This is a genomic window from Micromonospora sp. NPDC005806 (genome assembly GCF_042871425.1).
GTDB lineage: Bacteria > Actinomycetota > Actinomycetes > Mycobacteriales > Micromonosporaceae > Micromonospora.
This window is the reverse complement of the sequence record NZ_JBIAIL010000043.1, coordinates 1-51,189: the sequence shown is the minus strand read 5'-3', so window position 1 is coordinate 51,189 and position 51,189 is coordinate 1. Positions and strand designations below refer to the sequence as shown.

Annotated in this window: 42 protein-coding genes and 2 tRNA genes; 8 read left to right on the top strand and 36 right to left on the bottom strand. The window is 72.6% G+C overall.

Features of this window, described 5'->3' with window-relative positions; all coding sequences use genetic code 11:
* The 7 genes from ACFYOS_RS30655 to ACFYOS_RS30625 all read right to left on the bottom strand — a co-directional run.
* Positions 1-235, bottom strand: a 235-nt coding sequence (locus tag ACFYOS_RS30655; protein ID WP_387148984.1) for a Scr1 family TA system antitoxin-like transcriptional regulator, incomplete at its 3' end; no start/stop codon positions are given.
* A 134-nt stretch (positions 236-369) separates the two neighbouring features.
* Positions 370-446, bottom strand: a tRNA-Ile gene (locus ACFYOS_RS30650).
* 53 nt (positions 447-499) lie between these two features.
* Positions 500-2,200 carry a M16 family metallopeptidase gene (locus tag ACFYOS_RS30645; RefSeq protein ID WP_387148982.1) on the bottom strand — a complete coding sequence of 567 codons (1,701 nt, stop codon included), beginning with the start codon at positions 2,198-2,200 and terminating at the stop codon, positions 500-502.
* Positions 2,197-2,565 carry a hypothetical protein gene (locus ACFYOS_RS30640; protein ID WP_387148979.1) on the bottom strand — a complete coding sequence of 123 codons (369 nt, stop codon included), beginning with the start codon at positions 2,563-2,565 and terminating at the stop codon, positions 2,197-2,199. The genes ACFYOS_RS30645 and ACFYOS_RS30640 overlap by 4 nt, the downstream gene beginning before the upstream one ends.
* A gap of 93 nt (positions 2,566-2,658) precedes the next feature.
* Positions 2,659-3,897 (bottom strand): NAD(P)/FAD-dependent oxidoreductase, encoded by a 1,239-nt coding sequence (locus ACFYOS_RS30635; protein ID WP_387148976.1) that lies wholly within the window; start codon positions 3,895-3,897, stop codon positions 2,659-2,661.
* Positions 3,887-6,025, bottom strand: coding sequence for an MMPL family transporter (locus ACFYOS_RS30630; protein WP_387148974.1), 2,139 nt, complete (start codon positions 6,023-6,025; stop codon positions 3,887-3,889). The genes ACFYOS_RS30635 and ACFYOS_RS30630 overlap by 11 nt, the downstream gene beginning before the upstream one ends.
* A 211-nt stretch (positions 6,026-6,236) precedes the next feature.
* A tRNA-Asn gene (locus tag ACFYOS_RS30625) sits at positions 6,237-6,309 on the bottom strand.
* Positions 6,310-6,598: 289 nt separating this feature from the next.
* On the opposite strand from ACFYOS_RS30625, the gene ACFYOS_RS30620 reads away from it, so the two are divergent.
* From ACFYOS_RS30620 to ACFYOS_RS30605, 4 genes are all read left to right on the top strand, one after another.
* Positions 6,599-6,997 (top strand): hypothetical protein, encoded by a 399-nt coding sequence (locus tag ACFYOS_RS30620; RefSeq protein WP_387148971.1) that lies wholly within the window; start codon positions 6,599-6,601, stop codon positions 6,995-6,997.
* Positions 6,998-7,262: 265 nt separating this feature from the next.
* A complete protein-coding gene (locus tag ACFYOS_RS30615) occupies positions 7,263-10,598 on the top strand; it encodes a ThuA domain-containing protein (protein WP_387148968.1) in 3,336 nt (1,111 codons plus the stop codon).
* Between the two features lie 88 nt (positions 10,599-10,686).
* Positions 10,687-11,760 (top strand): sugar phosphate isomerase/epimerase family protein, encoded by a 1,074-nt coding sequence (locus ACFYOS_RS30610; protein WP_387148965.1) that lies wholly within the window; start codon positions 10,687-10,689, stop codon positions 11,758-11,760.
* A gap of 108 nt (positions 11,761-11,868) precedes the next feature.
* Complete coding sequence (locus ACFYOS_RS30605) at positions 11,869-13,053, top strand: ROK family protein (RefSeq protein WP_387148963.1); 1,185 nt, start codon at positions 11,869-11,871, stop codon at positions 13,051-13,053.
* A 47-nt stretch (positions 13,054-13,100) separates the two neighbouring features.
* On the opposite strand, the gene ACFYOS_RS30600 is transcribed toward ACFYOS_RS30605, so the two are convergent.
* The 18 genes from ACFYOS_RS30600 to ACFYOS_RS30515 form a co-directional block, all read right to left on the bottom strand.
* Positions 13,101-14,111 carry a sugar phosphate isomerase/epimerase family protein gene (locus tag ACFYOS_RS30600; RefSeq protein WP_387148960.1) on the bottom strand — a complete coding sequence of 337 codons (1,011 nt, stop codon included), beginning with the start codon at positions 14,109-14,111 and terminating at the stop codon, positions 13,101-13,103.
* 192 nt (positions 14,112-14,303) lie between these two features.
* Positions 14,304-15,368, bottom strand: a complete 1,065-nt coding sequence (locus tag ACFYOS_RS30595; RefSeq protein ID WP_387148957.1) for a polyprenyl synthetase family protein — start codon at positions 15,366-15,368, stop codon at positions 14,304-14,306.
* Complete coding sequence (locus ACFYOS_RS30590) at positions 15,365-16,759, bottom strand: alkaline phosphatase family protein (RefSeq protein ID WP_387148955.1); 1,395 nt, start codon at positions 16,757-16,759, stop codon at positions 15,365-15,367. The genes ACFYOS_RS30595 and ACFYOS_RS30590 overlap by 4 nt, the downstream gene beginning before the upstream one ends.
* The gene (gene eboE, locus ACFYOS_RS30585) at positions 16,756-17,943 is read right to left on the bottom strand and encodes a metabolite traffic protein EboE (RefSeq protein ID WP_387148952.1); all 1,188 of its coding nucleotides are present in this window, start codon (positions 17,941-17,943) and stop codon (positions 16,756-16,758) included. Before eboE ends, ACFYOS_RS30590 begins: the two co-directional genes overlap by 4 nt.
* Positions 17,943-18,794 carry a TatD family hydrolase gene (locus ACFYOS_RS30580; RefSeq protein ID WP_387148950.1) on the bottom strand — a complete coding sequence of 284 codons (852 nt, stop codon included), beginning with the start codon at positions 18,792-18,794 and terminating at the stop codon, positions 17,943-17,945. Before ACFYOS_RS30580 ends, eboE begins: the two co-directional genes overlap by 1 nt.
* Positions 18,794-19,414: an EboA domain-containing protein gene (locus ACFYOS_RS30575; protein WP_387148947.1), complete on the bottom strand. Its 621-nt coding sequence runs from the start codon at positions 19,412-19,414 to the stop codon at positions 18,794-18,796. The genes ACFYOS_RS30580 and ACFYOS_RS30575 overlap by 1 nt, the downstream gene beginning before the upstream one ends.
* Positions 19,415-19,446: 32 nt before the next feature.
* Positions 19,447-20,481 (bottom strand): sugar phosphate isomerase/epimerase family protein, encoded by a 1,035-nt coding sequence (locus ACFYOS_RS30570; RefSeq protein WP_387148945.1) that lies wholly within the window; start codon positions 20,479-20,481, stop codon positions 19,447-19,449.
* Positions 20,478-21,407: an SCO3242 family prenyltransferase gene (locus tag ACFYOS_RS30565; RefSeq protein WP_387148942.1), complete on the bottom strand. Its 930-nt coding sequence runs from the start codon at positions 21,405-21,407 to the stop codon at positions 20,478-20,480. Before ACFYOS_RS30565 ends, ACFYOS_RS30570 begins: the two co-directional genes overlap by 4 nt.
* On the bottom strand, positions 21,404-22,552 hold the full coding sequence (locus ACFYOS_RS30560) for an inositol-3-phosphate synthase (protein ID WP_387148939.1): 1,149 nt from the start codon (positions 22,550-22,552) through the stop codon (positions 21,404-21,406). The genes ACFYOS_RS30565 and ACFYOS_RS30560 overlap by 4 nt, the downstream gene beginning before the upstream one ends.
* A gap of 215 nt (positions 22,553-22,767) precedes the next feature.
* Entirely contained in the window at positions 22,768-23,973 is a 1,206-nt protein-coding gene (locus tag ACFYOS_RS30555) for a Gfo/Idh/MocA family protein (RefSeq protein ID WP_387148937.1), read from the bottom strand.
* 20 nt (positions 23,974-23,993) lie between these two features.
* Positions 23,994-25,046, bottom strand: coding sequence for a substrate-binding domain-containing protein (locus ACFYOS_RS30550; RefSeq protein WP_387148935.1), 1,053 nt, complete (start codon positions 25,044-25,046; stop codon positions 23,994-23,996).
* A 92-nt stretch (positions 25,047-25,138) separates the two neighbouring features.
* The gene (locus ACFYOS_RS30545) at positions 25,139-26,248 is read right to left on the bottom strand and encodes an ABC transporter permease (RefSeq protein ID WP_387148932.1); all 1,110 of its coding nucleotides are present in this window, start codon (positions 26,246-26,248) and stop codon (positions 25,139-25,141) included.
* Between the two features lie 40 nt (positions 26,249-26,288).
* Positions 26,289-27,800: a sugar ABC transporter ATP-binding protein gene (locus tag ACFYOS_RS30540; protein ID WP_387148990.1), complete on the bottom strand. Its 1,512-nt coding sequence runs from the start codon at positions 27,798-27,800 to the stop codon at positions 26,289-26,291.
* Positions 27,801-27,928: 128 nt separating this feature from the next.
* On the bottom strand, positions 27,929-29,107 hold the full coding sequence (locus tag ACFYOS_RS30535) for an ROK family protein (RefSeq protein ID WP_387148930.1): 1,179 nt from the start codon (positions 29,105-29,107) through the stop codon (positions 27,929-27,931).
* 207 nt (positions 29,108-29,314) lie between these two features.
* Entirely contained in the window at positions 29,315-30,394 is a 1,080-nt protein-coding gene (locus tag ACFYOS_RS30530) for a YihY/virulence factor BrkB family protein (protein ID WP_387148928.1), read from the bottom strand.
* 64 nt (positions 30,395-30,458) lie between these two features.
* Positions 30,459-31,265: an ABC transporter permease gene (locus ACFYOS_RS30525; RefSeq protein WP_387148925.1), complete on the bottom strand. Its 807-nt coding sequence runs from the start codon at positions 31,263-31,265 to the stop codon at positions 30,459-30,461.
* Positions 31,266-31,276: 11 nt separating this feature from the next.
* Positions 31,277-32,071, bottom strand: coding sequence for an ABC transporter permease (locus ACFYOS_RS30520; protein WP_387148923.1), 795 nt, complete (start codon positions 32,069-32,071; stop codon positions 31,277-31,279).
* A gap of 154 nt (positions 32,072-32,225) precedes the next feature.
* Positions 32,226-33,182 (bottom strand): helix-turn-helix transcriptional regulator, encoded by a 957-nt coding sequence (locus tag ACFYOS_RS30515; protein ID WP_387148921.1) that lies wholly within the window; start codon positions 33,180-33,182, stop codon positions 32,226-32,228.
* A 74-nt stretch (positions 33,183-33,256) separates the two neighbouring features.
* On the opposite strand from ACFYOS_RS30515, the gene ACFYOS_RS30510 reads away from it, so the two are divergent.
* Together ACFYOS_RS30510 and ACFYOS_RS30505 are read left to right on the top strand one after the other, a co-directional pair.
* Positions 33,257-34,390 carry an epoxide hydrolase family protein gene (locus ACFYOS_RS30510; protein WP_387148987.1) on the top strand — a complete coding sequence of 378 codons (1,134 nt, stop codon included), beginning with the start codon at positions 33,257-33,259 and terminating at the stop codon, positions 34,388-34,390.
* Between the two features lie 121 nt (positions 34,391-34,511).
* Entirely contained in the window at positions 34,512-35,681 is a 1,170-nt protein-coding gene (locus ACFYOS_RS30505; RefSeq protein ID WP_387148919.1) for a winged helix DNA-binding domain-containing protein, read from the top strand.
* 354 nt (positions 35,682-36,035) lie between these two features.
* Here ACFYOS_RS30505 and ACFYOS_RS30500 read toward each other — a convergent pair whose 3' ends face one another.
* Both ACFYOS_RS30500 and ACFYOS_RS30495 read right to left on the bottom strand, forming a co-directional pair.
* Entirely contained in the window at positions 36,036-36,968 is a 933-nt protein-coding gene (locus tag ACFYOS_RS30500; protein ID WP_387148916.1) for an ABC transporter ATP-binding protein, read from the bottom strand.
* A 91-nt stretch (positions 36,969-37,059) separates the two neighbouring features.
* Positions 37,060-37,494, bottom strand: a complete 435-nt coding sequence (locus tag ACFYOS_RS30495) for a MarR family winged helix-turn-helix transcriptional regulator (protein WP_387148914.1) — start codon at positions 37,492-37,494, stop codon at positions 37,060-37,062.
* Positions 37,495-37,557: 63 nt separating this feature from the next.
* Between ACFYOS_RS30495 and ACFYOS_RS30490 the strand changes: the two genes are divergently transcribed.
* Positions 37,558-38,691 (top strand): hypothetical protein, encoded by a 1,134-nt coding sequence (locus tag ACFYOS_RS30490; protein ID WP_387148911.1) that lies wholly within the window; start codon positions 37,558-37,560, stop codon positions 38,689-38,691.
* 5 nt (positions 38,692-38,696) lie between these two features.
* Here ACFYOS_RS30490 and ACFYOS_RS30485 read toward each other — a convergent pair whose 3' ends face one another.
* The 9 genes from ACFYOS_RS30485 to ppdK all read right to left on the bottom strand — a co-directional run bounded on the left by ACFYOS_RS30485 (position 38,697) and on the right by ppdK (position 48,697).
* Positions 38,697-39,230 (bottom strand): hypothetical protein, encoded by a 534-nt coding sequence (locus ACFYOS_RS30485; RefSeq protein ID WP_387148909.1) that lies wholly within the window; start codon positions 39,228-39,230, stop codon positions 38,697-38,699.
* Positions 39,230-41,122 (bottom strand): DNA primase, encoded by a 1,893-nt coding sequence (gene dnaG / locus ACFYOS_RS30480; protein WP_387148906.1) that lies wholly within the window; start codon positions 41,120-41,122, stop codon positions 39,230-39,232. The genes ACFYOS_RS30485 and dnaG overlap by 1 nt, the downstream gene beginning before the upstream one ends.
* Positions 41,123-41,200: 78 nt before the next feature.
* The gene (locus ACFYOS_RS30475) at positions 41,201-41,449 is read right to left on the bottom strand and encodes a helix-turn-helix transcriptional regulator (protein ID WP_387148903.1); all 249 of its coding nucleotides are present in this window, start codon (positions 41,447-41,449) and stop codon (positions 41,201-41,203) included.
* A gap of 9 nt (positions 41,450-41,458) precedes the next feature.
* Positions 41,459-42,310, bottom strand: a complete 852-nt coding sequence (locus tag ACFYOS_RS30470) for an ABC transporter permease (protein WP_387148901.1) — start codon at positions 42,308-42,310, stop codon at positions 41,459-41,461.
* Positions 42,307-43,281, bottom strand: a complete 975-nt coding sequence (locus tag ACFYOS_RS30465) for an ABC transporter ATP-binding protein (RefSeq protein ID WP_387148899.1) — start codon at positions 43,279-43,281, stop codon at positions 42,307-42,309. Before ACFYOS_RS30465 ends, ACFYOS_RS30470 begins: the two co-directional genes overlap by 4 nt.
* Before the next feature lie 89 nt (positions 43,282-43,370).
* Complete coding sequence (locus ACFYOS_RS30460) at positions 43,371-44,207, bottom strand: siderophore-interacting protein (RefSeq protein ID WP_387148896.1); 837 nt, start codon at positions 44,205-44,207, stop codon at positions 43,371-43,373.
* Positions 44,208-44,249: 42 nt separating this feature from the next.
* Positions 44,250-45,488, bottom strand: a complete 1,239-nt coding sequence (locus tag ACFYOS_RS30455) for a deoxyguanosinetriphosphate triphosphohydrolase (protein ID WP_387148894.1) — start codon at positions 45,486-45,488, stop codon at positions 44,250-44,252.
* Between the two features lie 10 nt (positions 45,489-45,498).
* On the bottom strand, positions 45,499-45,849 hold the full coding sequence (locus tag ACFYOS_RS30450) for a VOC family protein (protein ID WP_387148892.1): 351 nt from the start codon (positions 45,847-45,849) through the stop codon (positions 45,499-45,501).
* 139 nt (positions 45,850-45,988) lie between these two features.
* Positions 45,989-48,697, bottom strand: a complete 2,709-nt coding sequence (ppdK, locus tag ACFYOS_RS30445; RefSeq protein WP_387148890.1) for a pyruvate, phosphate dikinase — start codon at positions 48,695-48,697, stop codon at positions 45,989-45,991.
* 308 nt (positions 48,698-49,005) lie between these two features.
* On the opposite strand from ppdK, the gene ACFYOS_RS30440 reads away from it, so the two are divergent.
* Positions 49,006-50,724: a beta-N-acetylhexosaminidase gene (locus ACFYOS_RS30440; RefSeq protein ID WP_387148888.1), complete on the top strand. Its 1,719-nt coding sequence runs from the start codon at positions 49,006-49,008 to the stop codon at positions 50,722-50,724.
* Positions 50,725-51,189: the final 465 nt, after the last annotated feature.

Genomic DNA, 51,189 nt, shown 5'->3' with positions numbered 1-51,189 from the left:
ACATCTGGAAGGAGTTCTGCGGGGTGGTGGCGAGCGGGACGCCGAGCGGCAGGATGCCGAACCGGATGTTCGGAACGCCGACGACGGTTTGCAGCGGGTCGAGCTGGCCGCGCATGACCTCGGGCGAGGTGAGCAGCCACTGCAGCACGCGCTCGGCGAGCAGGAACTCGAGCCGCTTGCTGGTGTCGTAGAGGAGCTGCTGACGTTGCATCCGGGTGGCGACTGCGGTGTCCACGACCAGCTGGCGGACCGCCTCGACCGGGCGGCGGCTCGTGCTGCTACGGACTCAGTGCGGACTGGCGGCATCGGTCCCGATCTTGACGCCGTTCGTCCGCGCCGTCGGCAGCATGGCTGAGCCCGGTGTTTCCGTGGTGGGGCGGGCGGGACTCGAACCCGCGACCGAGGGATTATGAGTCCCCTGCTCTAACCCGCTGAGCTACCGCCCCGTCACCGCGCCGGGATCCTAACCCGCCCGATGGATCACCGGCCACCACGAAACTCAGCGTCGCCGCCGCCGTAACAGCACGATGGGCAACGCGAGGATAACAGTGAGCAGCCAGCCCGCCACGACCACGCCCCACAGCCAGCCGTCGTCCGTCCCCCCGGTGTCGTCGGGGAGCAGCATGCCGATGGTGAGCAGCAGGGTGAGCCCGCCGACGCCCAGGGTGGCGAGACTGCTGAGCACGATCAGCGGGATCTCCCACCAGGCGCGCCTGGCGGCCGGTCGCGCCGACCCTGGCCGGCCGGCGCCGGCGTACGGCTGGGGGATCCGCTCCGGCGGGCGGGCCGGCATCGGCACCCGGCGGTCGGCCGGCACCTGCTGGTCGATCACGGCGACGGCGCCGGGGTGCAGGTCGATCAGGGTCGGTTCGATGTGCCCCGTGATGCCGTCATAGCCAATCATGCGGCGAGCGCCGTCCGGCCAGGCGAGCAGGGCGGCGCACTCGGCGTACCGGACGGTGGCGGCGCCTTCGGGCGCGGCGAAGCTGACCCCTTCGACGCCCACCCGCAGCTCGCCGTCGCCCTCGCGTTCCCGGTAGGCAGTGCCGGCGACGGTGTGCTCGGACTGGGTGGGGGCCGCGGTGAAGCCGGCCCAGTCCGCCCGGGTGCCCTCGGGCACCATGAGCAGCGCGCTGGACGTCACCTCCTGGGCGACCTCGTGCAGGTCGGCGAGGGTGACCGCCTTGAGTTCGGCGCGCAGCTCGTCGACGGTGTGGAGCGGCTGGCCGGTGAGCAGGTCCCACGCCTGGCCGGGCAGCCGGGCGGCGTCCACCTCGGCGATGCCGAGGACATCGTCCCGCTTGGCCATGGTGGCGTCCAGGTCGGCCTGCTCGATCCGGCCGACGCGCAGCTTGGCCAGCGCGTCGACGAAACCGCCGACCAGGGCGTCCTGCTTCTCGGGCAGCGCGTCGGCGAGGGCGCGCAGCGTGGCACGCCCGTCGCCGCGCGGGTCGTACCCGGTGTTGACGGCGTAGGAGAGGCCGTCCTCCTGGCGCAGCGAGCGGTACAGCTCGCGCTCCAGCACGTCGGCGAAGACGGCCGCGGCGGTCCGGCGCCGCACGACCGAGTCCAGCACCACCATCCGCGAGCCGTGCACGAAGTACGCGGGGGTGCGCGGCAGCGCCGACGACACGCGCGGCACAGGCTGCCGTACGCCGGGCGGCAGCGTCAGCCGCAGCCCCTCCGGTACCCGGTCCCCGGCGATCCAGAGCACCGCGTTCTCCCGGGTGAACCAGCGGGCCGCCCATGGCCGCAGGTCGGGTTCGGTGAGCGCGTGCAGGCCGAACTCGGGGTAGCTGGTCAGGCCGTGGTCCCGGGCACCGTGCCGCCACAGCGGCACCTGGTCCATGCTCCCGGTGCCGCGGCTGCTCCACTCGGTCCGCAGGATCTCCTTCTCCACCTCCAGCCGGGCCATCGGCAGATCGTGCAGGTTGCGGCAGACGGCGGTGAGGTAGCCGGCGATGTCCTGCTCCGAGCCCTGCATGTAGAAGGAGGTGAAGGTCGGGGCGGTGGCCCCGTTGAAGTGGTAGTCGGTGAGGCCGAGCGGGGCGAGGGCCAGGTGCTCCAGCAGGTGGGTGACGCCGCTGCGGGCCAGGGTCTCGTCGGCGACGCCGACCCGGAAGGTGAGGCCGGCGCGCATCGGTCCGGCGGTGGGGGCCAGCAGCGTCGGCACCCCGTCGACCTCGAGCTGGCGGATCATCGCTGGCCACCCTTCGCGTACGCCTCGCTGCGGAACTTCTCCAGGCCCTCGACCCCGCCGAGGTACGACCAGGGGTACTCGCTGGCCAGGTGGCCGAGCGCGGTGAACTGGGCGATCGCGGCGTCCCAGAACTCGGCGACGCAGAGCATCAGGGCGAACATCGACCGCACCGCCACCCAGCCGTGCCGGTGCTCGAAACGCGGGTGCAGCACGGACCGCTGGGCCGCCTCCCAGATGTCCCGCCTGAACTGCGGGTCCTTGCGGTAGCGGGCGCGTTCGGCGCTGCTGTCGCCGTCGGTCCACCGTTCCAGGTGTGCCTTGGCGAGGACGACCGCGTTGTGGGCCCCCTCCGGCGCGGCGGCCATGCACTCCCGGGCGAAGGAGGGGTGCGGGCATGGCGGCGATGATAGGTGATCACGAACCGCCTTCGGGTCCTCCGTCCAGCTCGGACGGATTCCCTAGCTGAGCCGCAGCGCGGCGAGCACGGCCCCCGCCGCCCGCCAGCCGCTCGCCAGCGCCCCCTGGATGGACGGGCTGTCCCGGTGGTCGCCGGCGATGAAGAGCCCGTCGGCGAGGACGACCGGTTTGCGCAGCCGGCCCTGCGGTGGCGGCGCGGCGGGGAGCGCGTCCGGGATCGAGACGGTGGTGAGGTGGGTCCAGTCGGCGGTGGAGCGGCCGTAGAGCCGGTCCAGTTCGCGCCGGATGACCGGCTCGGGCGGGGCCTGCGGGCCGGCCACCGAGGTGGCCACCAGGTGCCGGCCGGCCGGCGCGTAGCTGGGCACGGCGTTGCTCAGCACCACGGTGTTGGCGACCAGTTCCCGCCGCTCGCCGTCGAGCAGCAGGATCGGCTCGGCCAGGGGCGGGGCGTCGGTGCTGTGGTAGTAGGTCGTGCAGCCGTGCATGCGTACCCGGTGGAGCTGGGGCAGCAGCGTGGCCGCCGCCGGCGGGTCCACGGCGACCACGACGGCGCGGCAGGTGAGCTCGCCGGCCCCGGTGCGGACCCGGCCGGGCGCGACCTCGGCGACCGGGGTGTCCAACTCGATCAGCTCGGCGGGCAGCGGGGCGGCGATGGCCCGGGGCAGCGCGCCCATTCCCCTTGCGGGCAGGCCGATCCGGCCCCGGGCGAACGAGCGCAGGATCATCGCCAGCACATGGCTTGAGGTCGCCAGCTCCCGGTCCAGGAGCACGCCGGAGAGGAACGGCCGGAGCAGCTCCTCGATGAACGCGTCGGAGAGCCCGGCCCGGCGCAGGGCCGCCTCGCTGGTGGTCTCGGGCGCATTGAGCAGCCGGCCCACGGGCAGGGTGGCGCAACCGATGGCGAGCGCGGCGAAGCGGAGCCGGTCGGCGAGCGTGCCGATCCCGGCGGTCACCGTGCCCCGCGTGCCGGCGGGGTCGCGCAGCGGGTTGACCAGCCGCACGAGGCGGTCGCCGCGGCGGACCAGCACGCCGGAGGTGAACCGGCCGAGGTCGAGGCCGCCCAGGTCGACCAGGCTGCCGAGCCGGGGGTACGCGGTGTTGAGCACCTGGAAGCCCCGGTCCAGCAGGTAGCCGTCGACCTCGTCGGTGGCCACCCGGCCGCCGAGCCGGTCGCCGGCCTCGATCAGCCGCCAGGGCACGCCGGCGCGGTGCATCCGGCGGGCGGCGGCGAGGCCGGCCAGCCCGCCGCCGACGATGACCACGTCGGCCTCACCGGACACGGGCGACCTCCGCGCCGGCCCGGTCGCCGTCCCGGGCGGTCCGGGCGAGCCGGCTCGGCCACCAGATCTTCGGCCCGATGTCGTACGCGAGCGCGGGGACCAGCAGCGACCGGACGACGATGGTGTCGAGCAGCACCCCGGCGGCGACCGCCACGCCCAGCTCGACCAGCACCACCAGCGGCAGGACGGCGAGCGCGGAGAAGGTGGCGGCGAGCACGATGCCGGCGGAGGTGATCACGCCGCCGGTGACGGCGAGCCCGGCGAGCACGCCGGCCCGGGTGCCGCGCCGGACCGACTCCTCACGGACCCGGCTCATCAGGAAGATGTTGTAGTCGATGCCGAGAGCGACCAGGAAGACGAACGCGAAGAGCGGGAACGACTGGTCGACGCCGGGGTAGTCGAGGACGTACCTGAAGATCAGCGCACAGAGGCCGAGCGTGGCCAGGAACGACAGCACCACGGTGGCGATCAGCAGAATCGGGGCGACCAGGGCGCGCAGCAGCAGGGCCAGGATGACCGCGATGACCACCAGCACCACCGGGATGATGACGTTGCGGTCGCGGGTGGAGGCGGCGGCGGTGTCGACGTTGATGGCGGTGAAGCCGCCGACCACGGAGTCCGAGCCCGGCACCCGGTGCACGGCCGCGCGCAGGTCGCGGAGGGTCCGCTCGGCGCCGTCGCTGTCCGGCGGATCGGCCAGGGTGGCCAGCAGCTGCACCCGCCCGGCGACCACCAGGGGCTGCGCGTTCGGATCGGGTGGCCCGGCCTGGCCCTCGGCGGTGAGCGGGCGAACGGAGGACACCCCCGGTACGCCCTGGGCCACCTGGGCCACCTGCGGGGCGGTGGCCTGGTTGGTGAAGACGGTGGCCGGGCTGCCGGTGCCGGCCGGGTAGTGCCGGGCGATCACCTCCTGGCCGGCCACCGAGTCGGTGTGCCTGGTGAACAGGTCGGACTGGCCGAGCGTGGTGGCGCCGAGCTGGGTGACGCCGATCGCGAGTGCGGCCAGGACGACCGCAGTGACCAGCCAGACGGTCCGGGACCGCCGGGCCACGAAGCCGGCGATCCGGCCCCAGATGCCGTGCGCGGTCTGCGGGTCGGCGTGGTCGAAGCGGGGCCGCCGCGGCCAGAACGCCCACCGCCCGCCGAGCAGCAGCAGGGCGGGGAGGAAGGTGAGCATCACCAGCAGCGTGGCGGCGATGCCGACCGCGGCCACCGGGCCGAGCGCCCGGTTGGAGTTGAGGCTGGACAGCAGCAGGCAGAGCAGGCTGACGATGACCGTCGCGCCGGAGGCGATGATCGCCGGGGCGGCGCCGCGCCAGGCGGCCCGCATCGCGGCCCAGGGGCGCTCGTGCCGGTGCAGCTCCTCGCGGTAGCGGGCGATGAGCAGCAGCGCGTAGTCGGTGCCGGCGCCGAAGACGAGCACGGTGAGGATGCCCTGCGCCTGCCCGTTCAGCTTGATGACGTCGTTCCTGGCCAGGAAGTAGACGAAGAGCGAGGCCAGCGAGTACGACATCGCGGCGGCGAGCAGCGGGAAGATCCAGAGCACCGGGCTGCGGTAGACGATCAGCAGGATGACCAGCACCACGACCAGGGTGACCAGCAGCAGCGGCCCGTCGATGGCGGTGAACACCTCGATCAGGTCGGCGAGCAGTCCGGCCGGCCCGGCCACGTCGACGGCGAGGCCGTCCCGGTCCGCGCCGGCGATCGCCCGCAACTGGTCGACGACCCTGCGGATCTGTTCGCCCTCGGAGCTGTCGATCGGGACGATCACCTGCACGGCCTGCTGGTCCTGGCTGACGATCGGCGGCGGCAGCGGACCGACCACGCCCGGCACCCGGGCGAAGCGCGCCGCGTCGGCCTGGACCCGCTGCTGGTCGGCGGGGGTGATGCCCGAGGTGCGCTCGTAGACGACGAGGGCCGGGGTGGTCTCCTTCGCCACGAAGCCGGCGGACAGGTTCTGCGCCCGGGTGGCCTCGGCGTTCGCCGGAAGGAAGGAGGCGTTGTCGTTGGTCGCGACGTCGCCGAGCTTGCCGGAGTAGGGGCCGGCGATGCCGCCGACGACCAGCCAGCCCAGCACGACCACCAGCGCGACCAGGGTCGCCGTCCAGCGGCCTCGTCCTCCGGCCATCTCCATCCATCCTCGAATCGATGCACCAATCGACGCAGCGGGAGCCCAGGTCGACATCGACCATCCTGCCGGGCGAAGCGGCGCTCGCGGGCGGAAACCGCGCGCCGGCCGGGGGGCGGCGGTTCGGCTGCGGGGAGCCGGCTCGTAGTACCGGCCGACCGGTACGACGAAAAACGCCCGCCGGCCAGGGCCGACGAGCGTCGTGATGGAGCTCCCCCGTTTGGACTCGAACCAAAAACCTGCCGGTTAACAGCCGGCTGCTCTGCCAATTGAGCTACGGGGGACCGCAGATCACCCGGCTTTGCGGATCTCTCCGCGCCGGGCGACGGGGACAAGAGTACAGGACATCCGGGGGTGGTGCGCCAGGGGGTTACCCGACCGACCACGACCACTCTCGCAGTCACGCGACCCCACCGGCAATACGGACAAATCGTCATCTCGGCACAAGGAGGCATGAGCGGAGAGCAGGATGGGTAGTTAGCCGCCGACAGAGGACGTAGGCGCGAGATGGTCGCTCCCGGCGAGAACCGCCCCGACGGGAACGGCAGCGCGTCAGGTACGGAAGGAGCCGCCATGCGCGGAAAGATCATGTTTCTTGGCGGGCTGGCTGCGGGATTCGTCCTGGGCGCCCGTGCCGGCCGGGAGAAGTACGAGGAGCTGGTGATCCGGGGCCGCAAGGTGCTCGACCACCCGACCGTCCAGGAGGCGGCGGGCGTGGCACAGGCCCAGGCGAACCGGCTCTACGCGGAGGGCAAGGACAAGCTGGGGCAGACCAAGCTCGGCGAGAAGCTGGGCAGCGGCAGCGGCAACGGCAGCAGGCAGGGGCTGACCGCGGCCGACAAGCCGTTCGCCGGCACGCCGGCCACCGTCGGCGCCAAGTCCGGCTCGACCGGCACGGGATCGACCAGCGCAACCGGCTCGACGACCACCAGCACGAGCACCAAGTCATCCGGCACGAGCAGCAACCTCTGACGCATCTGGACAGCGGGCCGGTCGCCATCGGGCGACCGGCCCGCACCCGTCTGTCCGAACAGCACCCAGCTCAACCTACTTTTGTTCAGGATGAGCAAAAGTGGGAGCGGTTCGTCAAAAACTTTTGGCTTCAACCTCTTCTCTTTGGTCGCGTACGCAAATATCGTCTCGCGTAGAACCTGGCCAGGCTCTCGTCACCTCCCCAGCGACCTCCTCAGCCTCGTCCCGGCGCTGAGGCGGACCCGCCCGACCAGAGCGAGGTTCGATGCGCAGACCGTTCGGCCGCAGGGCCGCCACCCATCTCAGCCTGCTCGCCCTCGTCGGCGCGACGCTCGTCGCGACGGCCGAGCAGGCACCGACCCCGGCGCAGGCCGCGCCGGTGCTCAATGCCCCGGCACCCAACAGCAACGGCATCCAGTACAAGGTGCTCGTCTTCACCCGGTCGGCCAGCGGCAACAACGCGGCGACCGCGGCCGGCGTGCAGGCCATCCAGCAACTCGGGCAGGACCGGCGCTTCACCGTCGAAGTCACCAACGACGCCCGCAAGTTCGACGAGCCGCACCTGAAGCAGTTCCGCGCCGTGGTGTTCCTGAACACCGCCGGCGACGTGCTCAACGAAGCCCAGCAGGCGGCCTTCGAGCAGTACTACCGCGACGGCGGCGGCTTCGTCGGCGTCAACTCCGCCATCGAGGCCAACCCGGACTGGTCCTTCCTCACCAACGTGCTGGGCACCCGGGCCACCGGCGCGCCGTCGGCCGCCAGCAAGGCCACCGTCACCGTCGCCGACCGGGTCCATCCGGCCTCGAAGACGCTGCCGCAGCGGTGGAGCACCACCGACCGGTGGTACAACTTCGCGGCCAACGTCAGGGGCGTCTCGCACGTGCTGGCCACGGTGGACGAGAAGACGTACACCGGCGGCACGATGGGCTTCGACCACCCGATCACCTGGTGCAAGGACTACCAGGGCGGTCGGTCGTTCTACACCGGACTCGGCGCCACCCCGGAGAGCTACGGCAGCGTGGACCTGCGGGCCCACCTGGGCGGCGCGATCCAGTGGGCGGCCGGGGTCACCAACGGCGACTGCGGCGCGACCGTGCTGGCCAACTACCAGATGACGGTGATCGGGGCGCAGCCCAACGTCAACGAGCCGATCGGCTTCGACGTGCTCCCCGACGGCCGGGTGATCCAGACCGACCGGCGCGGCGGCGTACGCCTGCACAGCCCGGACGGCAACGAGACCAAGCTGCTGGCGCAGATCCCGGTCTACACCAACAGCGAGGACGGGATGTACGGCCCGGCGATCGACAACGACTTCGCCACCAACAAGTGGGTCTACCTCTACTACGCGCCCCCGCTGGACACCCCGACCGGCAGCGCGCCGACCACCAGCACCGACCCGCACGCCTGGGACGTGTGGAAGGGCTACTTCCAGCTCTCCCGGTTCAAGTTCGTCGACGGCGAGAACCCCTCGCTGGACCTGAGCACCGAGCAGAAGATCCTGCAGGTGCCGGTGGAGCGGGGCGCCTGCTGCCACGTGGCCGGTGACATCGCGTTCGACTCCAAGAACAACCTCTGGCTGGTCACCGGGGACGACACCCCGGCCGGCGGCGGCGGTTCCGGCGGCTTCTCGCCGCACAACGACTCGGTCAGCGCCACCGGCGTCTATCAGGCCCCGTTCGTCGACGCCCGGCGCAGCTCGGCCAACACCAACGACCTGCGCGGCAAGGTCCTGCGGATCACGGTCGGCGCGGACGGGTCGTACACCGTCCCGGCGGGCAACCTGTACCCGGCCGGCACGGCGAAGACCCGACCGGAGATCTACGCGATGGGCTTCCGGAACCCGTTCCGGATCACGCTCGACAAGAACGATGTCGCCTACGTCACCGACTACTCCCCCGACTCCTCGACGCCGCAGGTCGGGCGGGGACCGGCCGGCACCGGCCGGATGATGGTGGTCGACAAGCCGGCGAACTACGGCTGGCCGATGTGCGTGCAGCCGAACCTGCCGTACATCGAGATGAACTGGACCACGAATCCGATCTCGCCGGTGGCGCCGTTCGACTGCGCGGCACCGAAGAACACCTCGCGGCACAACACCGGCCTGGCCGACCTGCTGCCGGTGGAGAAGTCCGAGCTGTGGTACTCGTTCCAGGCGCCGACCCCGTGCCCGGAGTCCTACCTGTCGACGCCCACCCAGACCTGCCCGGTGCTCTTCCCCGAGCTGGGCACCGGTGGCGTGGGCCCGCACGGAGCGGCGAAGTACGACTACGACCCGGAGCTGAGGTCGGAGACGAAGTTCCCCGAGTACTACGACGGCGCCATCTTCTTCGGTGAGTTCACCCGGGACACCCTCAAGGAGATCCGGCTGGACGACAAGGGCGACATCCTGAAGATCAACAACGTGTTGAACTGCGGGCAGGCGCCCACCACCCCGGCGAAGCCGTTCCTCTGCGACAACCCGATGGACATGCGCTGGGGCGCGGACGGCAACTTCTACCTGCTGACGTACGGCGACGGGTTCTTCAACATCAACCCGGACGCGGCGATGGTGAAGTTCAGCTACGTCAAGGGCCTGCGGGCGCCGACGGCCGTCCTGAACGCGACCCCGACCAACGGGCGGGCGCCGCTGACCGTCGCCTTCTCCAGCGAGGGCTCGAAGGACCCGGACCCGGCCGACTCGATCTCGTTCGCCTGGGACTTCGACGGCAACGGCACCACCGACTCGATCGACCCGAACCCGTCGTTCACCTACACCACCAACGGCGTCTACACCGCCCGGCTGACGGTGACCGACTCCAGCGGCAAGACCGCGTCGGCGAACACCACCATCACCGTCGGCAACACCGCGCCGACCGTCACCGTCAACACCCCGCTCGAGGGCGGCTTCTTCAGCTGGGGCGACGACATCCCGTGGACGGTGACCGTCACCGACCCGGAGGACGGGCCGATCGACTGCAGCAAGGTAGAGGTCACCTTCGTCCTCGGCCACGACAGCCACGGCCACGGTGAGGCGAACCAGTTCGGCTGCTCCGGGGTGCTGCCCACGGATGCGGACGACGCCTCGCACGGCGGCTACATCTACGGCGTGGTCAGCGCGTCGTACACCGACAAGGGAGCCAACGGGCAGCCGGCGCTGACCACGGTGGACCAGCAGATCATCCAGGCCAAGCGCCAGGAGGTCGAGTTCGCCACCGGCGAGTCCGGCACCACGGTCGGCACCAGCGCGGACACCGGCGGCGGGCAGCAGCGCGGCAGCCTCGACCCCGGTGACTGGATCGCGATCAACAACACCGTGAACCTGCAGAACATGCAGTCGGTGACGCTGCGGACCTCCGGGGGCAGCGCCGCCACCGCCGGGCAGCCCCGGTTCGGCGTCCAGCTCCGGCTGGACTCCCCCACCGGCCCGCTGCTGACCACGGCCACGGTCAACGCCACCTCCGGCAACAACGCCTTCACCAGCACCACCGTGCCGATCACCGACCCCGGCGGGACGCACAAGCTCTACCTGGTCTTCTCCACCGTCTCCGGTGGCCCGACCAGCGGCTTCGGCAACCTCAACTGGGTCGAGTTCACCGGCCAGGGCATCGGCGTCACCCCGTGACGCCCGGGTGGGGCCGCCGTGGCCGCGGCGGCCCCACCCCACCTTCTTCCTCCCACACCACCAGCACCGTGAGAAAGGCAGTCAGGACATGAACGACACATCGCACGGCATGAGCCGCCGCCGGATGCTCGGCACCATCGCCGGGGCGGCGGGCGCCGTCGCCGTCGGCGCCGCCGGGCTCGCCCCGTCGGCCGCCTTCGCCGGCAACGGACTGCTCGTCCCCACCGGCAAGCGGGGCATCATCCTCTACAGCGTCCGCGACCGGATCGGCGCCGCCGACGACGGCAGCGGAGTGCCGTTCGGGTTCGAGCGGGTCCTCGGCCGGCTCGCCGAGATCGGCTACCAGGAGGTCGAGTTCGCCGGGTACACCCAGCACACCTCGATCCTCGGCCGGCAGATCACCCCGCAGGAGATCCGCAAGATCCTCGACGACAACGGGCTGCGCGCCAACGGCTCGCACGCCTCGGTCCCGGGCACGGTCACCCCGACCACCATCGCCCAGTTCGAGCAGACGCTGGACACCGCCGAGATCCTAGGCATGACACACATCGGCACCGGCAGCGACCCGACCGGCAGCAACTACAAGGCCGACTGGGACGCCGCCGTCGACCGGTGGAACACCTTCGGCGAGATGGCCGCCGCCCGGGGCCTGAAGCTGTACACGCACAACCACGACGCGGCGTACAACTTCCTGCTCGACAGCGGCCCGCTCGACGCGCAGGGCCGGCCGACCCGGTCCTCCGGCGTCCGGAAGCTGGAGTACTTCATCGCGCGGACCAACCCGGAGTGGGTCTGGTTCGAGATGGACATCTACTGGGCGCACGTGGCGCGGTACCGGTTCCGTAGCTACACCGACCCGGACGGGGTGACCCAGACCAGCATCTTCGACCCGCTGGCCGTGGTCGCCGCCCAGCCGATCCGGTTCCCGCTGTTCCACGCGAAGGACGGCAAGATCAACACGAGCACCACCAACGGGTACGACATGGTGCCGCTCGGCCAGGGCGACATCGACTACGGCAACTTCTTCGCCAACATGGGCGCCAAGGGCTACCACAACCCGATGTGGGAGCAGGACACCGCGCCCGGTGGCAGCGCCGACCCGGGCCGGTCGCTGCGCTACGCGGAGATCAGCTACCAGCACATGGCGAGCCTGCGGGGCTGACCCGATTCCCTAGCACACAGGGGGCCGCATCCGGCGAAACCGGGTGCGGCCCCCTCGCGTCACACGGTGGTGACACTCGTGTGGCAGATTCGGGGAGAGGTGATGGCGATGACCATGGTCGGACCGGAGAACGCGGACCAGGCGCGGCTGCTCCGCCTGCTGCGCGACGACGGCCCGCGCTCGCGGGTGGAGCTGGCCGACGCCCTGGGCCTGCCCCGGGCCCGGTTCACCGCCGAGGTGGACCGGCTGACCGCGCAGGGCCTGGTGGAGAGCGCCGGTCCGGCCGCATCCCGGGGCGGTCGCCGGTCGTCCCTGCTCCGGATCGCCGGGCAGGTCCGGTTCGGCGCGGTGGTTGTCGGCGACGGGCGGCTCGATGTGGCGCTCACCGACGGCGAGCTGACCGTGCTCGCCCACCACGGCGAGCCGGTCGACGTACGGCTCGGGCCGGAGGCGGTCGTGGGGCGCGCGATCGAGCTCCTGGGCAAGCTGCGCGCCGAGGCGGGGCTGGCCCGGCTGACCGGGGTCGGGGTGGCGCTGCCGGCGCCGGTCGCGGTGCGGGACGGCGCCCCGGTCTCCCCGCCCGCCCTCCCCGGCTGGCACGGGTTCCCGGTCCGCGACACCATCGTCGCCGAGCTCGGCTGCCCGGTGCAGGTCGACAACGACGCCAACGTGATGGCGCTCGGCGAGCGGCACGCCGGCACCGGCCGGCCGTTCGACGACTTCCTCTACGTCAAGCTGGGCAGCGCGGTCGGCTGCGGGCTGGTGCTCGGCGGGGCGCTGTACCGGGGCGCGGCCAGCGGGGCCGGCGACATCGGCCACCTGCAGCTCACCGAGGACGGGCCGCGCTGCGTCTGCGGCAACACCGGCTGCGTCGAGGCGTACTGCGGAGATCCCGCCCTGGTGCGGGAGGCGGTGAGCGCGGCGCGGAGCGGGCGCTCGGCGGCGCTGGCCGCGCGGCTGTCCGGGGACGGCGCGCTGACCATGGCCGACGTGGCCGGGGCGGCGACCGAGGGGGACCCGACCGCGCAGACCCTGGTCCGGGACGCCGCCCGCCGGCTCGGCCAGGTGCTGGTCGGCCTGGTCAGCTTCGTCAACCCGGCCATCGTGATCATCGGCGGCGCGGCCCCGGGCATCGGGCCGGTCCTGCTCGCCGAGATCCGCGGCGTGGTCTACCGGCGTTCGACCCCGCTGGCCACCGGGAGCATGCCGATCGTCCTCTCCGACCTGGCCGACCGGGCCGGCCTGGTCGGCGCGGCGCGCCTGGTCAGTGACCAGGCCTTCGCGGCCTGCTGAGGGTCGGTCCCGGGGCCGGCGAGGCCGGCCCCGGGGCACGACACGGGTCAGTCGCGGTTGCTGCTGAACGCGGCGTCGAAGGCGGCGGCGGGGGCGTCGAAGGCGAGCCGGCGGACGAACTGGAGCGCCTCGGGCGCCCCGACCAGCCGGTCCATGCCGGCGTCCTCCCACTCGACGGAGATCGGGCCGTCGTAGCCGATCGCGTTCAACGCGCGGAAGCAGTCCTCCCACGGCACGTCGCCGTGCCCGGTGGAGACGAAGTCCCAGCCGCGGCGCAGGTCCGCCCAGGGCAGGTGGGAGGAGAGCCGCCCGCGCCGGCCGTCGCCGGTACGCACCTTCGCGTCCTTGCAGTCGACGTGGTAGATGCGGTCGGCGAAGTCGAAGATGAAGTTGACCGGGTCCAGCTCCTGCCAGACGAAGTGCGACGGATCCCAGTTCAGCCCGAACGCGGGCCGGTGGCCGATCGCCTCCAGGGTCCGCTTGGTGGTCCAGTAGTCGTAGGCGATCTCGCTCGGGTGCACCTCGTGGGCGAAGCGCACGCCCACCTCGTCGAAGACGTCGAGGATCGGGTTCCACCGGTCGGCGAAGTCCTGGTAGCCGCGCTCGATCATGGCCGGCGGCACCGGTGGGAACATCGCCAGGGTGTGCCAGATCGACGAGCCGGTGAAGCCGATCACCGTCCGTACGCCCAGCTTCGCCGCGGCCCGCGCGGTGTCCTTCATCTCCTCGGCGGCGCGGCGGCGTACGCCCTCCGGCTCCCCGTCGCCCCAGATCCGGGCGGGGAGGATGTCCTGGTGCCGCTCGTCGATGGGGTGGTCGCAGACCGCCTGCCCGACCAGGTGGTTGGAGATGGCGAAGACCTGGAGGTTGTGCTTGGCGAGGGTGGCCCGCTTCCGGTCCACGTACGAGTCGTCGGCGAGCGCCTTGTCCACCTCGAAGTGGTCGCCCCAGCAAGCGATCTCCAGGCCGTCGTAACCCCACTCGGCGGCGAGCCGGCAGACCTCGTCGAACGGAAGATCGGCCCACTGGCCGGTGAAGAGCGTGATGGGTCGCGCCATTGTCCTTCTCCCCTGTCGTGATGGGGGATTCCGTAGCGACCGGGGCGAGGGCGACCGGGTGCGGGCGACCCGATGGAGCACCGGTGGGCGCGGTCGCGCCTGGGCCCGACGGGTTGCGCCTCCCGTCGGGTCACCGGCCACCTCGCGGTCGCCGTCCTCACTCTAGGTGGGCCCGGCCCGGCACGGAAGATGTCATCGGGTGCGGTCGACCGCGCGGCCCGCCAGCTCGGCCAGGGCGACCCGCGCCGGCCCGGCCAGCGGCAGCCGCCCCAGCGCGGCCAGGGCGGCGTCGGCGCGGGCGCGGATCATTCTCTCCACCGCCGCGCGGGCCCCGACCGCCTCGACGATCCCGCGGATCTCGGCGGCGCCCGCCTCGTCCAGGGTGGGACGGCCGACCAGCGCCCGCAGCCGCGCCGCCCGGACCGGGTCGGCCGCCTCCCGGGCCAGCGCCATCAGCACCGTCGGCTTCCCCTCGCGCAGGTCGTCCAGGTTCGACTTGCCGGTGACCGCCGGGTCGCCGAAGACGCCGAGCAGGTCGTCGCGGAGCTGGAAGGCGTCCCCGAGCGGGTCGCCGAACGCCGCCAGGGCCGTCACCGTGCCGGCGTCGGCGCCGGCCAGGGCGGCGCCGATCTGCACCGGACGGGTCACCGTGTAGCGGGCCGTCTTCATCCGGACCACCGCGAGGGCGGTGGCCACCGAGCCGTCGCCGGCGGCGGAGGCCACGTCCAGGTACTCCCCCGCGATCACCTCCGCGCGCATCCGGGCGAAGACGGCGAAGCCGCGGCGGACCCGCGCGGGTGCCAACCCGCAGCCGTGGAACATCTCCCCGGACCAGGCGGCGCAGAGGTCGCCGCAGAGCAACGCCGCGTCCCGGCCGTACGCCTCGGGGTCGCCGCGCCAGCCGGAGCGGGCGTGCAGGTCGGCGAAGACCCGGTGCATCGAGGGGCGGCCGCGCCGCACGTCGCTGCGGTCCAGGATGTCGTCGTGGATCAGGGCGAAGGCGTGGAAGAGCTCCAGCGCGGCCGCCGCGACCACGATCGGCTGCCCGTCCGGGCCACCGAAGCCGCGCCATCCCCAGTAGCAGAACAGGGGCCGCAGCCGCTTGCCACCGGCCAGCACGAACCGGCGCAGCGCGGCGTACACGGCCCCCGTACCGTCGTCCGACCGACCCAGCTGCCCGTGCAGGAACGCGGCGAGCGCGGCGTCGAAGCGGCCCCGCAGCAGGGCCGGGTCGGTCGGTGCGACGGCAAGGGTCACGGCGCCTCCCGGGCCAGTCCGGCGAGCTGCAGCAGCAGGGCCTTCACGTCGGTCGCGGCGACCCGGTCCCGGGCCGCGGCGGGGTCGGAGCAGAGCAGCACCGGCCCGTCGGCCGGATCGGCGGGCAGCCGGCCGTGCGAGCCGCGGACGGCCCGCGCCCCGGCGTCCAGCCCGACCACGCTCATCAGGTAGCGCATCCCGAGCTTCTTGCGGGCCAGCGCCACCGCCGCCCGGCGCTTCGCCGCGCCCGGGGCGGCCGGGTCGAAGAACAGCTCGGCCGGGTCGTAACCGGGCTTGCGGTGGATCTCCACCAAGCGGGCGAAGTCGGGCGCGCGGGCGTCGTCGAGCCAGTAGTAGTAGGTGAACCACGCGTCCGGCTCGGCCACCAGCACCAGCTCACCGGAGCGGGGATGGTCCAGGCCGTACCCGGCCTGGCCGGCCACGTCCAGCACCTCGGCCACCCCGGGCAGGGCGGCGCAGAGCTTCGCCACCGCCGGCACGTCGGCCGGGTCCTTGACGTAGACGTGCGCCACCTGGTGGTCGGCGACCGCGAAGGCCCGGGACGTCCACGGGTCCAGGTACTCCATCCCGGCCTGGGTGTACACCCGCAGCAGTCCCTCGGCGCGCAGCAGCCGGTTGACGTCGACCGGGCGGGAGACGTCGGTGATGCCGTACTCGGAGAGCGCCACCACGGTGGCGTCCCGCTCGCGGGCGGCGTCGAGCAGCGGCGCGAGCACCGCGTCCAGCTCGGCCGCCGCGGCGGCGGCCTGCGGCGAGGACGGCCCGAAGCGTTGCAGGTCGTAGTCGAGGTGCGGTACGTAGACCAGGGTCAGGTCGGGGGCGTGGTCGGCGAGGATCCGCTCGGCCGCCCGGCAGATCCACCGGGACGAGGGCAGCCCGGCGCCCGGCCCCCAGTAGGTGAAGAGCGGGAAGGTGCCGAGCGCACCGGTGAGCACGTCGTGCAGCTCCGGCGGATCGGTCCAGCAGTCCGGCTCCTTGCGCCCGTCCGCGTGGTAGACCGGGCGCGGGGTGGCCGTCCAGTCCACGTCGGCGCCCATCGCGTACCACCAGCAGACGTTGGCCACCCGGTAGCCGGGCTCGACCCGGCGGGCCGCCTGCCACACCTTCTCCCCGCCGACCAGCGCGTTGTGCTGCCGCCAGAGCAGCACCTCGCCGAGGTCGCGGAAGTACCAGCCGTTGCCGACGATGCCGTGGCCCGACGGCGGTTCGCCGGTGAGGAAGGTGGACTGCACCGAGCAGGTGACCGCGGGCAGCACGGTGCCGAGCTCGGCTTGGAAACCGGCCTCGGCCACCGCGCGCAGCCGGGGCATGTGCGCCAGCAGCCGCGGGGTCAGCCCCACCACGTCGATGACCACCAGTCGCTGGCTCATCGCGCCACCCCCGCGGGCGTGGCCAGCCCGAGTCCGGCCAGCTCGTCGCGGACGACGGCCAGCTCGGCGGCGATGCCGGCGGCCAACTCCGCGTCGGTGCGCGGCCGCCGCGCCTCCGGCAGCACCCCCCAGGTGTACGTCTCGACGTCGAGGTGGTCGCAGCCGGCGACCGGTCCGGCGTAGAGCGCGGCGAGGGCGTCCCGCAGCACCGGCATCGTGGAGCGCAGCGGCGGCTCGGGCGGCGCGTGCAGTGGCACGTGGTAGTGCACCCGCCACGCCCCGGGCAGCCGCGCGTCGAGGGCGGCGTCCAGGTCGTCGGCGGCGTACGCCGGGTCGGCCGGGTCGGCGGCGCCGGCGCAGCCGGCCGCCCGGGTCTGGTGCAGGAAGCGCGGCTCGACCCAGCGGCGCAGCGCCTCGGCCGAGCCGGCCGGGTCGGTCGCCTCGACGGCGGCGGAGACCTGCACCTTGACCACGGGCAGCCCGGCGGCCCGCAGCCGGCCCAGCGCCTCCACCGGCTCCTCCCAGGCACAGGCGAGGTGCGCCAGGTCCAGGCAGATCCCGAGCCGGTCGGTATCCATGGCTGACAATACCTCGCGCGCCTGTCCCGTGGACTCCACCAGGCAGCCCGGTTCCGGTTCGAAACCGACTCGGACGGTCCGGCCGGTCTCCCGTTCCACCGCGGCGAGCCCGGCGGCCAGTTCGTCGAGGCGGCGGCGGGCGGCGTCGGCCCGGTCCGCGTCCCACGGCGTACGCCAGGCCAGCGGCAGGGTGGACACCGAGCCCCGGGCCGCGTCGTCGGGGAGCAGGTCGGCCAGCACCCGGGCCAGGTGGAGGGTGTACCCGAGCCGCTCCGGGGTGGTCCAGTCCGGGTGGTACACGGCACCCTTCACCACCGGCGCCTGGAAGGCCGCGTACGGGAAGCCGTTGAGGGTGACCACCTCGAGCCCGCGTACGGTCAGCTCGTGCCGGAGCCGGCGGCGGGCCCCCGGGTCGGCGGCCAGTTCGGCGGCGACCGGGGCGGCCAGCCAGAGCCCCAGCCCGAGCAGGTCGGCGCCGAGCGCCCGCCGGACGCCGACCGCGTACGTGTCGAGCTGGGCGAGGACGCCGGCCAGGTCCTCGGCCGGGTGGACGTTGGTGCAGTAGCCGAGGTGGACGGTGCTGCCGTCGGCATGCCGGAACCGCATCACTCGCCCCCGCGCAGGATGGAGTTGCCGGCGAAGGTGGGGGCGAGGGCGTCCAGGTCGGTGAGGTCCAGCCGGCCGGACTGGCCGTAGAACTCCACCGGGTTGCGCCAGAGCACCCGGTCGACGTCGTCCTCGGTGAATCCGGCGAGCAGCATCGCCTCGCCGGTGGCCCGGGTGAGCAGCGGGTCGGAGCGCCCCCAGTCGGCGGCCGAGTTGACCAGCATCCGCTCGGTCCCGTACGTCTTCAGCAGCTCGACCATCCGCGGCGGGGACATCTTCGTCTCCGGGTAGATGGAGAAACCCAGCCAGCAGCCGGTGTCCCGGACCAGCTTCACGGTGACCTCGTTGAGGTGGTCGACCAGCACCCGGCCGGGTTCGATGCCGGACTCGGCGACCACCGCCAGGGTGCGCTCGACACCCCAGGCCTTGTCCCGGTGCGGGGTGTGCACCAGGGCGGGCAGGTCGTGCGCGACGGCCAGCGCGAGCTGCCCGGCGAACGCGGCGTCCTCGGCCGGCGTCATCGAGTCGTAGCCGATCTCGCCGACCGCGACCACGCCGTCCTTGTCCAGGTAGCGCGGCAGCAGGTCGAGCACCGGGCGGCAGCGCAGGTCGTTGGCCTCCTTCGGGTTCAGCGCGACGGTGGCGTGGTGCCGGACGCCGAACTGCCCGGCCCGGAACGGCTCCCAGCCGACCAGCGAGTCGAAGTAGTCGACGAACGAGTCGACGCTGGTGCGCGGCTGGCCGAGCCAGAACGCCGGCTCCACCACCGCGCGTACCCCGGCGGCGGCCATCCGCTCGTAGTCGTCGGTGGTCCGTGAGGTCATGTGGATGTGCGGGTCGAAGATGCGCATCACGCCTCCCTGGCGGTGGTGGGGTGCGAGCCGGCGCCGAGCCGGTCCAGCAGGTCGGTGGCGTCGGCGGGCATGGTCCGGCCGGCCGCGTGCCGTTCGGCGGCGAGTCCGGCCAGCATCGCCCCCAGCTCGCCGTCCGCCCGGCCGTTCAGGTCGTCGACGACGGCCAGCGGTACGCCGGTGAAGACGCACTTGAGTACGGCCTGCCGCCAGGCCGCCTGTTCCAGGTGCCGGGCGTACAGGCCGAGCGCGGCGGCGACCAGCCGGGTGTCGTTGGTGCGGATCGCGTCGTGCAGCAGCGGGACGCACTCGGCCCCGATCGGCAGCAGCGGCAGCGCGCGGAGCACGGCCCGCTTCTCGGCGGCGTCGCCGTGCCGGTAGAGGGAGTCGGCCACCTTCGCGTGGTCGGCGGGCAGGGCGGTGAGCAGCAGCGCCCGGGCGGCGTCGTCGGCCGTCCAGCCGGGCGCGTCGGGCAGCGGCGCCCGACCGCACCGCCGGGCGGCGGTGGCGAAGAGCCGCGGGATCGCCGTGGGTTCGGTCGCGACGCGGCGCAGGGCGGCGTCCAGCCACTGCGGATCGGGTACGCCCCGCAGCGCGGCGCGCAGTCGGTCGGGTGTCATGCGGTCTCCCCTCTGAGCCGGGTGGCAGGTGGTCAGCCACCGCCTTTGCTCTGCTGCCCCCCACGCAACACCGCCGGTCCGGAAGTGTTGCCTCCGCCGCAGCAGAGCAAAGGGGCCGAGTCGTTGGTCTCGTGCTGATCGCTCCCGCCGGCGCCCGGAGCGGTGCCGACCGCCGCGCCGACGGCACCCGCCGCGGCTGTCGCGGCGACCGCGCGACCGGCGGTCCGGGCGGCGGTCTGCAGGAACTCGATCGACCGGGCGGCCACGGCCGGCGCGGCGTGCGAGTGCCGGGGCAGCTCCACCGCCACCAGGCCGCGGTAGCCAGCGTCAGCGAGGGCGCGCAGCACCGGCGGGAAGTCGATCTCGCCGTTGCCGAACTCCAGGTGCTCGTGCACACCCCGGCGCATGTCGTCGATCTGCACGTTGACCAGGTGGTCGGCGACCGCCGCCACGCAGTCGGGCACCGGCGCCGGCTCCAGGCAGCGGCAGTGTCCGATGTCGAGGGTGATGCCAAACCCGGGCGGCGCGCCGAGCGCGTCCCGCAGCCGCTGCCAGCCGGCGATGTCCTCGACCAGCATGCCCGGCTCCGGCTCGAAGCCGAGTGGCACGCCGGCCGCCTCGGCCTCGGCGCAGACCGTGGCGCAGCCGGCGACCAGCCGGTCCCAGGCGACGGGCTCCGGCACCTCGGGCGGGCGTACGCCGGCCCAGCAGGAGACCGCCTCCGCGCCCAGGTCCGCGCCGATCCGCGCGGCCCGGCGGAGGAACTCGATCCGCAGCGTCGGGTCGTCGTGCAGCAGCGTCGGCGCGTGCTTGTGCCACGGGTCGAGCAGGTAGCGGGCCCCGGTCTCGACCACCACGGCCAGACCGAGCGCGTTCAACCGGCGGGCGACGGCGGTCACCCGCCCGGCCAGCCCGGGCGTGAACGGGTTCAGGTGGTCGTGGTCCAGGGTGAGCGCGACTCCCTGGTAGCCGAGGTCGGCGAGGACGGCGAGCGCGTCGTCGAGCCGGTGATTGGCGAACCCGTTGGTCCCGTACCCGAAGCGCAGGGCCGCCGCCTGGGCGGTCATGTCGGCGAGATCAGTCGGGCCAGGCGGCGCCCGAGCGGCGCGGCGGCGGCGACGGCGAGGCCGAGCAGCCGGGCGCCGGCCCGGGCGGTCAGCGCGCCCTGCAACGCGGGCAGCCCGGTGATGCCCGCGCCGACGGCGGCGCGCACCCGGGGCGGCGACGGGTCGGCCAGCACCCGGGCCTGCGCGGCCCCGTAGCGGGTGGCGTAGCCGGCGGCCAGCGCCACCGGCACCGGGTCGGCGCGGCCCAGCGCGGTGGCCGCGACCAGGGCGGTGCCGGCCAGGGTGGCCTGCGGCAGCCGCCGGTCCGCGCCGGAGACCTCGCGCCGGGAGAGCGCGGTGACGGTCCAGGTGTGCGCAGCCACGGTCAGCGCCGCCGGCAGCGCCCGGACCAGCCCGACCGAGGAGCTGACCGGTCCGGCGGCCGCCGAGAAGCCCCGGCGCCCGGACGGACGGGACGCGCCGGATCGGCGCGGCGCCGGCCCGGCGGTGGTCGCGCCGAGCAGCACGTCGAGGCCCCGGCAGGCGGCCATCACGGCGGGACCGGCGGCGGTGTTCTTGGCGACCAGGTCGTACCCCCAGATCGCGGCGGCCAGCGGGACCGCCACGGTGGCGGCCCGGCGCCCTCCGGCGGCGGTGGCGAGGGCGAGCCCCGCGGCGGTCAGGCCGGCGGCGACGCCGAACGCGGCGGCCGGGTGGACCCGGCCGGACGGGATCGGCCGCTCGGGACGCTCGACGGCGTCGAGCCTCCGGTCGGCCCAGTCGTTGCCGGCCATGCCGGCCCAGTAGAGCAGCACCGACGCCCCGGCCAGCGCGGGCGTACGCCGGCCCAGCGCGCCGGCCGCCGCCGCGCCGGCCAGCACGTCTCCCGGTACGGAGAGCGCGGCGGGCGCCCGGACCAGTTCGGCGAGGTCGGCCAGGCGGGTCATCGGCCCGACCCGGCGTGCAGCCCGGCGACGAACTCGCGGAGCAGGGTCCACTGTTCGGCCAGCGCGTGGGTGGGCGCGTCGATCCCGTCCTTGAAGAAGAAGGCCAGCTCGGTCAGCGGCCCGGTCCGCCCGACGGCGTGCGCGGCGGCGGTGAGCCGGGCCAGGTCCAGCACCAGCGGGGCGGCCAGCGCCGAGTCGCAGCCGTGCCAGGTGAACTCCATCCGCATCCCGGTGCCGAGGAAGCCGGCGAAGGTGATCAGGTCCCAGGCGGTCTTGAAGTCGCCCAGCTCCTCCACCTGGTCGATCCGGGTGTCGCCCTGCGGGACGTAGCCGAGGGTCTCCCCGAGCACCCGCTGCTTGCTGGCCACCTTGGCCGCGTTGGCGGCCGGCTCGGCGAGCGTGGCGCCGTCCCCGCCGCCGAGCAGGTTCACCCCGGACCAGGAGCGCACGGCCAGGTGCCGCATCGCGAACATCGGCGCGAGCACCGACTTGACCAGGGTCTCCCCGGTCTTGCCGTCGTTGCCGGCGTACGGCAGGCCACGCTCGGCGGCCAGCTCGGCCAATGCCGGCAGCCGGGCCCCGGTGGACGGTGTGAAGTCGACGTACGGGCAGCCCGCGGTGAAGGCCGCGTACGCGTACCGCGAGCTGGAGGGCAGCACCTCGGCGGGGCCGGCCAGCGCTTCCCGCAGCGCGGCGAGGTCGTGGTGGGCCGGGTGTGCGGCGGCGATCGGTTCGGTGGCGGAGACGTTGACCACCACCACCCGGTCGAGCGCGTGCCGGTCCCGGAAGTCGGTCAGGTCGCGGACCACGGCGGCGACCCGCTCGGCCTCGGTGCCGCCGGTCGGGGCGGGGCGCAGCGCCTCCTCGACGCCGGCCAGGTCCCCGGTGAGGGCGTCGACCAGCCGGCCGGGCAGCACCCCGGCGGCGGCGAGCGCCTCGGCCCGTTTGGTCAGCGGCGTGGCGACCACGTCGTGGCCGCCGAACACGAGGTCGGCGAAGGCCGGCAGGGCCGGGCCCCGCAGCTCGGGCAGCTCGGTGACGCAGCCGGTCGGGCGGGTGAGCCCGGCCCGCAGGGCCAGCGCCCCGACGATGCTGGTGGTCGCGACCGAGCCGCGCGCTCCCACCAGCCAGACACCCGTACGCATCGTTTTTCCTCCCCGTCGTCGGGCCGGTCGCCGGTGCGGCCGGGGAATCCCGGTCCGGCCGCACCGGACGGCCGTGCTGGTCGTGCCGCCGGACGTTTCCGGTGGCACGCTCCCCGGGGTCGACCTCGTTCCCGCCGTGGGGCGCAACCACGGCGGCCCTCGCCGGTCGGCTCCGGAAAGCCTCGTCGGGCGGCGCCGGGCGGCGCCGCGTCGGATCAGGCGGCCAGTTCGGCCAGCGCGGGCTCCACCTCCGTCCAGGCGGCCAGCTCTGCCGAGCGGGTCACCGCGTCGAGCACGAGCTGGACCTGCAAGGCGTCGGCGAACGACGGCGTCGGGTCGGTGCCGGTGGCGACCGCCTCGACGAAGTCGCGCATCTGGTGGGTGAAGGAGTGCTCGTAGCCGATGATGTGGCCGGGCGGCCACCAGGCCGACATGTAGGGGTGTTCCCCCTCGGTCACCAGGATCCGGGTGAAGCCCTGCTCGGCCGCCGGTCGGGTGGCGTCGTAGAACTCCAGCTCGTTGAGGCGTTCCAGGTCGAACACCACGGTGCCGAGGGACCCGTTGATCTCGACCCGGAGCGCGTTCTTGCGGCCGGTGGCGAACCGGCTCGCCTCGTACGTGGCGAGCGCACCCCCGTCGAGCCGGGCCACGAAGACCGCTGCGTCGTCCACGGTGACCTGGCCCATCGCCTGGCCGTTGCCGTCGGCCTGCGCGGCCAGGCCGCTCGACCCGGCCGGCAACGGCCGCTCCTTGACGAAGGTTTCGGTCGCCGCGCTGACCCCGGTGATCCGCTGCCCGGTGACGTACTGGGTGAGATCGATGATGTGCGCGCCGATGTCGCCGAGCGCGCCGGAGCCCGCCCTGTCCTTCTGCAACCGCCAGACCAGGGGGAACTGCGGGTCCACGATCCAGTCCTGAAGGTAGACGGCACGGACGTGCCGGATCTCCCCCAGCCGCCCGTCGGCGACGAACTGCCGCATCATGGTCACCGCGGGCACCCGGCGATAGTTGAAGCCGCACATCGCCCGTACCCCGGCGGACCGGGCCTGGGCGGCGGCGGCGGTCATCTGCCGGGCCTCCTCGACGGTGTTGGCCAGCGGCTTCTCGCAGAGCACGTGCTTGCCGGCGGCCAGCGCGGCGATGGCGATCTCGCAGTGACTGTCGCCCGGTGTGCAGATGTCGACCACGTCGATGCCGTCGGACTCGACCAGCCGTCGCCAGTCCGTGGTGTGCCCGTCCCAGCCGAGCCGGTCGGCGGCCGCGGCCACCTTCGGTTCGTCCCGGCCGCAGATGAGCGACATCCGCACCCGCGCCGGCAGGTCGTACACGCGGTTCACGGTGCGCCACGCCTGGGAATGCGCGGCGCCCATGAACGCGTAGCCGACCATGCCGACCCGCAACAGTCTGTCGTGAGTGGACAAGCTGGGTCTCCCCCCGTGTGTCAGAACCCGAGCTTCAGGTAGTTGCTCACGTTCTCCTTGGTGATCGTCTCGGAGGCGAGCACGATCTCCTTCGGAACCTGGAGCTCCACCAGGTCGGACATGCCCTTGCTCTGGCCGATGAGCCGGGCCAGCGAGATGGCCGAGGAGGCCATCGACGGGCTGTAGGTGACGGTCGCCTTCAGGACGGTGTTGTCGGCCTGGATGTCCTCCATGGCCTTCTTCGAGCCGGCGCCGCCGACCATGAAGAACTCCTTGCGGTTGGCCTGGTTGACCGCGGCGAGGACACCGATGCCCTGGTCGTCGTCGTGGTTCCAGAGCGCGTCGATCTTGGGCAGCGCCTGGAAGAGGCCGGTGGCGGCCTGCTGGCCCGAGTCGGCGGTGAACTCGGCCGGGCGGCGGTTGGCCACCTTGAGGCCCAACGACGCCAGGGTGTCGGCGAAGCCCTTGGACCGTTCCTGGGTCAGCTCCAGCGAGTCGATGCCGGGGATCTCACCGATGACCGGGTTGCTGACGCCCTTGGCCTTGAGCTGCTCGGCGATGTAGGTGGCGGCGGCCACCCCCATGCCGTAGTTGTCGCCCTTGATCTGGAGCCGGTAGGCCCGCGCGTCCGGGAAGGCCCGGTCCAGGTTGACCACCGGGATGCCGGCCTTCATCGCCTCCAGGCCGAACGCGTTGAGCTCCTTGCCGTCGTGCGGCAGCAGCACGATCACGTCCGGCTTCTGGGAGATCAGGGTGGACAGCGCCGCGCGCTGGGCCGCCGCGTCCGCGCCGGCCTCCACGCTCTTGAGCTCCACGTCGGAGTACGCCGCGGCCTGCGCCTTGGCGTTGTTGGTGATGGCGGCGATCCAGCCGTGGTCGGCGGCCGGGGCGGAGAAGCCGATGGTCACCTTCTTGCCGGGTTCGTTGTTGCCGCCGGTCGCGGCGGCCTTCGTCTGGGCGGCGGTGGGAGCCTGCTCGTTGCTGGTGCAACCGGCGAGCACTACGCCGGCGGAGAGCGCGGCCCCGCCGAAGAGCAGCCGGCGGCGCGACAGGTCGCGACCCTGCGTTGTCATGACGGCCTCCTGAATGAGGTGGTGGGGTGAAAAAGGGTGTGCTGGTCCCGGCCACCGTCGCTGTCGAGGTGGCCGCCGGTGTTTCGATCGGATCAGGTGGTGGTGGCCCGGTTCCGGCGGAGGAACTGGGTGAGGCTGCCGAACTGGACCTGCTGGACCAGGACGGCGGCGACGATGATGCCGCCCTTGACCATGTTCTGGGCCTCGGCGGAGAGGTTGTTGATGGCGAACAGGTTGGTGATGGTGGAGAAGATGATCACGCCGAGCAGGGAACCGATGATGGTGCCCCGCCCGCCGCTGAGCAGCGTGCCGCCGATGATCGCGGCGGCGATCGCGTCCAGCTCGTAGAGGTTGGCCATCGCCGCCTGGGCGGAGGTGGCCTGCGCGGTCAGCATGATCGCGGCGATGCCGCAGCAGAGGCCGGAGAGCGCGTAGAGCATCAGGGTGTGTCGCTTGACGTTGATGCCGGCGAGCCGGGCCGCCTCCGGGTTGCCGCCGACCGCGACGGTACGGCGGCCGAACGTGGTCCGGTTGAGCAGCACCCACCCGGCGGCCACCACCGCGATCAGGATGTAGACCAGCAGCGGGATGCCGAGCAGGTCCGTGCTGGCGATGCCGTTGATGAAGGAGTTGTCCGAGACCTGGGTCTGCTTGTCGGAGATCTCGGCGGCCAGGCCGCGGGCGGCGACCAGCATGGCCAGCGTGGCGATGAACGGCACCAGCCGCCCGTACGAGATGAGCAGCCCGTTCACCACGCCGACGGCCAGGCCGACGGTGAGCGCGCTGAAGATCATGCCGCCGGCGCCGTAGCTCTGGGTGGCCACCGTGGTGGACCACACCCCGGCGAGCGCGACGATCGCGCCGACCGACAGGTCGATGCCGCCACCGATGATCACGAAGGTCATCCCGACGGTGACCACCCCGACCACCGAGGCGAGCTTGAGGATGGTCAGCGTGTTGCCCCACACCCAGTTCGCGTCGCCGTAGAGGTCGGGCCGGGTGAGGATGCCGATGACGACCAGCACCACCAGGGTCGCCAGCAGGCCGAGGTTGCGTCGGGCACCCTCCCCGCCGTCGCCACGCCACCAGGAGAGCCGGGCCCGCGGGTCGGCCTTCGCCGTCTCCGCCGGGTCGACCGGCGGCGACTGGGCCGGCAGCCCCGCCGCCCGGTCCGGCGCCGCGGTGGGTGTCATCTCGCTCATGCCGCCTCCATCCACGCGTCGATCTGGGCGCCTCGCTCGGTCATGCCGGCGCGCCTTCCATGAGGGACCCCGCCATGACGAGGTCGAGCACGGTGTTCTCGTCCAGTTCGCCGGCCGGGGCCTCGCGAACCAGCCGGCCCTCCCGCATCACCAGCACCCGGTCGGCCAGGCCGAGCACCTCGGGCACCTCGCTGGAGACCAGCAGCACCCCGACGCCCCGCGCGGCGAGTTCCCGGATGACCTGGTACAGCTCGGCCCGGGCGCCCACGTCCACGCCCCGGGTCGGTTCGTCGAGCAGCAGCAGCCGGGTGTCCCCGAGCAGCCACCGGCCGACCACCACCTTCTGCTGGTTGCCGCCGGAAAGCGTCCGCACCGGCCGGCGTACGTCCCGGGGGCGCAGCTCCAGAGACGCGGCGATCCGGTCCGCCTCGGCCCGTTCCCGTCCGGCGTCGGTGAACCCGAGGCGGGCATACCGGCCGAAGGTGGCCAGGGTGACGTTGCGGTAGATCGGCTCGCCGAGCAGCAGCGCCTGGCTCTTGCGCTCCTCCGGGGCCATGCCCATGCCGGCCCGCACCGCCGCGCCGACGTTGCCCGGGCGCAACGCCCGCCCGTCCATCCGGACCGTGCCGGCCTGTGCGCGGCGGGCGCCGTAGATGGTCTCCAACAGTTCGGACCGGCCGGAGCCGACCAGGCCGGCGATGCCGACGATCTCCCCGGCCCGCACGGCCAGCGACACGTCGGCGAACTCGCCGTGCCGGGTCAGCCCGTCGACCGACAGCAGCTCCGCGCCGGCGGAGTCGTCGACGGGGCGCTCCGGAAAGACGTACTCGATGGTCCGCCCGGTCATCCGGGAGACCAGGTCGCGGGTCGGCGTCTCGCGGGCCGGCAGGTTCGCCGCGGTGGTCCGGCCGTCCTTGAGTACGGTCACCCGGTCGCCGATCTCGCGGATCTCCTCCAACCGGTGCGAGATGTAGATGACCGCGATGCCCTGCGCGCTGAGCTCCCGGATGATCCGGAACAGGTTGCCCACCTCGTCGTGGGCGAGCACGGCGCTCGGCTCGTCCATGATGATCAGTCGGGCCTCGTGGGAGAGCGCCCGGGCCATGCTGACGATCTGCTTGCCGGCGGCCGGCAGGTGACGGACCAGCCGGCCGGGCGGGATCTCCGGGTGGCCGAGCCGGGCCAGGATCTGCCGGGTACGCCGGGCCATGTGCCCGCGCCGGACGAAGCCGAGCCGGCGCGGCTCGTGGCCGAGGAAGGCGTTCTCCGCCACCGACAGGTCCTCGACCAGGTCGAGTTCCTGGTAGATGGTGGCGATCCCGGCCCGCATCGCGGCCTGCGGGTTGGCGAAGGCCGCCGGCTCGCCGCGCCACTCGACCTCGCCCGAGTCCGGCCGGTGCACCCCGGCGAGCACCTTGATCAGGGTGGACTTGCCGGCGCCGTTCTGCCCGAGCAGGCAGTGCACCTCGCCGGCCCGCACCTCGAGCTGCACCCCGTCCAGCGCGCGTACCCCGGGGAAGGTCTTGACCACGTCGGTCAGGCGCAGGACCATCTCGCCCGCGACGGTGTCGGCCGGGGCCTCCACCAGTGGTGCGTTCGTCACGTCGGCCTCCTCGCTGCGGTCGGTCGGTCCCGGGCCGGCCGGTCCCCCTTCGCGGACCGGGTCCGCGTCGGCGGCGCTCATGCCGCTTCTCCGAAGGCCAGGTCGCTGGCGAGCACGGCGGCGCCGGCGACCCCGGCGCGCGGGCCCAACTCGGAGAGGACGACCGGCAGGTTGCCGGTGGCCAGCGGCAGCGACCGGCGGTAGACCACGCTGCGGATCTCGGCGAGCAGGATGTGACCGAGCTGGGCGAGCCCACCGCCGATCACGATCATCGACGGGTTGGTGAAGCTGACCAGCCCGGCCAGCACGCTGCCGACCCGGCGGCCGCCGTCGCGGATGAGCTGGATGCAGCTGACGTCCCCCTCGGCCGCCCCCTGCGCCACGTCCAGCGCGGTCACCGTGCCCCGGGCGTCCAGCCGCTCGGCGAGCGCCGGGGAGAGCCCGGCGCGGGCCGCCGCGGTGGCCTCCCGGGCCAGCGCGGCGCCGCTGAACACCGCCTCCAGGCAGCCGAGGTTCCCGCAGGAGCACATCGGACCGTTCGGGTCGACCTGGATGTGGCCGATGTCGCCGGCACACCCGTCGGTGCCCCGGTAGACCTCGCCGTTGAGGTAGATGCCGCAGCCGATGCCGGTGCCGATCTTGATGAAGAGGAAGTCGTCCACCGAGTGGGCGACGCCACCGTGCCGCTCACCGATGGCCATGATGTTCACGTCGTTGTCCACCACCGCCGGGCAGCCGTGCTCCCGGGTCAGCAGCTCCCGGACCGGGAACCGGTCCCAGCCGGGCATGATCGGCGGCGAGACCGGCACCCCGTCCCGGAAGCTCACCGGACCGGGCACGCCGATGCCGACCGCGTCGAGCCGCTCGTACGCCCCGTCCACCTTGGCCTTGTGCAGCAGCTCGTTGACCCGTTGCAGGGTCACCTTCGGGCCCGAGCGGATGTCGGCCTGCTCGGTGTAGGCCGCCACCGGCTCCAGCCGGCCGTTCACCACCTCGACGTCGATCGAGCTGGCGCCCAGGTCGACGGCGGCGAAGCGCAGGTGCGGGCTGAGTTCGACCAGGGTGGAGCGTCGGCCGCCGCGGGACGCGGCCAGCCCCGCCTCGGCGACGTAGCCGAGGCCGACCAGCCGGTCCAGCTCGGTGAGGAGGCGGGGGCGCGGCATCTGCAACCGGTCGCCGAGTTCGGCCCGGGACACCGCCCCCTCGTCCCGGAGCGTTCGGAGTAGCTGTACGTGCAGGGGGTCCACCGTCCGCACCGGGACTCACCTCCGCATCGGAGTCGTTCACATCGACGCAACGGCGATGTGTCGTGTCCGACACAGTAGGAGCCTTCGGGGCGACGTGTCCATAGCTTCGGCACATCCAGTCCAAACTTTTGTCCATCTGAGCAAAAGCACGGAGTGGATCAAGAAAAGGACTCCGCCCCGTCGCGCGGACGCGACGGGGCGGAGGCGACGCACCGCTCAGCGGCGGGTGGCGGCGTTGTGCTTCTTCTTCAGCTTGCGGTCGTCGCGCAGCTCGACGTACGGCTCCTCCTCGGGCGAGTGCCCCGCCTCGATGGCGCGGCTGCGCTCCAGCTCGGCGTCGAACTCCGCACCGAGCAGGATGGCGAGGTTGCTCAGCCAGAGCCAGACCAGGAAGATGATCACGCCGGCGACGGCCCCGTAGGTCTTGTTGTACGAGGCGAAGTTGCTGACGTAGAGGGCGAAGAGGCCGGAGATCACCACCCAGATCACCACGGCCAGCAGGCCGCCGGGGCTGACCCAGCGGAAGCCGCCCTGCCGGGCGTTCGGCGAGGCCCAGTAGAGGATCGCGAAGATCAGACTGACCAGCACCAGCAGCACCGGCCACTTGACGACGTTCCACACCGTCACCGCGGTCGAGCCGACCCCGAGCGCGCTGCCCGCCTGCTCGGCGAGGCCGCCGGTGAACACCACGATCACGGCGCTGGCCAGCAGCATCAACCCGATCACGGCGGTGACGCCGAGCCGGATCGGGAGCGTCTTCCAGATCGGCCGCCCCTCCGGCACGTCGTAGATGCTGTTCGAGGCCCGCATGAACGCGGCGACGTACCCGGAGGCGGACCAGAAGGCGGCCAGCAGGCCGATGATGGCGGCGATGCTCGCCAGGCCCCCGGAGGTGCCCGCCTGCTCGATCGCCTTCTCGATGATCTCGCGGATGTTCTGCTCCGGCACCGCCTGGTTGATGGTGTCCTTGACGCCTTCGGTGGCACCGTTGCCGAGTAGGCCCAGGACGGAGATGAGGACCAGCATGCCCGGGAAGATCGACAGCACCCCGTAGTAGGTGAGTGCGGCAGCCCAGTCGGTCAGGTTGTCCTCCTGGAACTCCCGGACCGTACGCTTCAGCGCCGCTGTCCAACCGGTGCCCGGCAGCTGCAGCGGGCTCTCCGGCCCGTCGCCCGGGCCGACCGGCCCGGAGCGGTCCCGGCCGGCGAGGCCGGCGGCGCCGCTGCGGGCCCCGGTCGCGGCGCCGGAATCGTCGCGGTCGCGCCGGCTGCGGGCGGAAGACTCGTCGGAGGCCATCGCCACTCCCTCGTCGTCGAAATTGTCCTCTCGACATGCCCAGCGGGAGCGGGCGGTTAACCACCTACTTGTAGAGCAACCGCCCCATCCGTCGGGACGCCAGCGCCAACATCCCGCCGGTCAGCGCCACCAGATAGGCCACGTCCAACAGCCACGACCAGCCGGACGCCCCCACCGAGATCCCGCGGATCAGGTGCACCGACCGGTAGAGCGGGCTCAGCTCGACCACCCACCGCAGCACGGCCGGATACGCCTCGGCCGGGACGAAGGTGCCGGAGAAGAGGAAGAGGGTGAACTGGGCCGACCCCATCAGGTCGAAGTCCTGCCAGCTGCGCATGAGGGTGGAGACGGTCATGCCGAGCGCGCCGAACGCGAAGCCGACCAGCACCGCGGCCGGGAACGCGACGGCGCCACGTGCCGCGGTGGTCAGGTCCATCACCACCATGATCACCAGGAAGGCGGCCGAGTAGAGGCTGCCCCGGATCATCGCCCAGCCCAGCTCGCCGAGGGCGATCTCGAACGGCTGCACCGGGGTCGCGATGACCCCGTCGTACAGCTTCATGTACTTCATCTTCCCGAAGAAGTTGAAGGTGGTCTCGGCGAGCGCGCCGCTCATCGCCGACGAGGCCAGCATCGCCGGGGCCACGAACGCCGCGTACGACACCACCTGCCCAGTCGGCAGGGTGAGGTCACCGACCAGCGCGCCCACCCCGACCCCGATCGAGAAGAGGTAGAGCACCGGCTCCAGGAAGCCGGAGAGCAGCACCAGCCAGTACGCGCTCTTCAGCGCGGCCAGGTTGCGCTCGGCCACCGAGGCGGAGCGGCGCACCTCCGCGGAGCCGACCAGCCGGGGCAGGACGAGACCGACCACGACATCCTCCCCTAGACGACGAGCGAACGGTGGAACACCCGCCGGGCCAGCAGCCAGCCGGCGACGGCCCAGGCGGCGAGGTAGAGCAGGTGACCGGTGACCGACCACTGCGGCGCGACGCCGAGCGTGGCGGCCCGGCAGAGGTCCACGCCGTGCCATAGCGGGGTGACGTACGCGAGCTGGCGCAGCCCGCCCGGCAGCGACTCCACCGGGAAGAACACCCCGGCGAAGAGGGTCATCGGGATGATCGCGAAGCGGAACAGCAGGGCCAGGTAGCTGTCGCTCGGCACGGCGGCGCTGAACGCGAAGGTCGGCGCGGCGATCGCCAGACCGAGCAGCAGGCCGACCGGCAGGACAGCCACCGCCCAGGGCGAACGCAGCGCCCCGAACAGGGCCGTTACCAGTAGGAACGCCGCCGTGGTGGTGAGCACCCGGAACAGCACGAAGGCGAGGTGGCCGGCGAGGATGTCGCCGATCCGCAGCGGCGCGGCGACCTGCGCGTGGTAGGTCCGGATCCACTTGAAGTTGCTGTGCACCGGCCAGGTCGACTCGGCGACCGCGGTCTGCAAGGCGGTGGAGGCGATCAGGCCGGGCACCAGCCAGTCCAGATAGGGCACGCCGCCGACGCCGCGGTCCACGTACGCCCCGACGCCGAACCCGAAGCCGACCACGGTGAGCACCGGTAGCAGGAAGGACGAGAAGACGCCCGCGCGCCAGGTGCGCCGGTAGCCGACCAGGTAGTGCGCGAGCACCGCCACCGCCGGCACCCGGGGCACCACCGGCCCGGCCCGCTCCGCCACGCTCACCGCGACCACCCCTGTTCTCCGCCCACGTCGGCCTTCGTACCGCGTGGGTACGACAGGCCGCCGGCCACCCTACGACGGGCCACCGACGCCGTCGCGCGAGTTTCCCGTTCCGCGCGCACCCGCCACCACTCGGACGTCAGATCGACACCTTTGCTCAGAACGTCTCGATGGCCTCGGTCAATCGGGTGGTGAGGTCTCGGATGTGTGCGATGAGCTCGGGTGGCTGGTGGATCCGGAAGCGGAAGCCGAACAATGCGACGTAGACGGCGATTTCGTCGAGGGAGTTGGATCCGGTGTGCAGGATGCAGGTGTGCGAGTCGACGGCCTCGATGACACCGACGGTGGGCGGGATCCGTTCGGCGGCGGTCTCGGCCGGCACATACAGCGTGATGCGGGCCTGATAGCGGTAGGGAGCGGTGGAGACACCGTGCGCGAGGTAGCCGGCGAGGTCGACGTCGGGTGCCTGTCGGGGTGTGAAGCGAGGGCCGATCGGGATGCGGGGACGGATCCGGTCGACCCGGTAGGTGCGCCAGTCGCGCCGGTCGGTGTCCCAGCCCACCAGGTACCAGCGCCGGCCGGTGTGGACCAGCCGGTGAGGTTCGGTGTCGCGTACCGAGTCGGTGCCGTCGTGGCTGCGGTAATCGAAGCGGAGCCGTTCGTGCTCGCGGCAGACGGCAGCGACGACGGTCAGCACGTCCGGGTCCACGGTGGGGCCGGCGGCAGGAACCGTGACGGTGACCGAGTGCAGCAGGTTGACCCGGTGGCGTACGCGCGACGGCAGTACCTGTTCGAGCTTGGCCAGTGCGCGTAGCGAGGTTTCCTCGATGCCGGTGACCGTGCCGCTGGCGGCGGTACGCAGCCCGATGGCGACGGCGACGGCCTCCTCGTCGTCGAGCAGCAGCGGCGGGAGCTTCGTTCCGGCGCCGAGCCGGTAACCGGCCGCACCGGGGGTGGCGTGCACCGGGTAGCCGAGGTCGCGCAGTTTCTGAATATCGCGGCGCACGGTCCGCACGTCGACGGCAAGACGTTGCGCCAGGTCGGCGCCGGTCCAATCGCGCGGGGTTTGCAGCAGCGAGAGCAGGCGCAGCAGCCGGGCGGAAGTTTCCAACATTCCCCAAGTCTGCCAGTGAGCTAGGGCGGGAGCTGTCCTAGCCCGTCCGTAGCGTGGTGCTCATGAGCGAACAGATCACCCCGTTCCGGATCGAAATTCCCCAGGATCGCCTCGACGACCTGCGCCACCGGCTCGCCCACACCCGTTGGCCGGACGAGGTGCCCGGCGCCGGCTGGGAGGCCGGGGTGCCGCTGGATTACCTGAAAGATCTGGCCGACTACTGGCAGACCAAATACGACTGGCGCGCCCACGAGGCACGGCTGAACGAATTTCCCCAGTTCACCACCGTCATCGACGGACAGAACGTGCACTTCCTGCACGTGCGTTCGCCCGAGCCGGGGGCGGTGCCGCTCATCCTCACCCACGGCTGGCCCGGCTCGGTCGTGGAGTTCATGAAGATCATCGGCCCGTTGACCGATCCCGTCCGGCATGGCGGCGACCCCGCCGACGCCTTCCACGTCGTGGCCCCGTCGCTGCCCGGCTTCGGCTTGTCCAGCCCGCTCGCCAGCCCTGGCTGGGACACCAGCCGGGTGGCCCGCGCCTGGGCCGAGCTGATGAACCGCCTCGGCTACCACCGCTACGGCGCGCAGGGCGGCGACACCGGGGCGGTCGTCTCCCCCGAACTCGGCCGCATCGACCCCGATCATGTGATCGGCGTGCACGTCAACAACCTGGGCACATTCCCCTCCGGCGATCCGGCCGAGCTGGTCGGCCTCACCGAGGCCGACCAGGCCCGCCTCGCGTTCATGACGACCTGGGGCCGGGACATGAGCGGGTACGCCATCGTCCAGTCAACCCGGCCGCAGACCATCTCGTACGCTCTCACCGATTCACCGGTCGGGCAGCTGGCGTGGATCGTCGAGAAGTTCAAGGAATGGACCGACCCGAGCGCCGGCCTACCCGAAGACGCTGTCGACCGCGACCTGATCCTCACCGACGTTTCGGTGTACTGGCTGACCGGCACAGCCGGATCCGCCGCCCGCATCTACTACGAGGGCGCCCGCACCTGGGGCCAGGTCCAGCCACGCTCACCAGTACCGACCGCGGTGGCGGTGTTCCCCAACGACATCACCATCCGGCCCCTCGCCGAGCGCGACCACAACGTGGTGCACTGGGCCGAATTCAGCCGCGGCGGGCACTTCGCCGCCATGGAAGCACCCGACCTCCTGGTCGGCGACGTGCGGAAGTTCTTCCGCCAGTTCCGCTGACGGCAGCCAGACAGGCGGACGTTTCGCCGGCCCGGACCGCCCGATCCGGGCCGGCGGGACAGTCACGGAACCCGAATTGCGTGACCGCCCACCCGAACCACGACACCGAGAGGCGTGCTCGATGACCAACCGTTCCACCGTGGTGCCGCGGCTGTCCTGGCCCGATGTGTGGGGCCGGCGGCTCGACCGGCACGGGCTGTCCGCTCCGGTACGCGGCCGACCAGCCGATGCCGTTGCCGCCATGTGCGGCGCGCACGCTCAAATGCTCTCCGCCGCTGAGGTGTCCATCGGGCTGCGCGTAGCCGGTGCCACCCGCAACGACATCCGCAACGCGCTGTGGGGCGAACGCAGCCTGGTCAAGACGTTCGGCCCCCGCGGTACCGTGCACCTGCTACCGGCGCGTGAGCTGCCACTGTGGACCGGTGCGCTCGGCGCGTTGCCACCATCCTCGAACAGCATGCCCGCCGACGCGCGGTTGACCCCTGACCAGGCCGACGAGGTCGTCGCGGCGGTGGCGGAAGCACTGGCAGACGCGGAACTGACCATCGGCGAACTCACCGCGGCAGTAACCGCCCGCACCGACTCCTGGGCCGCCGACCCGGTGGTGCCGGCGTTCGGGGGCATGTGGCCGCGCTGGCGACAGGCGATGCACCTTGCCGCACACCGCGGCGCGCTGTGTTTCGGCCCGAACCGGGGGCGGAAGGTCACCTACACCAGCCCGCAACGGTGGCTGCCAGGATTCCAGCCTGCCCCGGCACCGGACGCCCTCGCCGGCCTGGTCCGGCGCTACCTGCACGTGTACGGGCCGGCCACACCGCAGCAGTTCGCGCAGTGGCTGTCCGCACCTCGCCGCTGGGCGACCCAGTTGTTCGACTCCCTCGCCGGCGAATTGCAACAGGTCGATGTCGCCGGCACTGTCGCCTGGGTCCCGGCCGGCGACACCGCGCCGGCACCCGTGCCACCGCACGGGGTGCGGCTACTGCCGTACTTCGACGCCTACACCGTCGGCTGCTATCCCCGTGAGCGGCTCTTCCCCGGACCTGCCGCGCAACGCGCGCTCTCCGGCGGCCAGGCTGGCACCTTTCCGGTACTGCTCATCGACGGCACCGTTTCCGGCATCTGGCACTACCGCCGCTCCGGACGCAAGCTGCACATCACGGTCGAACCGTTGACCGCGCTCACCGCTGCCGAGCGCCAAGAACTTGACGACCAGGCGCGGCGTATCGGGGAGATTCCCGACGGCGAACCACGGTTGACCATCGGCACCGTCACCACAGGCGGCCACGCGTAGGGAACCGATGCCGGCGCGGCACGGTGGCACCACCCGGACGGCCGCGGATCCGGCGGTCACCGATCGTGACCCCTCCCCCGCCGGCCAAACCCCTATCCGCTCGCGAGGGGGTGGTGTGGTGGACGGGGATCGAGTACGAAGAACCAGCTCCTCGGCTTTCCCGGGCCGAGTGGCCCGGTGAAGGGGGACGCTCGGGCGACACTGCCGATCACTTTCCGTGTCGGAGCCCCCGGGCCGCTGGCATGTCACTCTCGGTTAGCAGGTCAGCACCGGCCGGGCGATCGGGGCCGGACCGACCAAGCTCCACCGGAAGCCCTGGCCAACCGCTTCCTGACCTGGGCCAGAGCCCGTTGATCAGTCGACCAGGGTGCGGCCGGTGAGGTGGAGGAAGACGTCCTCCAGGCTGCTGCGCCGGACCAGGACGCTGGCCGGCACGAGACCGCGCGCGGACACCTCGGCGACCGCCGTGTCGCCGTCGGCCACGTAGAGCAGGATCCGGTCGGGCAGCACCTCGACCCGCTCCCCCAGGCCGCCCAGCTTGCCGGCGAAGGCCTCCTGCGACTCGGCGGCGAAGCGCAGCTCCACCACCTCCCGGGTGGAGTGCTGCTCGATGAGGGCGCGTGGCGACCCCTCGGCGACGATCCGGCCGCCGTCCATCACCACCAGCCGGTCGCAGAGCTGCTCCGCCTCGTCCATGTAGTGCGTGGTGAGGACCAGCGTGACGCCCTGCTGCTTGAGCCGGAACAGCCGCTCCCAGACCAGGTGCCGGGCCTGCGGGTCGAGCCCGGTGGTGGGCTCGTCGAGCAGCACGATCTCCGGCTCGTTGACCAGCGCGCGGGCGATGGTGAGCCGGCGCTTCATGCCACCGGAGAGCGGCTCGACCTTGCCGTCGGCACGCTCGGTGAGCTGGACGAAGTCGAGCAGCTCGTTCGCCCGCTCCCGGGCCACCCGACGGGGGATGCCGAAGTAGCGGGCGTAGGTGGTCAGATTTTCCCGGACGGTCAGCTCGGGGTCGAGGTTGTCGAGCTGGGGACAGACGCCGAGCCGGGCGCGGATCGCGGGGCCGTCGCGGACCGGATCCATGCCGAGGATGCGCAGCTCGCCACCGGTAGGCGGGGAGATGCAGCCGATCATCCGCATGGTGGAGGACTTGCCCGCGCCGTTCGGTCCGAGGAAGCCGAACGCCTCCCCGGGGCGGACCGCCACGTCGATGCCGTCGACGGCGGTGAAGTCGCCGAACCGCTTCACCAGCCCCCGTGCCTGGATGAGTGGTTGAGCAGTGGTCACCGGCCGACCCTAACGGCCGGGTCCGACACTCCCCACCGAGTTTCCCGACCACCGCGTCCTCGCCGCACGTCGACGGTCGGCCGGATGACCGTCACTTCTCGGCGGCGATCCGCGCCAGGACCGTGCGGAACGTCGCCCAGTTTCGCGGCCCGATGGCCTCTCGCCACCGTTGCTCGGTCTGCGCGAGTCTGTCCAGGATCCGGGCCTGCAGCTGAAGGCCTTTGTCGGTCGGCCGGACGATGCGTGCGCGGCCGTCGCGCGGATCCGGCTCCACGCGCAGAAAACCCGCCTCCTGCATCGTCGTGACGAACTCGCCGAGCGACTGCTTGGTCATCCCGACGCGCGTGGCCAACTGGGTCGGGCGCATGCCCTCGGGCGGGGTGAGCGACAGCAGCCGCAGGTGCGATCCGCGCAGGTGGTGCGGCTGATCGGCCACCTCTGCCTCCATCGCGCGTTTCGCCACGGTGAGCGCGCGACCGAGTAGGTCGATGACGTGGGGTGGGATTTCGTCGTTGACCGAACTCATCAGGCAACCGTACTATTTTCTCAGGTCGTCAGGTTACCTGACCTTACTCTTCGGGCGGACGCCATGACCGTTGAGCTTCTGGAACAGGATGTGGCGGCCGCCTCGCTGGCCGCGTTCGGCGAGCGGGTCGAGCCGGGCAGGTGGCGCGTCGAGGACGTGCACTACGAGTCGGGGTCCCCCGCCACCGGCGCGCTGCTGCGCGTGCACGGGCAGGCCGCCGGCGGGCACAGCTGGTCGATCTTCGTCAAGCTGTTGCAGCACGTGCGGCACTGGCCCCGCCTGCACCTGCTCCCGGAGGACCTCCGCGTCCCGTTCGGCAACGAGTTCCAGTGGCGGATGGAACTCGCCGCGTGGGACGAGCCCTTCGCCGGCCGACTGCCGGCGGGACTGCGCATCCCGCAGCTGTATCAGATCACCGACCTCGGCGACGACCGGCTGCTGGTGTGGATGGAGGACGTCGACGCGCTCGGCTACGACGTCTGGGACCGGGACATGTTCGTCCGGGCGGCGTACGTCCTGGGCGGCCTCGCCGCGCTGCGCGGCACCCCGGAGATCCTCGGCCGCACCGGCCTGCCGCCCGGATACGGCCTACGCCGCTATACCGAGAACCGGGTCAAGCACGGGGCGCTGCCCACGCTCGACGACGACGGCGTGTGGCGCGATCCGCTCGTCGGGGCCGTGGTCGACCGGCACCTTCGTGCGGATCTGCGCCGGATCGCCACCGCACTGCCCGTCGTGCTCGACCGACTCGACGCGCTGCCGCAGGCCGTGCCACACGGCGATGCCAGTCCGCAGAACCTGCTGGTGCCCCGGGACTCTCCCGACCAGTTCGTCGCTATGGACATCTCCTTCCAGTCCCCGCAGGCCATCGGGTTCGACCTCGGGCAACTCCTCATCGGTCTCGCGCACAGCGGACTGCTGACCGCCGCGACGCTGCCAGCGATCCACGACAGCCTCGTACCGGCATTCGTCGCCGGCATGGCCGCGCAGGGTGTCGAAGCCGACCCGGCAGACGTCGCGTACGGGTATGTCGGCAGCCTGGTCGTCCGCGCCGGACTCACGTCGATGCCGTTCGAGCTGCTCGGAGCGCCGCCGTCGGACGACCTCGCCACCCTGTTCCAGCAACGTGCCGAGCTGACCCGGTTCCTCGCCAACCTGGGCGTTGCCCTGATCGACGCCGGATCGCCCGTCGGTTGAGCGGGTCAGACGTCGGCGGGGGTGGTGGCGGCCCGGGCCGCGGCGACCAGCCGGTCGGTCTCGGCCGCCACCGCGTCGTCGGCGGGCGTGCCCGGGTCGTAGCGGACCGTCCAGGTCAGCCCGTCGACGCCGGGCATCCGCCGGGCGGCGATCCGGCCGGCGCCGCCGGGCACCGGGTGGTGCGCGGTGTACGCCACCGAGCGGGTCACCCGCGCCCGCACCTGGTGCGGCAGCTCGCCCGGGTCGAGCAGCAGGTACGTCTCGGCCGGGCAGTCCGCCACGACCAGGTAGCCGTCCCGCTCGGCGACCCGCTCGGCCGGCGTGACGGTGAGCTCACGGCCGGACCAGACCGCCTTGAGGATGTCGTGCCAGCCGATCCGGTGCCCCCGGCCGGGCAGCCAGAGCCCGAGGTTGCTGGCCACCACCACGCCGTCGCCCTCGCCGTTGCCGGCGGCGGCCCAGGCGAGCACCCGTTCCTCGGCGGCCAGCGGCGGCCGGTCGGCGGGCGGCAGCTTCGGCTTGCGGTTGAAGAGTCCCATCAGAGCCCTCCGGCGGCCTGCTCGCGCAGCGCCCGCGCGTGCTGCTCCAGCGAGAGCAGTTCCCCGAAGAGCGCGAAGTACTCGTCCTTGTTGCTCACCGGATTGATCCGCTGGATCTTCGACTTGAGGTCCTTGATCCGGCCGGTGACCGAGCCCCACTGGAGGCGGGCCATGGTGATCGAGACGTACCGGGGGTCGGGCTCGCCGTCAATCCGCAGCGGCTCGACGGCCAGCTCGCCGACGAGCGCCTGGGCGGCCAGGTCGTCGCAGGCGTCCCGGACCTGCTCGATCCAGACCGCGCCGCCCGTGGCGGTCGCCACCCCGCCCGCCGCCGCGACGGCCGCCCGCAGCACCTGGTGCACGGGGTGCCGGTATTCGCCGGCCTCGACCGCGTCGAACATCGGGCCGGCCAGCACCGGCTCCTGGAGGGCGAGCTTCAGCGCCTCCCGCTCGACCATCGACTGCGGGCTGTCCAGGGTCGGGGTGACCGGGCCGGAGCGGGCCGGGCCGGTGGCCCCGCCGGCCGGCTGCCCGGCTGCGGCGGCCAGCACCGCGCGCTGCACCGGCTCGATCTCCATGCCGAGGTCACCGGCGAGCTTGCGGACGTACTCGGGGCGCTTCTCCCGGTCCTTGATCTTGGCGACCAGCGGGGCGGCCCGGCGCATCGCCTCCACCCGGCCGTCGACCGTGTCCAGGTCGTACCGGTTGATCATGTGCCGGAGCGCGAAGTCGACCAGCGGCTCGCGGCGGGCGACCAGGTCGCGGACCGCCAGGTCCCCCTTGGCCAGCCGCAGCTCGCACGGGTCCATGCTGTCGGGGCTGACCGCGATGAAGGTACGCCCGACGAATCGCTGGTCGTCCTCGAAGGCGCGCAGCGCGGCCTTCTGACCGGCCGCGTCCCCGTCGAAAGTGAAGATGATCTCGCCCGCCACCGCGTCGGTGTCCAGCAGCAGCCGGCGCAGCACCCCGATGTGGTCCGCGCCGAAGGCGGTGCCGCAGGTCGCCACCGCGGTCGGCACGCCGGCCAGGTGGCAGGCCATCACGTCGGTGTAGCCCTCGACCACGACCACCTTGCCCTGCTTGGCGATCTCCCGCTTGGCCTGGTCGATGCCGTAGAGGACGTGCGACTTCTTGTAGATCGGCGTCTCGGGGGTGTTGAGGTATTTCGGGCCGTCGTCGTCGTCGAAGAGCTTCCGCGCGCCGAAGCCGATCACGTCGCCGGTGAGGTCGCGGATCGGCCAGAGCAGCCGCCGGCGGAACCGGTCGATCAGGCTCCCCGAGCGGGACGGGCGGGACAGCCCGGCGGTCACCAGCTCGTCGTGCGTGAAGCCCTGCTGGCGCAGGTGCTTGGTGAGCAGGTCCCAGGCGTCCGGGGCGAAGCCGCAGCCGTACCGCTCGGCGGCGGCCCGGTCGAAGCCGCGCTGGGCCAGGAACTCCCGGGCGGGCCGGGCGCCGGCGGTGCTGAGCTGCGCCCGGTAAAACTCCACGGCGGCGGCGTGCGCGGCGACCAGCCGCTGCCGCTGCCCCTGCTGCGGCCGGGTACGCGGGGCGGAGCGGTCGTCCTCCACGTACCGGAGCTGGATGCCGGCGCGGGCGGCGAGCCGCTCGACGGACTCGATGAAGCTGAGATGCTCGGCGTCCATCAGGAATTTGATCGCGTCGCCGCCGGCCCCGCAGCCGAAGCAGTACCAGACGTTGCGGGCCGGCGAGACGTTGAACGACGGGCTCTTCTCGTCGTGGAACGGGCACAGCCCCTTGAGGTTGCCGCCACCGGCGGACTTCAGGGTCACTGTGTCGGAGATGACCTCGGCGATCGAGGTGCGCTCGCGGACCAGCGCGATGTCCTCGTCCCGGATCCGCCCCGCCATCTCCGCCACCTCCTCGGCGTACATCCTGCCCTGCCGGACCGACGATCCGGCGTCGGGGGCACGGGCGTGTGGCGGACACCGCCCGTACCCCCGTCCGACTGGTCAGGCCGAGCGGCCGGCTCCCGTGGCGTCCCCGATCCGGGGGAACGGCTCGATGGAGAAGACCACCTCGACCGGCACCTCGAAGTACGCGGCGATCCGCAGCGCCAGGTGCAGGCTGGGCCGGAACTCGCCCCGTTCCAGGTAGCCGACCGTCTGGTAGTGCACGCCCAGCGCATCGGCGAGCTGCCGCCGGGAGATGCCCCGCTCGGCCCGCAGCACGGCGATCCGGTTGTACACGGTCTCACTCATCGGCGCCGCTCATCCGACCCGCTGGATGGCCCGCTCCCGGCGAGCGGCCATCCGGGAACCGGACTCCCGGCGCGCCATCCGCCGCAGCACGACGGGAGCCAGGACGAGCCCGAGCACGGCCCAGGCGCCGAGCACCCCGACGGTCTCCAGGTGCCGCCAGGACCCGCCGAGCTCGACCGCCGCCATGCCGTCGGGCAGCAGGGCCGACCGCATGCCCAGGCCCAGCCAGTAGACCGGGAAGACCTGGGCGATGGCCTGCAACCAGCCCGGGTAGCCGTTGATCGGGTAGAAGATCCCGGAGAGCGCGATGAGCCCTATCGTCGGCAGCATGACCAGCCCGAGGTTGCGCGGGTTCTCGATCAGCGAGCCGAGGACCGCCCCGATGGGCAGGGTGGCGACCAGGCCGAGCACCGCCACCGCGAGCAGGGCGAGCCAGGCGCCCGGGCGGGACAGCTCGAGCCCGTCCAGGAAGAACACCGCGGGGAGGAGCTGCAGGAACATGCTCAGCAGCGCCACCGTGGAGAGCAGGACGATCTTGCCGATCAGGTAGCCGAGCATGCCGTTCGGGGTGGCCTTCACCCGCAGCAGCGTGCCGTCCTCCCGCTCGACCACCAGCTGCGAGGCGAGCACCATCATGCCGCCGAAGGCCAGCCCCATCCCGAGCGCGCTGGGCAGCGTACGGGCGCCGAGCGAGAAGGTGGTGCCGGGCACGGTGGAACCGCGCATGAAGAACATGGTCACCAGCAGGACGGTGGTCGGGAAGAAGTAGTTCCACAGGTCCTGGCCGTTGGTGAAGGTGTTGCGCAGCTCGATCAGGCCGCGCTGCAGGCCGGCCCGGACGGCCGCCGTGGTCGGGTTCATCGGTCGCTCCCCTGCTGCCACACCCGGGCGGCCCGGCCGGCCCGGACCCCCGACTCCTGCTCGTAGACCAGTGCCATGTACGCGTCCTCCAGGCTGGCCCGGCGGACCTCCAGCTCCTGCACCTCGTCGCCGTACTGCCGGAGCAGGTCCCGGACGAAGCCGGTGGCGTCGGCCGCGGAGTGCACGAAGCGCTCCCCGTCCCGCGTCCAGCGGATCTCCGCGTCCCCGGCGACCCGGCGGGCCAGCTCGTCCGGCGAGCCGTCGGCGATGATCCGGCCGCCGGCCAGGATGAGGATCCGGTCGGCCAGCTTCTCCGCCTCGTCCAGGTCGTGCGTGGTGAGCAGGATGGTGGTCTCGTCCAGGTCGGCGAGGCGGTGCACCAGCTCGTGGAACTCGCGCCGGGCCGCGGGGTCGAAGCCGACCGTCGGCTCGTCCAGGAAGAGCAGCTCCGGGCGGCCCACGATGCCCACCGCCACGTCGAGCCGGCGACGCTGGCCGCCGGAGAGCTGGTGCACCCGCTTGCCCGCGTGCGGGGTGAGGCCCACGGCGTCCAGCAGCTCGTCGACCGGCCAGGGGCGGGGGATCCGGTCGGTGGTGTACGGCGTGTAGAAGGCGCCCAGGTGGACCAGCAGGTCACGGACCCGCCACTTGCCGTGGTCCCGCCACGACTGGAGCACCACGCCCAGCCGGGCGCGCCAGCGTTCGTCGCCCCGGCCGGGGTCGACGCCGAGGACGCGGGCCTCCCCCGCCGAGCGCATCCGGAAGCCCTCCAGGATCTCGATCGTGGTGGTCTTGCCGGCGCCGTTGGGCCCGAGCAGGGCGAGCACCTCGCCGCGCCGGGCGGTGAAGTCGACCCCGTGCAGCACGTCCGTGGTGCCGTAGCGCATGCGCAGGTCGCGGACGTCGAGGACCAGGTCCTCGTCGGGGGGGTGGGGAGTCTCGGTGACGCCCGGGAGTTCGACCGCAGTCATACCGCGGAATGTAGCATGTCTACTACATGTCGAGGTACACCCGCTCTCGGTCGCGAAGGCGACAGGTCAGCGCCGGGAACTCGGGCGGGTCAGACCGGGAGGGCCGCGGTTTCCTCGGCTTCGACCTGGGCGTTCCAGGCTCGCTTGGTGGAGCGCCAGCCCTCGTCGTCCAGGCCGCGCCGCCAGTAGCCGGAGATGGACAGCGCCCCGCGCGGCACCCCGCGCTCGACCCGCAGCAGCCGGCGCAGCTCCTTGACGAAGGTCGCCTCGCCGTGGACGAAGGCGTGCACCGCCCCGGACGGGAAGTCCAGCGCCCGGACCGCCTCGACCAGCGCCTCACCCACCGGGCGGCCGGCCCGGTGCAGCCAGCGCAGCTCGACCGCGCCGGGGCTGACCAGCGGCAACTCGTCGGCCGGGCCGTCGACCTCCACGAAGACCTGCGCCGGGGCGCCGAACGGCAGCCGCTCCAGGGCGGCGGCGATCGCGGGCAGCGCGCTCTCGTCCCCGGCCAGCAGGTGCCAGTCGGCCGCCGGGTCCGGCGCGTACGCCCCGCCGGGGCCGGTGAAGAGCACCGGGTCGCCGGGACGCAGCGCGGCCGCCCACGGCCCGGCCAGCCCCTCGTCGCCGTGGTGCACCACGTCGATGGTCAGCTCGCCGGCGGTCGCGTCCCAGCGGCGCACCGTGTACGCCCGCAGCCGCGGCCACTGCTCGGCCGGGAACTCGCGCTTGATGGTGGCCAGGTCCGTCGGGTGCGGGTAGACCACCCCGGCGGGCGGGAAGACGAACTTGACGTAGTGGTCGGTGTACGCGCCCACCGGCAGGCCGGCCAGCTCCTCCCCGCCCAGCACCAGCCGGATCAGATGCGGGGTGGGCCGCTCGGTCCGGACGACCGTGGCGGCGGTGACCTTCTTCGGGCGCTCCGTCATACCAGTTAGGCTAGCCTAAGTCGCCGGCGCTCTCCCAACCGGTCAGGGCGCGGGGACCAGGCGGGCGTGCCACGACAGGGCGGCCGGGTCGGTGAGCGAGGCCACCTGGTCGATCACCACCCGCAGCCGCGCGGCGTCGTCCGGGGCGTCCCGCCAGAGCGGGGCGAAGACCGGGTCGAGCGCGTCCGGCGCCCGGTCGAGCAGGGCGGCGACCAGCTCGGCGAGGATCTGCTGCTGCTGGGCGTACCGGGTACCGGCGCCGGGTCGGCGCATCACGTAGCGCAGCGCGATGCCCTTGAGCAGCGCGCACTGTGCCCGGATCCGGCGCGGCACCACCAGGTCGGCGGCGTACCGGCGGTGCGGGCCGGGGCCATGACGTTCCTGGGTGGCGGCCACCACGGTGGCGACGAACCGGCCGGTGAGCACGCTGGTGGTGGTCTTCAGCGACGCGAGGGCGCGGTGGCTGCCGTCGTACGCGGCGAGCGGAGCGAGCACCGGCTCGGCCAGCAGCTCGGCCAGCACCTCGCCGAGGTCCTCCGGGGCCTCCCCGGAGTACGCGGCCGCCACGTCGGCGCAGAGCGCCCGCCGCTCCTCCGGGTCGGTCAGCAGCGGGCGCAGGCTGACGTACCCACCGTGGATGCCGTCCTCGACGTCGTGCACCGAGTACGCCACGTCGTCGGCCCAGTCCATCACCTGCGCCTCGAGGCAGCACCGGTCGCCGGGCGGGGCACCGGCGCGCACCCAGTCGAAGACCGGGCGGTCGTCGGCGTACACCCCGAACTTGCGCCGGCCGGGGCGGCGTTCCCACGGGTACTTGCCGACCGCGTCGAGCGAGGCCCGGGTGAGGTTGAGCCCGGCGGAGCGACCGTCCGGGCCGAGCACCTTGGCCTCCAGCCGGGTGAGCACCCGCAGCGTCTGCGCGTTCCCCTCGAAGCCGCCGCAGTCCGCGGCGAGGACGTCCAGCGCGTCCTCGCCGTTGTGCCCGAAGGGCGGGTGCCCGAGGTCGTGCGCCAGCCCAGCAGTGTCCACCACGTCCGGGTCGCAGCCCAGCCGGGCGCCCATCTCCCGGGCGATCTGCGCCACCTCCAGCGAGTGGGTCAGCCGGGTACGCAGGAAGTCGTCGGTGCCCGCGGTGTGCACCTGGGTCTTCGCGGCGAGCCGGCGGAACGCCGCCGAGTGCAGCACCCGCGCCCGGTCCCGCTCGTACGGCGACCGCCCGTACCCGGTGTCCTTGGGCGCCTCGGTGACCGGGCGCGCCGCGTCGTCAGCGGCGAGACCCACGCTCAACCCGTCATTTCCGCGGTCGCAGCACGCAGAACTCGTTGCCCTCGGGGTCGGCCAGCACCGTCCACCCGACGTCGCCCTGCCCGACGTCCACGTGCCGGGCGCCCATGTCGACCAGCCGCTCGACCTCCGCCTCCTGGTCGTCGGGGCGCAGGTCGATGTGCAGCCGGTTCTTGGTCTGCTTCGCGTCGGCGACCGGCACGAAGACGATGGCGGGCAGCACGTCCGGCGTACGGCGGATCTCCACCTCGTCCGGCGCGTCGGTGACCACCTGATAGCCGAGCGCCTCCGCCCACCAGTGCGCGAGCCGGGACGGGTCGCGGGCGTCGACGATCAGGTTCTCCCAGACGCTGGACATGCAGCCACCCTTCCCTGTGATCGACAAGTGCGCGCTCAGGTTACGCCCGGCGGCCCCGGATGGCTCCCCCGGTGAGGCCGGAGAGGCAGCGCGGGGCCGTCGACATTGAGCGCCGACGGCCCCGGTTGTGTCACACGGGTCAGCGGGAGTCGGAACCGGTGGTGGTCACCGACGCCCGGCCGGCCTCCAGCCGCGCTACCGGCACGCGGAACGGCGAGCAGGACACGTAGTCGAGGCCGACCTCGTGGAAGAAGTGCACCGAGTCGGGGTCGCCGCCGTGTTCGCCGCAGACGCCGAGCTTCAGCTCGGGCCGGGCGGCCCGGCCCTCCTCGGCGGCGATCCGGACCAGCCGGCCGACGCCCTCCCGGTCGATCGACTCGAACGGCGAGATGCCGAAGATGCCCAGCTCCAGGTAGCGCCAGAAGAACGCACCCTCGACGTCGTCGCGGGAGAAGCCCCAACCCATCTGGGTGAGGTCGTTGGTGCCGAAGGAGAAGAACTGGGCCGCCTCGGCGATCTGCCCGGCGGTCAGCGCCGCCCGGGGCACCTCGATCATGGTGCCGATCAGCACCTCGACGCCGCTGTTCCCGACCACCTCGGCGATGATCTTCTCGGCCTCGGCGCGTACCGTCTCCAGCTCCTGGACCGCGCCGACCAGCGGGACCATGATCTCCGGGCAGGCCGTCCCGCCGTCCCGGACGACCGTGACGGCGGCCTCGGCGATCGCGCGGACCTGCATGGCGAACAGGCCGGGGATGACCAGGCCGAGCCGGACGCCGCGCAGACCGAGCATCGGGTTCTCCTCGTGCATCCGCCGGACGGCGGCGAGCAGCGCCTCCTCCTTGGCCACGTCCTCGCCGCGTTCCTGGGCGACCGCCACGTTGACCGCGAGCTGCTCCAGCGGGGGCAGGAACTCGTGCAGCGGCGGGTCGATCAGCCGGACGGTGACCGGCAGGCCGTCCATCTCCTGGAAGATCGCGATGAAGTCCTCGCGCTGCAGCGGCAGCAGGGCGGCGAGGGCGTCCTCCCGCTCGGCGTCGGTGCCGGCGAGGATCAGCCGCTCGACCAACTCCCGCCGGTCGCCGAGGAACATGTGCTCGGTGCGGCACAGGCCGATGCCCTCGGCCCCGAACCGCCGCGCCCGCGCCGCGTCCGGACCGGTGTCGGCGTTCGTCCGAACCCGCAGCCGCCGCGTGGTGTCGGCGTGCATCATGATCCGGTGTACGGCCCGGACCAGCGCGTCGTCGGTCTGCTCCGGGTCGAGCGTGCCCTCGAAGTACTGCACCACCTCGGATGGCATGACCGGCACCTCACCGAGGTAGACCTTGCCGGTGGTGCCGTCGATGGAGACGACGTCGCCCTCGTTGACGGTCTGCCCGGCGACGGTGAACTTCTTCGCCGGGATGTTGACCTCGAGCTCGTCGGCGCCGGAGACGCAGGTCTTGCCCATGCCCCGGGCCACCACGGCGGCGTGGCTGGTCTTGCCGCCGCGCGAGGTGAGGATGCCCTTGGCCGCGATCATGCCGTTCAGGTCGTCCGGGTTGGTCTCCCGGCGGACCAGGATCACCGGCTCCCCTTCGCCGGCCAGCTCGACCGCCCGGGCCGAGGTGAAGACCACCTTGCCGACGGCGGCGCCCGGGGAGGCGCCGATGCCCTTGGCCACCGGCTCGAAGTCGTGGTCCAGCTTGAACCGGGGGAACATCAGCTGGGCGAGCTGCGCGCCGTTGACCCGGTGCAGGGCCTCGTTGAGGTCGATCAGGCCCTCGTCGACGAGCTGACCGGCGATGACGAACGCGGCGGCGGCGGTCCGCTTGCCGACCCGGGTCTGGAGCATCCAGAGCTTGCCGCGCTCGATGGTGAACTCGATGTCGCAGAGGTCCTTGTAGTGCCCCTCCAGCCGGGCCATGTAGTCGAGCAGCTCGTCGTAGGACTTCTTGTCGATCCGCTCCAGCTCCTGCAACGGCACGGTGTTGCGGATGCCGGCGACCACGTCCTCGCCCTGAGCGTTGGCCAGGTAGTCGCCGTAGATGCCCTGCGCGCCGCTGGCCGGGTCGCGGGTGAAGGCCACGCCGGTGCCGGAGTCGGGTCCGAGGTTGCCGAAGACCATGGCCACCACGTTGACCGCGGTGCCCAGGTCGGCCGGGATGCGCTCCTGCCGGCGGTAGACCACCGCGCGCTCGGCGTTCCACGAGTCGAAGACCGCGCGGATGGCCAGGTCGAGCTGCTCCCGCGGCTCCTGCGGGAACTCCCGCCCGGTGTGCTTGGCGAAGATCTTCTTGAACGCGTCGACCAGCCCGCGCAGGTCGTTCGCGTCCAGGTCGAGGTCGTTGTCGGTGCCCTTGGCCCGCTTGGCGTCATCGATGGCGTGCTCGAACTCCTCGCCCGGCACCTCGCAGACGGTCTTGCCGAACATCTGGATCAGGCGCCGGTACGAGTCCCAGGCGAACCGGTCGTTGCCGCCGGCCTGCGCGCTCAGCCCGACGACGCTCCGATCGTTGAGGCCGACGTTGAGGACGGTCTCCATCATGCCGGGCATCGAGAACTTGGCCCCGGAGCGCACCGAGACCAGCAGCGGGTCGTCCGGGTCGCCGAGCTTGCGGCCCATGCCGCGCTCCAGGGACTCCAGGTGCGCCTCGATCTGGCCGGCCAGCCCATCCGGCTCCTGGCCGGTCGCCAGGTACGCCTTGCAGGCCTCGGTGGTGATGGTGAAGCCGGGCGGGACCGGCAGGCCGAGATTGGTCATCTCGGCGAGGTTGGCCCCCTTGCCACCCAGCAGGTCCTTGAGGTCCTTGTTGCCCTCGGCGAAGTCGTAGACGTACTTGTGATCGACCGTCTCTTGCGCTGCCACCAGAGCCTCCAACGCGCGCCATTGACACTTAACGAAGGTTCAGTTCGGACATACCCCGAGACCAACCACCGGTAATCCCGGTGTCGTCAGCGATCGGTGGGCGAAGGTTAAGCGAACATCGAGTGGCCTGGGACCGTTCGGTGACAATCGGCACAGCCGTCACCACTATCCGCGTCCGTACCGGTTGTTGGGAACGCTTCCACGCGCACGATCACGCAATTCCGATTCCCCTCGTACTCTTGACGCACTGGTTTTGCTGAACCTGACCTTTGCCATATCCCGCGCAAATACACCCCGGAGCCGTCGCCGTGTCGACCATCCCCGCCGCCCCCTCCGAGACCGGGCCCGAACCGCTCGACCCGGCCGGCCTCCCCACCCACCAGCCGGCCGCCACCGAACTGGCCCGCACCGCCGCCCGCGCGGCCGGCGACCTGCTCGCCCCGCCCGCGCCGGTCCGGCTGGCCGACGTGGTCCCCGCCCCGGACCGGGTCACGCCCGACCCCACGGCGGATTTCCTGCTGCCCGAGGACGCGGTGATCCTGGTCAGCCCGCCCGCCCGGGACGTCGCCGAGCAGCTCGCCGACTGGCTGCGCCCCGCCACCGGCCACCCGCTCCCGGTCGGCGACGCCACCCCCCACGCCGAGCCCGCCGGCCTGCTGGTGCTGACGCTGTCCGGCGCCGGGACGGCGCACGGCGCCGATCTGCCGGGCGTTGGGGAGCTGGGCGACGAGGGCTACCACCTCGACGTGACCCAGGACGAGGTCCGGATCAGCGCGACCACCCCGGCCGGGCTCTTCCACGGCGCGCAGACACTGCGGCAGCTCCTCCCGGCGCCGATCGAGAGCGCCACCCCGGTCGCCGAACGCTGGGCGGTGCCCGGCGGCACGATCGTCGACCGGCCGCGCTTCCCCTACCGCGGCGCCATGCTCGACGTGGCCCGACACTTCTTCGCCGTCGACGACGTGCTGCGGGTGGTCGACCACCTGGCCCGGTACAAGCTCAACCACCTGCACCTGCACCTCACCGACGACCAGGGCTGGCGGATCGCCGTCGACTCCTGGCCCCGGCTCGCCGAGGAGGGCGGCGCCACCGAGGTGGGTGGCGGCCCCGGCGGGTACTACACCAAGGCCGACTACCGGCGGATCGTCGCGTACGCCGCCCGCCGTCATGTCACCGTGGTGCCGGAGATCGACCTGCCCGGCCACACCAATGCGGCGCTGGTCGCCTACCCCGAGCTGGCGCCCGGCAAGATCGCGCCACCGCCGTACACCGGCACCGAGGTCGGCTTCAGTTACGTCGACCCCGCCGACGAGCGGACGTACGACTTCGTCGCCGACGTGATCGGCGAGGTGGCCGCGCTGACCCCCGGGCCGTGGCTGCACCTGGGCGGCGACGAGGCGTTCAAGGTCAAGGGCGCGACGTACACCGGTTTCGTCGAGCGGGCGCAGGGGATCGTGCGCGCCACCGGGAAGACCGTGGTCGGCTGGCACCAACTCGCCCCGGCCGCGCACGCCGAGGGGCGGGTGCTCCAGTGGTGGGGCACCAACGGCGACGACCCGGAGACCGCCGACGCGGTACGCCGGGGCGCCCGACTGATCCTCTCCCCCGGTAACCGCGTCTACCTGGACATGAAGTACACGCCGGACACCCCGATCGGGCACGACTGGGCCGGCCTCATCGACGTCCACCGGGCCTACGACTGGGACCCGGCCACGCACCTGACCGGCGTACCGGCCGAGGCGGTGCTGGGCGTGGAGGCGCCGCTCTGGACCGAATCGGTCACCACGCTGGCCGAGGTGGAGTTCATGCTCTTCCCGCGCCTGCCCGCCATCGCCGAGCTGGGCTGGTCGCCCCGGTCCGCGCACAACTGGGACGACTTCCGGGACCGGCTCGCCGGCCACGGCCCGCGCTGGACCACCGCCGGCATCACCTTCCACCCCTCCCCGGATATCCCCTGGCCGGCGGCCCCGACCCACCCCACCATCCCCACCCAACCCACCCGGAACACCACCGCCGACACCCACTGACGGGCGCGTTGGGCGGCACCCCGCCTCAACATCCGCACAACTTCGGGGAAAGTGCTGCCTCCCAGCGCCGGGGAGGCAGCACTTTCGTGGAAACTGCGCGGTCGCGACGGACGTCTCAAGTCCGCCCACCCACCGCCGTTCCGAGGCCTGGCTACGCGCCGGGCGTCTCAAGATCCCCGCAATTTCGGGGAAAGTGGTGCCTCCTCGCGCGGGGACAGGTTCCGGGAAACTGCGCGGATCTTGGACGAAGCGGGTGCGGTGGGTGGCTCTGGGTCCGGTGTCCGGATCAGGTGTCCGCGCGGATGGCGGTGTCCGGGTTCGGCCCTAGTGGGGCGTGGCCCAAGGCCCCGGCGCTGGAATGATGCGCGGTCGCGGGTCGTTGTACATGGCTGACCGCGCCGCAACCAGTGCGGTCCCCTGGCCCGCCTCCACGGGCCGCCCGGCCGGCGGAATGATCCGCCACCG

Coding starts and splice junctions, on each gene's coding strand:
- ACFYOS_RS30645 (WP_387148982.1), bottom strand. CDS start 2,200: ATGATCCGCCAGCTCGAGGTCGACGGGGTGCCGACGCTGCTGGCCCCC.
- ACFYOS_RS30640 (WP_387148979.1), bottom strand. CDS start 2,565: ATGGCCGCCGCGCCGGAGGGGGCCCACAACGCGGTCGTCCTCGCCAAG.
- ACFYOS_RS30630 (WP_387148974.1), bottom strand. CDS start 6,025: ATGGCCGGAGGACGAGGCCGCTGGACGGCGACCCTGGTCGCGCTGGTG.
- ACFYOS_RS30620 (WP_387148971.1), top strand. CDS start 6,599: ATGCGCGGAAAGATCATGTTTCTTGGCGGGCTGGCTGCGGGATTCGTC.
- ACFYOS_RS30615 (WP_387148968.1), top strand. CDS start 7,263: ATGCGCAGACCGTTCGGCCGCAGGGCCGCCACCCATCTCAGCCTGCTC.
- ACFYOS_RS30610 (WP_387148965.1), top strand. CDS start 10,687: ATGAACGACACATCGCACGGCATGAGCCGCCGCCGGATGCTCGGCACC.
- ACFYOS_RS30605 (WP_387148963.1), top strand. CDS start 11,869: ATGACCATGGTCGGACCGGAGAACGCGGACCAGGCGCGGCTGCTCCGC.
- ACFYOS_RS30600 (WP_387148960.1), bottom strand. CDS start 14,111: ATGGCGCGACCCATCACGCTCTTCACCGGCCAGTGGGCCGATCTTCCG.
- ACFYOS_RS30590 (WP_387148955.1), bottom strand. CDS start 16,759: ATGAGCCAGCGACTGGTGGTCATCGACGTGGTGGGGCTGACCCCGCGG.
- eboE (WP_387148952.1), bottom strand. CDS start 17,943: ATGCGGTTCCGGCATGCCGACGGCAGCACCGTCCACCTCGGCTACTGC.
- ACFYOS_RS30580 (WP_387148950.1), bottom strand. CDS start 18,794: ATGCGCATCTTCGACCCGCACATCCACATGACCTCACGGACCACCGAC.
- ACFYOS_RS30575 (WP_387148947.1), bottom strand. CDS start 19,414: ATGACACCCGACCGACTGCGCGCCGCGCTGCGGGGCGTACCCGATCCG.
- ACFYOS_RS30570 (WP_387148945.1), bottom strand. CDS start 20,481: ATGACCGCCCAGGCGGCGGCCCTGCGCTTCGGGTACGGGACCAACGGG.
- ACFYOS_RS30565 (WP_387148942.1), bottom strand. CDS start 21,407: ATGACCCGCCTGGCCGACCTCGCCGAACTGGTCCGGGCGCCCGCCGCG.
- ACFYOS_RS30560 (WP_387148939.1), bottom strand. CDS start 22,552: ATGCGTACGGGTGTCTGGCTGGTGGGAGCGCGCGGCTCGGTCGCGACC.
- ACFYOS_RS30550 (WP_387148935.1), bottom strand. CDS start 25,046: ATGACAACGCAGGGTCGCGACCTGTCGCGCCGCCGGCTGCTCTTCGGC.
- ACFYOS_RS30545 (WP_387148932.1), bottom strand. CDS start 26,248: ATGAGCGAGATGACACCCACCGCGGCGCCGGACCGGGCGGCGGGGCTG.
- ACFYOS_RS30540 (WP_387148990.1), bottom strand. CDS start 27,800: ATGGTCCTGCGCCTGACCGACGTGGTCAAGACCTTCCCCGGGGTACGC.
- ACFYOS_RS30530 (WP_387148928.1), bottom strand. CDS start 30,394: ATGGCCTCCGACGAGTCTTCCGCCCGCAGCCGGCGCGACCGCGACGAT.
- ACFYOS_RS30515 (WP_387148921.1), bottom strand. CDS start 33,182: ATGTTGGAAACTTCCGCCCGGCTGCTGCGCCTGCTCTCGCTGCTGCAA.
- ACFYOS_RS30505 (WP_387148919.1), top strand. CDS start 34,512: ATGACCAACCGTTCCACCGTGGTGCCGCGGCTGTCCTGGCCCGATGTG.
- ACFYOS_RS30495 (WP_387148914.1), bottom strand. CDS start 37,494: ATGAGTTCGGTCAACGACGAAATCCCACCCCACGTCATCGACCTACTC.
- ACFYOS_RS30490 (WP_387148911.1), top strand. CDS start 37,558: ATGACCGTTGAGCTTCTGGAACAGGATGTGGCGGCCGCCTCGCTGGCC.
- ACFYOS_RS30485 (WP_387148909.1), bottom strand. CDS start 39,230: ATGGGACTCTTCAACCGCAAGCCGAAGCTGCCGCCCGCCGACCGGCCG.
- dnaG (WP_387148906.1), bottom strand. CDS start 41,122: ATGTACGCCGAGGAGGTGGCGGAGATGGCGGGGCGGATCCGGGACGAG.
- ACFYOS_RS30475 (WP_387148903.1), bottom strand. CDS start 41,449: ATGAGTGAGACCGTGTACAACCGGATCGCCGTGCTGCGGGCCGAGCGG.
- ACFYOS_RS30470 (WP_387148901.1), bottom strand. CDS start 42,310: ATGAACCCGACCACGGCGGCCGTCCGGGCCGGCCTGCAGCGCGGCCTG.
- ACFYOS_RS30465 (WP_387148899.1), bottom strand. CDS start 43,281: ATGACTGCGGTCGAACTCCCGGGCGTCACCGAGACTCCCCACCCCCCC.
- ACFYOS_RS30460 (WP_387148896.1), bottom strand. CDS start 44,207: ATGACGGAGCGCCCGAAGAAGGTCACCGCCGCCACGGTCGTCCGGACC.
- ACFYOS_RS30450 (WP_387148892.1), bottom strand. CDS start 45,849: ATGTCCAGCGTCTGGGAGAACCTGATCGTCGACGCCCGCGACCCGTCC.